This window comes from Kitasatospora sp. NPDC056651, assembly GCF_042792155.1.
Classification (GTDB): domain Bacteria; phylum Actinomycetota; class Actinomycetes; order Streptomycetales; family Streptomycetaceae; genus Kitasatospora.
The window spans coordinates 1-55448 of the sequence record NZ_JBHTWX010000018.1 but is presented as its reverse complement, the minus strand read 5'-3'; the positions used below and the strand labels follow the sequence as shown (position 1 = coordinate 55448).

The following is a 55448-nucleotide window of genomic DNA, read 5'->3' as shown; positions in this document are numbered from 1 at the left end:
CGGGCGAAGGCCAGCCCGATCAGGCCGCAGGAGATCACCAGCACGCCCAGGAGCTCGCCCACGCCCAGGTGCTGACCGAGCACGGTGACAGAGATCAGCGCCACCAGCAGCGGCGCGCTGCCCCGGGCGATCGGGTACATCTGGCCGAAGTCCCCCAGCTGGTAGGCCCGCAGCAGCAGCACCGTGGACGTCACCTGGACCGCCACCGAGGCCAGCAGGTACGGCCAGGAGGCGGCGGCGGGCAGCGGATTGAGCGCCACCAGGACGAGCGCGCACGCGGTGTACGTCAGGTTGATGAGCGTGAAGCCGACCAGCTTGTCGGGGATCCGGTGCGCCAGCCCGTTCCAGACGGCGTGCAGCACGGCCGCCGCGAGCACCGCCACCGGCACGGCCGGTACGCCTCCGGACATCACGGACCTCCCTCGAACGGCCTGCCGGAAACCGGCGGGCTTGGAACCGGATTCCACGGTACCCTGGATCCATGGAAAAGCGTTCCGAATTTTTCACGCCCCTGGAATCCCGGCTGGCGGCGCAGATCCGGGCCCGGCTCGGAGAGCTGCGCGGCACCGAGGCCCGGGTCGCCCAGGTGGTGCTCGACCGGGGCGCGGACCTGGTGCACCTGAGCGTCAGCGACGTCGCGACGCTGGCCGGCACCGCCCCCTCCTCGGTGGTCCGGGCCTGCCAGCGGCTGGGCTTCCGCGGTTACCAGGAGCTGAAGATCGCCGCCGCCCGGCAGGCCCCCGCCGCCGCGCCCTCCCCCGCCGATGACGAGGGCGGTCCCGCGGCCCGGGCGCTCGCCGAGACACTGCGCGCCGCCCGGGCCGCCCTGGACGGCCTCACCGCCACCCTCCCCGCAGCCGACCTCCGGGCCGCCGCCGAACTGCTGGACGGCGCCGGCCGGGTGGTACTGCTCGGCGCCGGGCTGTCCGGCGCGGTGGTGCTCGACCTCGCCTACCGGCTGCGCGCGCTCGGCGTGCTGGTGGACGCCCCGGCCGACCCGATCACCGCGCAGCTGGCCGCCGCCGGACTCGGGCCCGGCACGGTCTGCCTGGCCGTCAGCCACACCGGTGCCACCCGCGGCGTGGTGGACGCCGCCCGTTCGGCCCGCGAGGCCGGCGCCGAGGTGCTGGCGCTCACCAGCTACGCCCGCTCGCCGCTGACCGAGACGGCCACCCTGACCCTGGTCGCGGGCGGGCAGGACCTGGTCTTCGGCTTGGAGACCACCGCCAGCCGGCTCGCCCACCTGGCCGTCGTGGACGCGCTCACGCAGACCCTGCTGGCCCTGCGCGGCCCCCGCGCCGAACGCGCCCTCGGCCTCTCGGCGGACGTCACGGCGGACCATGCCTACTGACTCCCGCCTGCTCCCCGCGCCCGCCCTCGATCCGGGCCCCGCGCACCACGACCGCGGTCGGCCCGACCGCGACCGGCGGTTCCGCCCGGAAGAACGCCGCGCAGTCCGGCAGCGAGCCCCGCGCGGGCCCGGAAAACGCGCCGATCGGGGCGGATCGGCGGGCTGTGTAGGCTCAACGGTCATGGCGAGGGTGACGCGGGACGATGTGGCGCGGGTGGCGGGGACGTCCACGGCGGTCGTGAGCTATGTGATCAACGACGGGCCGCGGCCGGTGGCGCCGGCGACCCGGGCGCGGGTGCTCGCGGCGGTCGAGGAGCTCGGCTACCGACCGAACCGGGTCGCCCAGGCGATGGCCCGGCGACGGACCGACCTGCTCGGGATGGTCGTGCCGGACGCCCGCCAGCCGTTCTTCGCCGGGCTCGCCCACGCCGTCGAGCAGGCCGCCACCGAGCACGGCCGGCTGCTCCTGATCGGCAACTCCGACTACGCCGACGAGCGCGAGGCGCACTACATCCGGGCGTTCCTCGGGATGCAGGTGGACGGTCTGATCCTGGTCACCCAGGACCCGGCCACCCCCGGACTGACCGGCTTCGACGTGGCCGACGGCACCCCGGTGGTCCTGCTGCACCACCGGGCGGAGAGCGAGGACGGCGTCGCCGTGGTCGCGGACGACGAGGGCGGCGCCCGCGAGGTGGTCCGCCACCTGCTCGGGCACGGGCACTCCGAGGTGCACTGCTTCGGCGGCACCCTCGCGCTCAGCCCGCACGACCCGCTCACCGGGCGGACGGCCGGCTGGGTCGCCGCGCTGGAGGAGGCCGGGCTGCCCACCGAGGGACGGCTCGTCCCGGCGCCGTTCGACCGGGTCCGGGCGCACCGCGAGGCGCTCGCCCTGCTCGCCCGGCCCGACCGGCCGTCCGCGGTGTTCTGCGCGACCGACGACCAGGCGATCGGCCTGCTGCGGGCCGCCGACGACCTCGGCATACGGGTGCCGGAGGACCTCGCGGTGGCCGGCTTCGACGACATCGCCGAGGCGGTGATCGCCGGGCCCGCGCTGACCACCGTCACCACGGCGCAGGACGAGATGGCCCGCGCCGCGCTGGAGCTCGTCCTCGGCGGACCGGAGCGCCGGGCCCGGGGCGCCCGGACCTTCCCGGCCAAGCTGGTGGTCCGCCGCTCCTGCGGCTGCCCGCCGCCCGCCACCCCGGCCTGACGCCGGGGCCGCTCCCCCTACTCCTCGACCAGTTCGTCCGCCAGCAGGTCCATCAGCAGGTTGTCGTGCCAGGTGCCGTCCGGGCCGCGCTCGTACTGGCGCATGGTGCCGACGGTGTGGAAGCCGACCTTGGCGTAGCAGCGGATGGCGGCGAGGTTGTCCGCGGCCGGGTCGATCACCAGGCGGTGGTAGTGGTGGTCGCGCACCAGGTGCCGGGCCATCGTGCGCACCGCGTCGGTGCCCAGGCCCATGCCGTGCACCGACGGGTCGAGGTAGAGGTCCATGCCGGCGTGGCGGTACTCGTCGTCGTTGTTGGCGTACCACTGGATGGCGCCGACCACCTTGCCGTCGAGGTCGATCGCGAAGGTCTCGGTGCCGGGCGATTCCAGGTCGTTGGCGACCTCGTCGGCCAGGTCGTCGCCGCCCCGCCAGCGGGCGAACACCTCGGGCGTGCCACGGATGGCCGCGAGGTCCGGGATGTCCTCGCCGGTGGCCGGGCGGAGCGTGACCAAGGTGCCGTGCAGAATCGTCCCCATATGGGGCATGTTGGCATGGAAATCCGGCTCCGGCGAGTGATTTGGGAGTGCCGTTCGGCCCTTTCGCCGACCCTTCCGCGCGCCCCCCGTTCGGCTCTTCCGACCCGCGGCGGGCGGGCCCGGCGGCGCGAGCGGCCCGGCGTCAGCCGGTGGGGTGCGCCGGGTCGCCGAGGGGGCCGAGCCAGACCGCGGTGACGGCACTGACGTAGCGGGCGCCGCAGTGGTCGCCGGGCACCACGAGCTGCGGGCCGACGGCGTCCAGCGGGGCGCCGTCCGCGCTGGTGGCGAGCAGGATGCGCTGGCCGCCGAAGTCCGGGTCGATCTCGGCCCAGGAGACCACCGCCCGGTGCCCGTCGGCACCGACCACGGAGAGCAGGAAGCGCAGCCGCTGCTTGCGGCCGGAGAAGTCGATCCGGGGCCGGGCCTCGCGCAGCACGTCCAGCAGCGCCGGGCCCTCGTAGCCGTGACGCTGCTCGCCCGAGGTCAGGCAGTCGAAGCCGGCCTCGACCCGGTGGGCGGGCAGGGCCCGCAGCTCGGCGACCGTCAGCTCGGCGGGGCGGTCGAGGTGGCCGTGCAGGCGGACGGTCGGTCTCACCGGGGACATGGGCGTTCCCTCCTCCGGGCCACCGCGCCGTGACCCGCAGGAGCACTACCCGGTCCACGGCCCAGCCATTCGCAGATGCGATGGATGGAGTCCCATTCAGCTCGCAGTTGCTGGCCCCGGGCGGGGATCGGAAAGTGGCGGAAGAATTCTTCGCGGCGGGTGTCGATCCGGCGCCGGCCCGTTCGACGCAGGGGTGAGAGGCGGGGAGAGGCCCCGCCCGCACGACCGAGGAGTCACCATGCCGCGCTTCATGACGCTGATCCGCATCGACGAGAACGCCCGCGGCGGCTGGGCGCCGGACCCGGGCTTCGAGCAGCGGATGGGAGCCCTGTTCGAGGAGATCACCAAGGCCGGGGTGATGCTGGAGACCGCCGGGCTGACCCCGACCTCCCAGGGCACCCGGCTGTCCTGGACCGACGGGAAGATCGGCTACACCGACGGACCGTTCACCGAGACCAAGGAGGTCGTCGGCGGCTACGCCCTCCTCCAGTGCAAGGACCGCGCCGAGGCCTTGGAGTGGACCCGGCGCTTCCTCCAGGCCCACCCCGTGCACTGGCCGGTGGAGGCGGAGGTCCGGCAGATCGACGAGATGCCGGAGCCGCCGAAGTAACGGCCGTGCCCGCGTTTGCCTCCCTCCGCCCCGGCTGCTCTGATGGGTGGCCGTGACGCAGAGGGAGGCGGCGACGGCCGTCGAGACGGTGTTCCGGATCGAGTCCGCGCGGATCATCGCGGGGGCCGCGCGGATCGTCCGGGACGTCGGCATCGCCGAGGAGCTGGCCCAGGACGCCCTGGTGGCCGCACTGGAACAGTGGCCGCGCGAGGGCGTCCCGGACAACCCGGGCGCCTGGCTGACGGCCGCCGCCAAGCACCGGGCGATCGACCTGGTCCGCCGCCGGGAGGTCTACGGCCGCAAGCTCGCCGAGGTGGGCCGGTCGCTGGAGGACGTGCCGGCGCCGGAGCCCGCCGGGCCGGACGACATCGACGACGACCTGCTCCGGCTGATCTTCACCGCCTGCCACCCGGTGCTCTCGGCGGAGGCCCGGATCGCGCTCACCCTGCGGCTGCTCGGCGGGCTGGCCACCCCGGAGATCGCCCGCGCCTTCCTGATGCCCGAGCCGACGGTGGCGCAGCGGATCGTCCGGGCGAAGCGGGCGCTGGCGAAGGCCGGGGTGCCGTTCGAGGTGCCGTACGGGGAGGACCGGGCCCGGCGGCTCTCCTCGGTGCTGGAGGTCATCTACCTGGTCTTCAACGAGGGCTACTCGGCGACCGCGGGGGACGACCTGCTCCGCCCCCGGCTGTGCGAGGACGCCCTGCGGCTGGCCCGGGTGCTGGCCGCGCTGATGCCGGCCGAGCCGGAGGCGCACGGGCTGGCCGCGCTGCTGGAGTTCCAGGCCTCGCGCACGGCCGCCCGGACCGGGCCGGACGGCCGGCCGGTGCTGCTGGCCGAGCAGAACCGGGCCCGCTGGGACGGGCTGCTGATCCGACGCGGCTTCGACGCCCTCCAGCGGGCGGGCACCGGGCCGTACGCGGTGCAGGCCGCGATCGCGGCCTGCCACGCCAAGGCGCGGCGCTACGCGGACACCGACTGGGCGACGATCGCCGCGCTGTACGAGCGGCTGCTGGCGCTGACGCCGTCCCCGGTGGTGGCGCTGAACCGGGCGGTGGCGGTGTCGATGGACCGGGGTCCGGCGGCCGGGCTGGAGCTGGTGGACGAGCTGGCGGCGGAGCCCGCGCTGCGCGGCTACCACCTGCTGCCGAGCGTGCGGGGCGATCTGCTGGCCCGGCTGGGGCGGGCGGCGGAGGCCCGGGCGGAGTTCGAGCGGGCGGCGGGGCTGACCCGCAACGAGCGGGAGCGGGAGTTGCTGCTGGAACGGGCGGCGGGCCTGCGGGGCTAGGGACCCTGCGGGGCCAAGGACAGGACCCCGGGTCCGACAGGGCTGGGCCCGGCGGGACCGGGAGCCCCGCGGGCCCTCACTCCTCCAGGCGCAGCCGGGCGCTGACCGCGCCGAGGCCCTCGGCGAGCACCGCGAGCTGCTCGCGGCTGAGCACGTCGATCAGCAGCTCGCGTACCAGGGCGACGTGCCCCGGCGCGGCCTGGCGCAGCATCTCCCGCCCCTGGTCGGTGAGTTCGGCGATGACGCCGCGGACGTCGCTGGGGCAGGAGCGGCGGGCGACCAGGCCCATCCGCTCCAGCTGGGTGACCTGGTAGGTCAGACCGCTCTTGGAGGTGACCAGATTGTCGGCCAGTTCGGTCATCCGCAGCGAGTCGCCGGGGGCGGCGGACAGGTGCACCAGGATCTCGTACTGCTGGTGGGAGAGGCCGGAGTCCTCCTTGAGCTGGCGTTCCAGCCGCCGGTTCAGCAGGTTGCTCGCGGTGACGAAGCCCCGCCAGGCGGCCGCCTCGTCCGGGTCCAGCCAGCGGGGTTCGCTCAGTGGGGACATGGGGTGGATCCTACTCCTGTTGTTCAAATTCGAACGAAGGTGTACCGTCGATCGCAGTAGACGTTCAAATTTGAACTAACTCTCCGAATCCTCGACCACCTCTCCGAACCTCCGAGGAGGACGCCATGAGCGCCGCGGCCCCCGAGCGCATGCCCGCCCTGTACCTGTCGCACGGCGCTCCGCCGCTGGCCGACGACCCGATCTGGCCGGGCGAGCTGGCCGCCTGGTCCGCCGAGCTGCCGAAGCCCAAGGCCGTCCTGATGGTCTCCGCGCACTGGGAGGAGGCCCCGCTCGCCCTCGGCGCCGTCACCACCCTCCCGCTGGTGTACGACTTCTGGGGCTTCCCGGAGCACTACTACCGGGTCCAGTACGCGGCCCCCGGCGCACCGGAGCTCGCCGAGCGCGTGCGCAAACTGCTGCGCGCCCCCGGCACGCCCGTCCAGGACATCCCCGACCGCGGGCTCGACCACGGCGCGTACGTCCCGCTGGTGGAGATGTACCCGGACGCCGACGTCCCGGTGCTCCAGATCTCGCTGCCCACCCTCGACCCGCAGCGGCTGATGGAGATCGGCCGCAAGCTCGCCCCGCTGCGCGACGAGGGCGTGCTGATCGTCGGCAGCGGCTTCTTCACCCACAACCTGCGGGCGCTCAGCAGCGACGGGCGGATCAGCTCGGTGATGGCCGAGTTCGACGACTGGGGACGGCGTGCCCTGGAGGCCCACGACCTGGACGCGCTGCTCGACTTCGAACGCAAGGCCCCGGCCGGGCGGCTCGCCCACCCGCGCACCGAGCACTTCGCGCCGCTGTTCGTCACCCTCGGGGCGGGCGAGGCCGACCTGGACAGCCAGCGCAGCGTCATCGACGGGTTCTGGATGGGCCTGGCCAAGCGCTCGGTCCAGCTGGGCTGACGCGCTCGGGGCCTTCCCCGGGAGCGGCGCCCTCACCGGGAGCGGCGCCCTCACCGGGAGCGGCGCCCTCACCAGGAGCAGCGCCCTCACCAGGAGCAGCAGGTGAAGCGCTCGCCGATGTGCTCGGGCTGCTCGATCTCGTCCACCAGGGCGACCGCGTAGTCCGGCACCGAGATCCGGCTGCGTCCCTCGGCGTCGGTGAGCAGCTGCTCCAGGCCGGTACGGTAGCGGCCGGTCCGCTCCCCCGGGCCGATCTCGGCGGCCGGGCTGAGCACCGTCCAGGGCAGGTCGGAGACCGTCCGGTAGTAGTCCAGCGCCGCGCCGTGCGCGTGCATGATCTGGAGGACCGGCTCCGGCAGACCCGGGGCGTCCCAGACCCGCACGCCCGGCGCGGTCTCCAGGCTGCCCGCCCCGCCGACCGCGATCAGCCGGGGCGCCGCCCCGCCCAGCCGGCGCAGGCCCTCGACCAGGGAGCGGGCGGCGGGCTCGATCAGCGCGAGGTGGCCCGGGCCGTCGCCGCCGCCGACGGCGCTCACCAGGACGTCCCGGCCGGCCGCGACCCGGGCCACGTCCGCCGGCTCCAGGACGTCCGCGCGCTCCACGGTGGCGGCCCCGCCCCGGTAGCGGTCCGGGTCGCGGACCACGGCGGTGACCTCGTGCCCGCGTGCCGCCGCCTCCGTGACGAGGGCGCTGCCGATTGTGCCGTTGGCGCCGATCACGGCGATTGTGGCCATGGGGTACCTGCCCGGGTGCGATGGATGTGCGGGATGGCGTCGGACAGGATCGATTATCGGACGGACTCTCGGCGCGGGCCCGGGCGTTGGGCCTATCGTGTGACACCCGGCCCGAGGAGTGATCATGCGCACCGGCGACTCCGTACGAACCGCCCTGGATGCCGCCCCACCCGAGCTGCGCGCCTACCACCACGGGCCCTGCGATCCGCCGGGCTTCGCCGCGATGGGGGTCGCCGAGACCCTGCTGCACACCCACGACATCACCCGCGGCCTCGGCCTGCCCTGGCAGCCGCCCGCCGAGCTGTGCCGCCTGGTGCTCGACCGGCTCTTCCCGCACGCGCCCAAGGAGCCGGACGCCCACCCGGCGGAGGTCCTGCTCTGGTGCACCGGGCGCGGGGAACTGAACGGCCGCCCGCGCGAGTCCTCGTGGAACTGGCGGGCGGCCGTGGGCGAGTGGCCGGACTGATCCGGTCGATCAGGCGTCGCCGGTGGCGACCCGCTCGGCCTGGCTGCGCTCGACGCAGAACTCGTTGCCCTCCGGATCTCCGGAGGCTTGGTATTAGCGGTTCTGCGATAGAGCGGAGAGTGCCCCGCCCGGGTCAGTGCCGGACGGGGCGAGGGGGTACTACTTCGGGCAGGTCGGCGAGCACGCCCACACGGTGTACCCGGGGCCACTGGCGGCTTCCTGGTGGTCGATCGGGACCGGGGCGAGGGCTTCCCGCTTACACCGGGCGCAGTGGGGCCGTGCGATCCTGGGCCACTCTTCCCCGAAGGCGTTCATGTGGTCGCCCCCGTGGAACGGGTCGAGCACGCAGGGGATTCGGTGACGGCCGATCGCGGGTCCGGTCTCCCATCCGGGGCGACGGGCGCCGCAGGTCGGCCGTTCGGTAGCAGCGAGGGTCATTACGCCACCGCCCCGAGGGTGTGCGCGCCCGGGTAGGTGTACCCGGTGTCCGGTCGCCCCTCGGCCACCGCGCACAGTGCTTCGCGGCGCTCCCGCTGCTTCTCGTACTCGCGCTGCATCTCGTCCAGCTCGGCGAGCCACGCACCGTGGTCAATGTACGGGCGGACGAGCGGGCCCATGGAAAGGCGGTCCGGCTCCGGGGTCGGTTCGTACGGGGCAGGGGTCGACGGCTCGGGAACGAGCATCGGGGCGGGGGCCGCGGGAGGCTGCGGGGCACGGTGCTTTCCGCCAGCCGGCAGTAGCAAGCGCAGCACCCAGAGTGCAGCCAGGACGATAAGCTGAGTCATGTCTTAGCTCCGAGAAAGCTAGGGCCATCCCCGGGACGAATCAGCGGCTGCAACCGCCCTCGTCGCCGGGGTTTCGTATTCGGTTGGGATTCGAAGGTAGCCCCACCTGTCTAAGTTGTCTACACGTCTACTTGTCTAAGTGGTCCGGGTTTCGACCGTTGTCTACCCTGCTGCCATGTCCGAGACCCCAGAAAAGCGCCCGCGCCAACGCCCGCCGTATCAGGTAGTGGTCGACGTGCTGAGTCGCGAGATCGAAGAGGGCTTGCACGACGAGAGCCCGTTTCCGTCCGAAGCGGAGCTTTGCGCCCGGTTCGAAATGGCCCGGATGACGATCCGCCGCGCGCTCGAAGCACTCCGGGAACGGGGTCTCATCACCACCCGCTGGGGCAAGGGGTCGACCGTGGTCCGACCAGAAGAACGACCAGCACCGAACGCGGCGGAGCCCCGCCCAGGCGAACCCGGACGGGGTTCGGATCAGGCGTCCGGATCGTAGGTCACGGCGACGACTGCCCGCTCCTGATCGCCGCCCGGTTCGCGCGTCCACTCGCCGTGCGGTCCAGCATCCTGCTGCGCGTGGCGGAGCAGGATCTCGCCGAGTTCCGTCATGCATCCCGCCGTGATGACGCCGGCTGGCCGATGTACAGCAACGGCTGACGGAGCCCGCCGTCCAGGATGTCGAGGGCGGCCCGGATGCGCATCACGTTGTAGTGGTCCACATGGTTGCCCAGATCGCCGAGCGGCACCCACTGGTGCCCGCTGAGCGTCCGGGATACCCCGACCGGGACGTCTCGTTGGGCCAACAGCCGCATCTCCAGGCGGGACGCGTCACCGCCGTCGCAGACGATCGTCAAGCCCTCGGGGTCGCCGGTCGCCGGGTTGGCCGGGTGCTGGTCGACGCCCAGATGGTGCGTGATCTCACGATGCATGCCGGTCTGTTCGGCGAGTCCGCGAACTGCGGCGTCCGCCACCTGCTCCCCCGGGCGGACGTAGACCCCGGGCAGCAGCAAGCTCGGCTGGTTCCTGGGCACCATGAGCAGAACCCGTTGATCCGAGTTCGTGATCAACGTCTCAGCCCTGAGCCAGCGTTCGGGGCGTCGAATGTCGGTTTCGTTCAAGGGAGTTACCGTCCAACGATAATGGTGGGATTGCCCCGGTCGGCACCTGGACGGCTGTCCGACCGGGGCGGGTTCCGGGCGCCGGCCCGGCCGCCCGTGAGTCAGTACATCCGGCGGGGGCCAGCGTGCGCGACGCGGGCAGCAGTTCCCTCGACGCGCTCACCCGGCACGGCACGGCACCCTCGGACCGGATGCCGGGCGTTGAGACCCGCCCTGGCCGTCCGGCTGACCGAGCAAGGTGAACCGTCCCCGGGGCGGGGTCTTCAGGTGGTGGTCCCGCCCGTCCACGACGGGGGATGCGAGCACGGACGGGACCGGATTCCCGTACCGGAACGTCCGCCCACTGACCGGCTTCCCCGGGGCGGAGTACGGGAGTTGGTGCCCGTCCCGACCGAGGTCCTGTCACGTGACGTCCGGTCGGGACGAGAGCTAGTTGGGCCGGTTCGGCGGACGATTGGTCCGGGCCCGGTGATGGGGTACCGCGACCAGCTCGCGGACCAGGGTGTGAAGGTCGGCCGAGTCCTTCAACCTGGCTTTCACAGCGGCGAGTTCCGCAAGCACCGCGTCCCGGGCCGCTTCCGCGAGCACCTGTTGAGCGCGCCGTTCGTCGTCACGCACCTGCTTCGCCCAGGCGACCGCCTGTCGCCGCCCCGGACTGAACCACAGGACCGGAGGCGCGAACTGAAGGTAGGCGCCCCAGATCCACGACCACGTCACCCGGGGTTCGCAGATCAGGCTGCGGAACGTGCGGCCGAGGAACCGCAGCCGGTCGAACGTCACGCGGCAGCCGACGCGGGCACGCTCGCGATGTGCTTCCGGCCGCAGACCTGGACCCGGTCGTCATCGCCCCGGTAGTCCGGGGACATCAGGTACCCGAACCGCCCGCACCCGGGGTTGCAGGACCAGCCGGCGAACCCCTCGCGAGTCGGCGGGTCCGGGCGAAGCAGCTTGCCGCACTTGCACCGGGCAGGCTCGGCGTCCGGTTCGAGGGGTACCGGCGGCTCACTCATTCGACGCACCATCCTGTGTGGGGGTTGACCTACGCGGAAGTGCCCAGGTACAGGGCTGACTCATCCCCTGTCCCGGCAGTACCGATCACCTTGGTCCGTCCGTTGATCTCTGGGAGTGGCCACGCTGTGGGCCAGATGTGGGCCAGGATTGGCCCGAGAGGGGGCCAGGGATGACGACAGAAGCGAGACGCCAGTTCGGGGCCTATCTGCGCCGCCTACGCGGCCACATGAGCCAAAGCGCACTCGCAACGAAGCTCTGCACGATCAGCGGCACAAGCAGCGTGACCCGACACGAAATCAGCCGATGGGAGCGTGGCCAGCGCATCCCTGACGGATGGCTGGCAGCCCTGTCGGAGGCCTTCAACGTCCCCTTGGTCGAGCTGGACCAAGCCGCCGCGTCGGCGCGCGGGAAGAGGCCCACTGACCATACGAACTACCCTCCCAGTATTGAGAGTTACTTGCCCGAGAGAGAGGGTTTGTGGACTCCGGGAAGGGGGCGACGCGTCGACCACAAGACTGCGGAGGGGCTTGCGGCCCGCGTTCATGGGCTGCGCCTCGCCGATGACGTGCTCACTGGCGGCGATCTGATCAAGCCCGCGATGCGGGAACTCTCCAAAGCCGTCAAGCTCTATCAAGACACCAGCCACACGGAAGAGGTCGGCCGTGAACTGCTGGTGGCAATTGGAGAGTTGGGGCAGATCGCCGGCTGGATCGCCAGCGATGCCGGGAAGCACCCCGAAGCCGAACGCGCCTATCGACTTGGCCTGTCGGCCGCGCGGGAGGCCGAGGAGCACACGCTTGCGGGCAACCTTGCGGGATCACTCGCCTACCAACTCAGCAACACCGGCAAGGAGCGCGAAGGGCTGAGCCTTGCGCAAGCGGCGCTTGCCGAAGCAGGGCCAACCGCACACCCGACCACGCGCGCACTGTATTTCGATCGGGTGGCATGGGCGCATACCCGGCTCGGGGAACAGCAGCCGGCCTTGCGCGCGCTCGGAGAAGCGCACCAAGCCCTTTCGGCCGAGCACCCCGACGAAGCCCCCAAATGGGCCTACTGGGTCAGCAAGGAAGAGCTACAGGTGATGGACGCACGCGTCTACACGGAGCTACGGCGCCCCCTTCGGGCCGTCCCTCTGCTGACCCAGGTACTCAGCCGCTACGACACCACACATGCCCGCGAAGTGGCGCTCTACCTATCCTGGCTCGTGGTTGCCCTGGCGGACGCCAACGAGCCCGAGCAAGCAGCGGCAGAGGCGCGCCGAATGCTCGATCTCTCGGCTGGCCTCTCCAGCGACCGCACCAGCCAGAGATCCCGAATTATCCTCTCCAAGCTCGGGCAGTTCACCGACGTGCCCGAAGTCGCCGAACTTCTGGATGGCTTTCCAGTCGAAAGCCGAAAAACTCGTTCGGCATATCCCAGGAGGAAATGCCAATAGGCCCCCGCCCCCACAACCCGCGAGGGAAGTAGCGACGGAGGCCTTTGCCATGCCTCTAAATCAGCCAGCGAGAACGTTCATCAGACGCGCCGCCGCCTTGCCGCCGAAAAGCGCGATTCCGCAATAGAACTCGATGCGGGTTCGATAGACCGGCTTGTCGTGCGCTTCACCGAGGTCGGTCACCTGGATTCCACCATTGGTCAGACCCGTGACACCGGCGTCCGCCTCGGTGGAGCCGAACCGAACCGCGTAAATGTCGCCAGTTTCCTTACCGCCGGTACCGACCGCGAGCGGGAGAATGTCCATACCATCGAGCTTCTGACCGGGGTCGAGCATCGGAATGCCGTTCCACATGGTGGCCTTCTTGCCGTTGATCTCGGACGTCAGCAGCTCCGCGCCACCGAGTCGGCGGAACCCGGAGCGGATCTTCGCCAGGATCGCTGCGTTCATGTACAGCGCGCCGTTCTGCCCGGTAATCCCACGAACCTGCGCGGTCAGCGCGTCGAGGGCATCGAAGAAGTCGTATCCGTTGGCAACCGGGCCGACTCCCTTCGCATCGAGCACCTGCCGCCCGATCAGACGCTTACGCAGACCGTCAAGTCCCTTCGGGTCCACTGCGGTGTCACCGTTGAAGAACTGATCCGAAAAATGCAGCGAAGCGGCCTTGACCTTCAGTATCTCCTGAATCGCCCGCTGGTCATTGATGTTTCCGCGCGTCTGTACGAGAAACTTGTCCACATCGGAGTCACCGCCGAGGATTGCAAGGGTTTCGATGCGGGAGTTCACCGCACCGACGCTCTCGGGGTACGCCTCGTTGATGGCGCGAAAAGAAACTCCGGGAAGCTCGGATTCCTCATTGTACCGGTATGCCGTTCCCTCGGTCTGGACGAGGGGAAGGCGGTCGAGAATAGGCGACTCCTGAACGAACGCCTCAATCACGCCACGCTGGAGGTCTTCCGTAGAGAGCTTCGCGGATTCGGCAAGGGTAAGGGCCATGATTTGATCTCCTAGTTGCAGAATTGTTTTTACTTGACTTCGGGGAGCATTCCTATATCTCGGAATCGCCTCCAAGCTCCAGCGTGACTGTGTTCGAACGCTCGGGGGTTGTCTCAACTCCCGCGCTTAGTAAGCGAGTTGTGGCCAAATCAACGTCGCCATTCCCTGGCAATTCAGGCCATCGAGAGGGTCTCGTTGTGCATTGCGATACCCATCAAAATGTCCTAATTGGCCATTAGATTTTTTCTCCTCCCGCCCGGTCAAGGTCGGGCGGGAAGGGGGTCCCCCGGGTGGGTAAACCAGCAGGTCAGAGCCCTGTCACCGGCTTGGCATGCTCAGCAGCCCATCCGCCCGGCTGGTGGACGGCAGTCTCCCGAGCGTGACACTGCGTACACAGCGGACGAAGGCGCGACCACGCGTCCGGGTCTTCGACACCTCGGGCGAGCAGCGAGCGGCGCGACTCCGGGAAGTGGTCGGCGACCACCGCCGGCCGACCGCACAGCAAGCACCAGGGGTGGGCGTAGATGTATGCGCGCCGGACCCGGGCCCAACGCCGGGAGTCGTAGCCGCGCTCTGCCGCACTGCCTCGCTGCTGCTCTGCCTCGCGCTGGTGCTGCGGGCAGCGACCACCACGGGCAGTCAGCTCAGGACACCCGGGCACGCTGCACGGGGGGCGGGGTCTTCGGGGCATGGGGGCACCTTCCGCTCGGTGGGTTTCACGCCGTTTCACGGGTCGGCATCGCAGTTCACACAGTTCACGCGGGCGGGATCTTGGCCATGCCCAACCGATCCGCTGAGATGGGGTCATGGACACCAACAGGCAGCCCGAGAAGAACGCGCCATTCCTGGAACTCCGCATCGGGGGTGTGCACTTGACCATTCAGCGCATCCCTGCGTGGCTCATCACCGCAGCCACGGCAGGCGGCGGAACCCTCGTTGCGCTGCTCAGCCGACGTTGAACTCCCGCATGGTCTTCCCTCGGTGGCACTTGCGGCACAACGCCCACACGTTGTCGTCGGTGTCCTCGCCGCCGAGGGCGAGCGGGGTCCGGTGGTCGACGTCGACCAGCTCGGCCGGGAAGTCGTCGCCGCACAGTCCGCACACCGCGGAGCCCGTCCGGTCGACCCGCCGCCGAAGCCGCTCCGCGCCGCTGTGGCGCCGTGCCACCAGGGCGAGCAGCCGGCGGCGGGCACGGACACTCGGACGGGCTTCATAGGCCACGTGGTGGGCCTCGCAGCGCCCCCGGTGAGTCGGAGGCGAGAGGCAGTCGATACAGCGCACGATGCCCCCTCGGTGACCAGTTGCATCAGGCCGAAGACCACGATCTCTGTGCATCGCGTCATCCGGCAATGGTGGGGACTGCACTCGCTCACGACCCGTTTCGGCCCGCCCTGGCGGACGGGGCCACTCGTGGGCGGTACAGCCCCCGCACCCTGCCGCACGACTCCGGCGACCACCCGGTGACGCGGGTGTGTGGTGCACGGGCAGGGTTGCGTGAGAGAGGGGCGCGGGCACTCGGTCCGCCGGTTCCCGTCGGTGGGGTGCGCGGTAATCCTGCGTTCCCTCTCTCGGAAGAGGAAGAGGGGGACGGATTCCAGCGGCCCGCCGAGCGGCGCCGTCCGGGCTGTGTCCCCGTTCCTTCTCCCGGGAGTAGAAGAGGGGGACGATCCCCTGTTCGGGGCCGAGGGTGACGAGGTGACGTTCGAAGGGGTGATTTCAGTTTTTCTCTAGACTCGCTCTGTCATAGAAGAAACTGGATTTAGACCCTCGAACGTCACCCCGTCACCCCTACCCCGCTGGTGCGCTACGCCGCGACGGGCTCGGCGAGGCGGGCGCGTGCGCCCTCGGCAGGGGCGGTCTTGGGGGTGGCGCTCAGCTCGGTGCGAAGACCCGCCATCTCCTCGATGACCGGGTCCAGCTCGCCCTTAATGGTGAAGGTGACCCGCCGCGTGTCGAGCTTCCGCCACCCGCCCCGGGTACCTCGCTTTACATCGAGCCGGACCCCGGCGTCAACCAGCATGCGCCGCCGGCCAGCGAGGTCCGCCGTCGCCCAGTCATCCGCGTAGGTCCGACCGGTGTCCGTTACGACTCGTTGGGGCTCGGTCTTCTCCCTGGACTCCAGCTCGGCTATGCGGCTGTCCAGCGCATCGTGTCGTTTCTTCCATTCCTGCGCGGCGTGCTTGGACTGCTGCTGCCCTTGGATATCCAGGTGTGCGGCGAACTCGGCCACGGTCGCGTTCAACTCCGGCTCGGGGTCGTAGCCGGGAATCTCTACGACCGTCTTCGTCCGGATGGGGCCCACCAGGCGCAGGAACTCGGCTTCGACATGGTCGTCTGCCCAGTCTCCCCGGACGTTCGACGGCGCCTCGCACTTGTCCCCGCGGGCGTGGTAGTTGCACTTGTACGTCGGTGTCTTGTCCTCTTGCTTGTTCAGGTACATGCGCCCGCCGCACGAATCGCAGTGGATGACCCGCAGCAGCAGCGAGTCCGTGTCGGACCGTTCGCTGTTGTTGATGCTGCGGCCATTCAGGACCGCGCCGATCCGGTCGAACTCCTCGCGGGTCAAGATCGGCGTCTCGGTCTGCATCACCGGGTTGCCCTTGTCGTCGCGCACGGGCACGTCGTTGTGCATTTTCCAGCCGAGCAGTGCCTCGCTGCGAAGCATCCGGGTGATGACCGCCGGAGTCCACTTGAACACGTCCACAACGACGTGTGATCCCTTGGTGGCGCCGGTCTTTCCGCCCCGCTTGCGACCGTTCTTAACGGCCCAGTAGTCGCGGGGGCTCAGGATGCCATCGGCATTCAGCCCCGCCGCGATGGCGGACACCGTGTCGCCCTTCAGTAGTTCCCGGATGATGTGCTCGATGACCGCAACGGCGTCCGGGTCGGGTACAAGGGTCCATCCCGCGCTGCCGGACTCCTCGGGCATCGGGGCGGGCATGTAGCCGTACGGCGGGCGGGAGCCGCGCCAGCGGAGCGGCATCTTGCGCATCGCCGCCATGGCTCCGGTGACGCGCTCCTTGATCGACCACGCTTCCATCTCGGCGGCGAAAGCGAACTGATTCAGCATCATCCGCGTCACCGGGTCGAGCGGGTTGCGGAAGTCGAATTGCTGCATCCCGCCGCCGACGCCCTCGGCAAAGACGATCATCTTGCGGTGCTCGCTCGCCCACTCGGCGAGCTTGTGCATATGGCCTTGCGACCGGACGGCGCGGTCAAAGCGCCACCACACGATCACGTCGAAGCTGTCGGGGTCTGCGATCCACTTGCCCAGCCCCGGACGTTCCCACGGAGCGGTCTTGCTTGCCGACACGTCAAGGTCGACGGCCTCGCGGCGCTGGTCATCCTCGCCGAAGTCGATGTTCAAAGCCGCGGCGGCGCGGTCGTTGGCCTCGCGCTGCCGTTCGGGGCTGGTGGTTTCGTCCGTCAGTACGGACAGGCGGATGGCTGAGACGCCCCGCAGGCGCCCCGCGAACACGGTGCCCTCGGTCCCGGGCAGGGTCGCTGTGGTCATACCCTCCGAAGAGGGGGACGAAGTCCGCTGGTCGCGGGTAAGGGTGGCGGTCGACACCGGGGACTACTCCAGAACTGGTAGTCCGGAGCGTTGGGGTCTGCCAGGGTGGCCCAGCCCTTGCCGTTCGGCAGACGGTGGTCCGCCAGCACGGTCGCACCGAGGGCGACCAGGCGCTCCACCTCCTCCTCCCGGCCGCGGTCCTGCGGCTGGAGGTCGAGGTGGAGCCGGTTCTTCACCGACTTGGTGTCGGGCACCCGGATGAAGAGCAGCGAGGCGCCGGCGGATTCCACCACGGCCATCGGGTCCTCCGGGTGGTCGTCCTCACCCCGGGTGCCGTCCAGGACCTGGACCCAGAAGCCGGCCAGGGCGTACGGGTCTGCGCAGTCGATCGTCACATGTCGTACCAGAGAAGCCATTCGACCACTCTGACCTGCGTCATCGGGATCCGTCCAGCCATTTACGGGAGTGCCGGTGGCCGTCCAGCGGATACGTCGGCGGGAGTCCCGGGAGCAGTTCCTCGAAGGAGTAGCCGGCCTTCTCGGCGACCCGGCAGGAGGCGGGGTTGTCCACCTGGTGCAGCAGGTCGATCCGGCGCAGGCCGCCCTCGGCGAAGGTGGCGAAGGCCCAGGCGGTCAGGGCTTCCACCGCGCGCGGGGCCACACCCCGGCCGCGGGCCGGGCCGGCCGTCCAGTACCCCACCTCGGCGCTCTCCCCGCCGGGGGCGGGGTACTTGAGCGCGACGTTGGCGACGAGTTCGCCGCCGTCCAGGACGGCGAAGCTGTACCGGGTGCCGGCCGCCCGGCCGTCGTACTGGAGGCGCAGCCAGTGCGCGGCCTGCTCGGCGTCGCCGACCGGGGTGCGGGTGAAGCGGCGCAGCGTCTCGTCCCGGTAGGCCTCGATCAGGGCGGGCGCGTCGGCGTCCTCGAAGGGGCGCAACAGCAGGCCGTCGGCTGTCGGGTGGTCGTTCATGGGCGTACTCCCCCGTGGGTGGTGACCGTGCGTCGAACTTCCTAGCAGGCGTACGGCCGGGGCCGGCGCCTCGGGCCCGCCGTTCGCGACGGGCTCGGCAAACCACGACGGGCTCAGCACGCGGAGGACGCGGCTCCCGCTTGACCTTGACGCTGGCGGCAGGGTCGGAGGGTGGGGCCATGAGCGACGAGAGCGGGACGCGGGGCCGGGTCGTGGTGGTCACGGGGGCCGGGACGGGGATCGGGCGGGAGACGGCGCGGGCCTTCGCGGCCGAGGGGGCGCGGGTGCTGGCGGTCGGGCGGCGGCCGGAGCCGCTGGCCGGGACGGCGGCCGGGTTCCCGGCGCTGATCGAGCCGCTGGCCGCGGACGTGACCGGGCCGGAGGCGGCGGAGGGGATCGTCCGGGCGGCGCTGGAGCGGTTCGGGCGGCTGGACGTGCTGGTCAACAACGCCGGGATCGTCCACAGCGGGCAGGGGCTCGGCAGCTTCGACCGGGCCGGCATCGAGACGCTGCTCGCCACCAACCTGGTCGCACCGGTGCTGCTCGGCCAGGCGGCGGTGCCGGCGCTGAGCGAGAGCCGGGGCGTGGTGGTCAACGTCAGCACCGCCGTCGGGCAGCGCGGCTGGCCGGGCAACTCGGTGTACGCGGCGGGCAAGGCGGCCCTGGAGACCATCACCCGCAGCTGGGCGGTCGAGCTGGCGCCGCGCGGCGTCCGGGTGGTGGCGGTGGCGCCCGGGGCGATCGACACCCCGATCGGCGACCACTCCGGATACGGCCCCGAGCAGCGGGCGGCGATCCGGAAGTGGCAGATCGAGCACACACCGCTGGGCCGGATCGGACGGCCCGCGGAGGTGGCCTGGGCGATCACCCGACTCGCCTCGCCGCAGGCCTCGTTCGTGACCGGCGTAGTGTTGCCCGTCGACGGGGGCGCGCTGGTGGGCTGACGCGGAGGGGGCACGGCGGGGTGCGGATCGGTGAGCTGGCGGCCCGGACGGGCAGTACCGCCCGTGCTCTGCGGCACTACGAGCAGGCCGGGCTGATCGAGTCCGGGCGCGCACCGAACGGCTACCGCGAGTACGGCGAGCCGACGGTCGTCCGGGTGCGCAACATCCGCGCGCTGGTGGCCGCCGGGCTCACCCTGGAGGACCTCCGGCCGCTGCTCGGCTGCCTGGACGGGGACGTGCTGTCCGGGCGGCCGTCCGAACGGGTGCTGGGGATCGCCCGGGAGCGGCTGGCGGTGCTGGAACGCCGGATCACCGCCCAGACGGAGGCCCGGGACCGGCTGGTGGCGGCGCTGACGGCGGTCGGGGCGGGCGCGGACGGGTGACACCCCCGATCGGGGGTGTGCAGGGGGCAGGCGGGAGAGGACAGTGGGCCCATGCAGATTCCACTCTCCGTGATGGACTTCCTCGACCGGGCCGAGCTGGTCTACGGCGACCGGGTCGGCATCGTCGACGAACCGGTGCAGCCGGCCGAATCCTGGGGCGAGCTGAGCTACCGGCGGGTCGCCGAACTGGCCCGGGCCCAGGCGGCCGGGCTGGACCGGCTCGGTGTCGGGCCGGGCGAGCGGGTCGCGGTCGTCTCGCACAACTCGGCCCGGCTGCTGACCTCGTTCTTCGGGGTGAGCGGGCACGGCCGGGTGCTGGTGCCGGTGAACTTCCGGCTGCGGGCCGAGGAGGTGTCGTACATCGTCGAGCAGAGCGGCGCGTCCGTGCTGCTGGTCGACCCCGAGGTGGCCGACTCCCTGAGCGGGGTGGTGGCCAAGCACAAGTTCGTGCTCGGCGCGGACAGCGACGCCGTGCTCTACGACTTCGACGGCACCCCGCGGCGGTACGCGGTGGACGAGAACGACACCGCCACCGTCAACTACACCAGCGGAACGACCGCCCGCCCCAAGGGCGTTCAGGTCACCCACCGCAACGCCTGGCTGAACGCGACACTGATGGCCCTGCACTACGGCGCCAGTGACCGGGACGTCTACCTGCACACCCTGCCGATGTTCCACGCCAACGGCTGGGGCATGCCGTTCGCGATCACCGGCCTGGGCGGCCGGCACATCGTGCTGCGCAAGGTGGACGGCGCGGAGATCCTGCGCCGGGTCGAGCGGCACGGGGTGACCTTCCTGTCCGGCGCGCCCGCGGTGGTCCAGATGGTGCTGGACGCGGCCGCCGACTGGGACGGCCCGGTGCCCGGCCGGGACCGGGTGCGGATGGTGGTGGCCGGCGCCCCGCCGCCGACCTCGGTGATCCAGCAGGTCGAGGAGCAGCTGGGCTGGGAGTTCATGCAGCTCTACGGCCTGACCGAGACCTCCCCGGTGGTCACGGTCAACCGTTCGCGGGCCGAGTGGGACGCGCTGCCGGCCGCCGAGCGGGCCGAGAAGCTGGTGCGGGCCGGGGCTCCGGCGCTCGGCACCCAGCTGCGGATCGACCCCTCCGGGGAGGTGCTGGTGCGTTCCAACACCGTGCTGGACGGCTACTGGCAGCAGCCGGAGGCGAGCGCGGAGGCCCTGCGGGACGGCTGGTTCCACACCGGCGACGGCGGCACCCTCACCGACGGCCAGCTGACCATCTCGGACCGCAAGAAGGACGTCATCATCAGCGGCGGGGAGAACGTCTCCTCGATCGAGGTGGAGGACTGCCTGTACGACCACCCGGCGGTCGCCGAGGTCGCGGTGATCGGCGTGCCGCACGAGAAGTGGGGCGAGACTGTGAAGGCCCTGGTGGTGCTCCGGGAGGGCCACGGGGCGGTCACCGAGGCCGAGTTGATCGCGCACTGCAAGCAGCGGCTGGCCGGCTACAAGTCGCCGACCACGGTGGAGTTCCGGGACGTCCTGCCGCGCACCGCCACCGGGAAGTTGCAGAAGTTCCGGCTGCGCGAGCCGTACTGGGCCGGACGGGATCGCCAGGTCAACTGACGGTTCGTCACTCCACGAGCCCCGACTCCCGTGCGGCGAGGGCGAGTTCGGTCCGGTTGCGGACGCCGAGCTTGTGCATCGCGGACTTGAGGTAGCCCGTCACGGTGTTGCAGGTCAGGCCCAGGTGGGCGGCGATCTCCGGGTTGGTCCGGCCGGTCGCCGCCCATCTCAGCACCTCGTGCTCGCGCGGGGTCAACGGCGTTACGGGGATGGCCTGTCGGGGCCGCGCCCGGCTCCAGGCGGCGGTTCCGGCGAGCGCCCTGGTCGCGGTCCGGGCCAGCTTGCCGACCGCGGAGATCCGCACGTCGCCGAACGGGACGACGGCGCGCAGCGAGGCGTACACCACGCCGCGCACGGTGTCGCCGTCCATCAGCGGGACGGTGAGCATCGCGTACAGGTCCTCGGCGGCCACGGCCGCGTCGTAGTGGTGCGAAATGGTCGTCGCCGCGCGGTAGTCGGGCACCCAGGTGGGGGCCCGATCAGCGAGCGCCCGGCCGCCGAGGCCGAGTCCGGCCGGGACGGGCACGTCGTGCAGCAGGTCGGCCCGGGTGCCGGCCCAGTGGCGCAGCACCATGCCCTCGCTGCCGGGGCGGCTCCCGGGCAGCGGCTCCGGCACGCCGACCAGGCCGACGTCGGCGCCGCACTCGGCCACCACCCGGCGGGCGAGGTCGCCCAGCACGGCGTCCCGCACCAGCTCGGCGGCGCGCGCGGTGAGTTCGGGGTCCTCGGGTTGCGCAGCGTCGCCGGGGGGTTGCGCAAGGTGGGGGTCCGCAGCCCTTGTCATCGCGGAATTGTCACACGTGGTGGGGCCGGTGGCGAGAGTCCTGACGTGCGTGTTTCGTGGAGTGAAGGACGCCGGCGCCCGACCAGGCATAGGGTGCGCCGAAACGCTACCGGCGGGTAGCAACTGCCGCGACCGGAAGGGGATCCGATGCCGGACGGAGAGTCGATGCCGGGGGGAGAGTCGATGCCCGAGGGAGAACCGATGCCAGGGGGAGAGCCGATGACCGAGCCGAACGCCGCGAGCGACGTCCTGGGCGGTCTGCTGGCCGACCTGCGGGCCGAGAGCGCGGTGCTGGACGGACTGGTCGCCGGACTGCCGACCGGGGACTGGGCCCGCCCGACCCCCGCCGAAGGCTGGACGGTGGCGCACCAGATCGCCCACCTGGCCTGGACCGACGACTGGACGGCGCTGGCCGCGCGTGACCCGGAGGACTTCGGCGCCTCGCTCGGCGGGCGCTTCACCGACCTGCCGGCGGCCGGCGCCGATCCCGTCGAGGAAGGCGCCCGCGAAGGCGCGGCCGCCGAGCCCGCGGCGCTGCTCGCCCGCTGGCGGGCCGGGCGGGCCGAGGTGCAGGCCGCGCTGGCCGCCGCCCCGGCCGGCGTCCGGCTGCCCTGGTTCGGCCCGCCGATGAAACCCGCCTCGATGGCGACCGCCCGACTGATGGAGACCTGGGCGCACGGCCAGGACGTCGCGGACGCGCTCGGCGCCACCCGCGAACCCACCGACCGGCTGCGCCACATCGCCCACCTGGGGCTGCGCACCCTCGGCTTCGCCTTCGCCCTGCACGGCCTGCCCGCGCCCGAGCGCCCGGTCCGGCTCGAACTGACCGCGCCCACCGGCGGGACCTGGTCCCTCGGCCCGGCCGGCGCCGAGGACGTGGTGGCCGGCCCGGCCCTGGACTTCTGCCTGCTGGTGACCCAGCGCCGCCACCGGGACGACCTCGCGCTGACCGCCACCGGCTCGGTCGCCACCGCCTGGCTGCCGATCGCCCAAGCCTTCGCCGGGGCCCCGGGCAAGGGGCGACAGCCAGGAGCCTGAACCGACCCGCGGGGCGCCCTGTCGGACCTCCAGGGTTGAATGACGGCATGAACGACCTGCTCGGCTCCCTGCCCTCGATCTCCGACCTGCGCGACCGCTGCCGCGCCCTGGCCGCCCTCGACGCGATCCTCTGCCCGGACGACTGGGACTCGCGGTACCACTCCTTCGACTCCGGCTGGGGCGAGGGCGAGGAGATGGCCTCGATGCGCAACGGCCAGGGCGACGACTGGTTCGTGGTGTTCTCCCCCGCCGGCGTCTACGGGCGCGGCTTCGACCACGAGGCGCCCAACGCCCCGGAGCTTCTCGGGTCCGTGCCCGAGGAGTTCCGCCGCTTCGCCGAGGAGCCCGCCTTCGGGGACGAGGACGGCCCCACGGTCACCCGCTGCTTCTGGCGCGCCCCCGGGGACGGCGGCTGGCAGGGCGTGGCCGCCGAGCGCGGCGGTGAGCACCTGTTCGCCATGCTGGACTTCGCCCCGCCGGCCGACGGCTCCGCCGAGGCCTACCGGGCCTGGGCCCAGGACTACTTCGAGCCGGAGCACGAGCCGGACCTCGGCGCGGTCGCCCACGTCCTGGCGCTGCGCCCGCTCACCCCGGCCGTGGTGGCGGCGCTCAACCCGGACACCGACCTCGACGAGCTCGCCGAGGACCTCGCGGAGATCGGCTACCCGAACTGACCCGACCGGACCGGGCCCGGCGGCCCCACCCCGCTCAGAGGCCGATCCGCAGCGGGGTGAGCCGGGTGGCGATCAGGTTGGTGGCGCCCCGGTCGTGCTCGATGTGGCCGTGGACCAGCAGCCCGGCCCGGTCCAGGGCGGTGCGGCGCTGGGACTCCCAGACCGGGCGGTTGCAGATCACGTTGATCAGCCCGGTCTCGTCCTCCAGGCTGAGGAAGAGCACCCCGCCGGCCGTCGGCGGCCGTTGCCGGTGGGTGACCAGGCCGCCGACCACCACCGCCGTTCCCGGTGGCACGTCCGGGAGTTGAGCGGCCGAGAGGGCGCCGCCGCGCTCCAGGTGGCCGCGCAGGTGCTGGAGCGGGTGACTGGTGGCGGAGGTGCCGGTGGCCCACAGGTCGGCGATGGTCTCCTCGACCGGGCTCATCCCGGGCAGCTCCGGCGCCTCGGTGCCGGGGGTGGTACCGGGGATCAGGTCCGCCGAGATCCCGGCGAACGCCCCGGCCGCCCACAGCGCCTGACGTCTCGTCAGGCCGAAGCCGTCGAAGGCGCCCGCCGTCGCCAGCGCCTCCAGGACGGGCCCGGGCAGGCCGGTGCGGCGGGCGAAGTCCTCCAGGCCGGCGTACGGCTGCCCGGCCACGATCGCCTCGGCCTGCGGGGTGCCGACGCCGCGCACCGTCTCCAGGCCGAGCCGGATCGCCGGCTGCGGGCGCCCTGCGGTCAGCGGCGGCTTCGGGGTCGGCCCCCGGTACGGCTCCAGGGTGGGCCTGGCCCCGCTGGCGTTGACGTCCACCCCGCGCACCCGCACGCCGTGCCGCCGGACGTCCGCGACCAAGCTGAGCGGCGAGTAGAAGCCCATCGGCTGGTTGGCCAGCAGCGCGCAGGTGAAGGCCGCCGGGAAGTGGTACTTGAGCCAGGCACTGGCGTACACCAGGTAGGCGAAGCTGATCGCGTGGCTCTCCGGGAAGCCGTAGTTGGAGAAGGCCTCGATCTTGCCGTAGACGTCCTCGGCCACCTCGGACGGGATGCCGCGCTCGGCCATCCCGGTGAGCAGCCGCTCGCGCAGCCGGGCGACCCGCTCGTGCGAGCGCTTGGCACCCATCGCCTGGCGCAGCCGGTCGGCCTCGGCGGGGGTGAACCCGGCGCAGTCGATGGCGAGTTGCATCATCTGCTCCTGGAACAGCGGCACCCCCAGGGTCTTGCCGAGCGCGTTCTCCATCAGCGGGTGCGGGCAGCCCGGCGGCTCCGCCCCGGCACGGCGGCGCAGGTACGGGTGGACGGAGCCGCCCTGGATCGGACCGGGGCGGATCAGCGCGACCTCGACCACCAGGTCGTAGAAGTGGTCCGGCTTGAGCCGGGGCAGGGTCGCCATCTGGGCCCGGGACTCGACCTGGAACACGCCGACGGTGTCGGCCCGGCGCAGCATCCCGTACACGCCCGCGTCGTCGTCCGGGATGGTGGCCAGGTCGTAGCGCAGGCCGTGGTGCTCCGCGACCAGGTCGCAGGCGTCGTGCAGGGCGGCCAGCATGCCGAGGCCGAGCAGGTCGATCTTCACCAGCCCGGCGCCCGCGGTGGACTCCTTGTCCCACTGGAGCACCGAGCGCCCCGGCATCCGGGCCCACTCGGTGGGACAGATCTCGCCGATCGGCTCCCGGGTGAGCACCATGCCGCCCGAGTGGATGCCCAGGTGGCGGGGCAGGCCGTGGAGCTGACCGGCGAGCTGGAGCACGTCGGCGGGGATGACGGCGTCCGCGCCGGGCGCGGAGCGGAAGTCGGTCTGCCGGCTGAACGCGTCCACCTGCCCCTGCGGGTAGCCGAGCACCCGGGCGGCGTCACGGATCGCCAGCCGGGGCCGGTAGGTGATCACGTTGGCGACCTGGGCGGCGTGCTCTCGCCCGTACCGGCCGTAGACGTACTGGATGACCTCCTCGCGGCGGCGGTTCTCGATGTCCAGGTCGATGTCGGGCGGCCCGTCCCGGGCGGTGGAGAGGAAGCGTTCGAACAGCAGCCGGTAGTGGACCGGGTCGACGGCGGTGATCCCGAGGGCGTAGCAGACCGCCGAGTTGGCGGCCGAGCCGCGGCCCTGGCACCAGATCTCCCGGCTCCGGCAGAAGTCCACGATGTCGTGCACGATCAGGAAGTAGCCGGCCAGGTCGAGGTCCTCGATCACGTCCAGCTCCCTGGCGAGCTGGCGGCGGGCGGCCGCGTTGCCCGGACCGAAGCGGGCCGGGCCGCCCGCCGCGACCAGGGCGCGCAGGTGGCTGATCTCGGTCTCGCCCTCGGGGACGGGGAAGCCGGGCAGTTCCGGGTCCAGCCTGGCGAAGTCGAAGGCGCAGGCCCGGCCGAGGTCGGCGGTGGCCCGCCGCACCCCGGGGAAGCGGGCCAGCCGGGCGGCCATCTCGCGTCCCGAGCGCAGGTGCGCGGTGCCGGCCGCCCGGGTCCAGCCGACCGCCTCCTGGAGGGTGCGGCGCTCGCGCAGGGCGGCGAGGCTCTGGGCGAGGCGGCCCTGGGCCGGGCCGGCGTGGTGGGCGTTGGTGGAGGCGACGACGGGGAGCCGCGCCGTCGCCGCGAGAGCGGCGAGGGCGTCGTTGCGCCGGTCGTCGCCGGGCAGCCACTGGTCGATCAGCTCGACGTACACGTTCTCGCGGCCGAACGCCTCGGTGAGGGTGTGGAGTCGGCGCTCCGCTTCGGCACCGTCGGGCAGGGCCGCCGGGACCCGGCCGAGCCGGCAGCCGGTGAGCACCGCCCAGTGGCCCTGGTGCGCCCCGGCGAGCGCCGCGAGGTCGTACACCGGGTTGCCCTTGGCGCCGCCGGCCAACTGGGCGGCGGCGATCGCGGCGGACAGTCGGCGGTAGCCGGCCGGGTCGCGGGCGAGGACCAACAGGTGTTCTTTCGAGTCGCCATGACTGATCGTCAGTTCGGAGCCGAACGCGGTGGCCAGGCCCGTCCCTCGGGCCGCCTCGGCGAGCCGGACGGCGCCGTACAGGCCGTCGTGGTCGGTGATCGCAAGGGTCTCCACGCCCAGCCGGAGCGCCTCGGCGACCAGGTCCTCCGGGGCGCTGGCGCCGTCCAGGAAGCTGAAGGCGGAGTGGACGTGCAGTTCGGCCCAGGGTTCGGCTCGGGGTTCGGCTCGGGGTTCGGCCCGGGGTTCGACCCGGGGTTCGGCGGGGGCCTCCGGGGAGTTCTTCGGGGAGCCCTTCGGAGAGTCCTTCGGGACCGGGGGCTGTTCCCGCTCCGGAGCGGGGTGGCGCAGCGGGACGACCGTACGGTCCGGCGCCGCGCCGGTCAGCCGGCGGTGCAGTTCGCTCCAGGGGAGGGTGGGGTGGCTGGTGAAGCCCATCGGGGGATGCCTTCGTCGTTCTCGTGCTCGTCCTGCCCCCCTGGGTTCCGCGTTCCGTTTCCGGGCTCTGTGTTCCGGGCTCCGCGTTCCGGGTTGCGGGACCGCTAGTCGTAGCCGGCCTCCAGGTACCAGGCACCCCCCTCCACGGTGAGCAGCAGCGCCCGGCCGCCACCCACCACGACCTGGAACCGCGCCCGGCGGCGGGCCGAGGACTGGTCCCACCAGTACTCGACCGCCGGCCAGGGCCCGGTCCAGCCGTCCACCCGCTCCTCCCGCCCCCGGACCACCACCAGGGCCGGCCGGGCCGACACCCCCGCCCGGCCGTCCACCGTCACCGGCTGCCCGGTCCCGTCCAGCACCCGCACCGGCGCCGGTTCCCGCAGCACCACGGCGGGCCACACCTCGGGCAGCCGCCCGGGCCAGGGCGCGTCGGCCCGCACCGCCGCCTCGTACGGCTCACCCCACGGCACCTTGACCACCTGCTCGCCCGGACCGCGTCCGCCGGCCGGTTCGATCCGGCGCAGCCCGGCGTGCCCGAGCACCGCCTGCACCCGGGCGACCGCGCGCTCCACCCGGTCGTCCGCGACGGCCTGGCCCCACAGCGCGAGCTGGCGGCCCTGGTCCGGGGAGAGGCCGTCGGGGGCGAGCCGGAGCAGGGTGAAGCCCGTCTGGTCACCTGCCCGGTCACCCTCCCGGTCACCCTCCCGGTCACCCTCCTGGTCACCCGCCCGGTCACGGTCCGCGAAGGTGCCCGCGCCCTGCCAGGCCTGGAGCTGCCAGCGGACCCGCTCGGCCAGCGCCGTCGCGGACAGCCGGCCCTCGTGCCGCCACAGCCGGGAGGCCGTCCGGCCGTCCGCGCAGGCCACTTCGACGGCCACCCGGCGGCAGGTCAGCCCGGCCCCGGCCAGCCGCTGGTGCAGCCGCTCGGCCAGCGTGCGGGCGACGAACACCAGCGGTTCGGCCAGCGCCTCCGGCGGGTCGAAGCGCTGTTCGACGGCGAGGTCCGGCTCCTCGTCGCGCGGCACCAGCGGGCGCGGCTGCAGGCCGCGGGCCAGCCGGTGCGCGACCGTCCCGAACGGGCCGAAGCGGTCCGCGACCGACTCGGCCGGCAGCGCGGCGAAGGCCCCGACGGTGGGCAGGCCGAGCCGCCCGAGCAGTTCGGCCAACGCCTCGTCGCCCAGCGCGCTCACCGGGTACGGGGCGAGGAACTCCGCCGTCCGGCCGGCCGGGACCAGCACCCCGGCCCGCGCGGCGAGCACGGCGGCGAACAGGCCGTCGGCGACGCCCACCTGGGCCTGTGGGGCGGCTGCCCGCTGCTCCTCGACGGCGGTTGGGGGTGGGGCTGGGGCCCCGGCTGCGGCTGCGGCTGCGTACGGGTTCCGGGGCGTGTACGGGTTCCGGGTTGTGTACGGGTTCCGGGTTGTGTCCGAGCCCTCGACGGCCACCGCGCCCGGGACGGCGTCCGGGACGAGCGGCTGCCCGAGGGCGTCCGTCACCGCCCGGCCGACCTTGCCGGCCAGCGCCTCCTCACCGCCGAAGTAGCGGCCCGGGCCCTTCACCGGGATCGCGCACAGGCCCGGGCGGATCACCTCCACCCGGGGCGTGAACGCCTCCACCGCCGCGACCACCGGCTCGAAGCGGCGGGTCTCCGCCTCCGGGTCGCGGTCACGCAGCTCCAGCTCCGGGCAGAGCCGCTGGGCCAGCTTGAGCCGCTGCCCCTGCCGCACCCCGGCCGCCCGGGCACCCGCCGAGCAGGCGAGGATCCGCCCGCCCTCGGTCACCGCCACCGGGTCGTCACCGGTGACGGCCACCACCGGCCAGTCCGGGCACCAGACCACCAGCACCCGGGGGGTTCTGTCGTCCGCCATCTCAGACCACCGCCGCCACTCGGGGTATTCGGGGTACTCGGGGTGCCGTCCGCGCCGCCGGTTCCACTTCCGGCTGCGGCTGTTCCCGGAGCGGCAGCTCCTCGAACGGCTGCTCCTGGAGCGGACGCACCGCGCCGTTCTCGTCCGGCAGCCAGAGCCGGGCCGTCCGGCCGCGCACCGCCGAGCCGCGTCCCTCGGCCACCACCTCCACCTGCCGTCCGACGAGCTGCCCGTGGCCGTCGCCCAGCCCGAACCAGCGCCCGGAGCGCACCCCCAGCCGCAGCGCCGCACCCGGCCACGGACCGGCGACCAGCAGGACGCAGCCGCTGCGTCGCAGCACCGCCGCCAGTCGGGCCGCCAGCTTCGGCGGCACCGGCCCGGACGGGCGCAGCATGATCAGCTCGACCGCGCCGGCCAGCACCGACACCACCTCGGCCCAGTGCGGTCCCGGGTCGTCCGCGACCAGCAGCCGCCGCAGGTCCAGCCCGTACCCCTCGGCCGCGGCCAGTCCCAGGTCCGGCAGTCCGACCGCCGCGGCCCAGCCGCCCTCGGTCTCCTTCACTCCGGCGGCGAGCGCCAGCAGCAGCCCGGCGTCCCCACCCGCCACCGACACGGCCGTCCCTCGGCGCAGCCCCTCCTCGGGCAGCACCTCCCACAGTGCGGGCGGCACCGGCAGCAGGCCCCGGGGCTCCGCCGCCCGCCCCCCTCGCTCCCCCCGTTCCCCCGGCGCGGCAGCCGGGGACGCCACCGGGCGGAGCACGGGACGTGCGGGCTGCTCGGCGGCGGATTCGAAAACAGGTTCGAAAACGGACACAACCCCAGGATCGAACATTCGTTCGTAAAGATTCAAGTCCGACTCAGCCACCCCACTCGCCGCTCTCCGTGCACACCACCGCCCCGAAGGCCGGTTCGCGCGAGGACCCGACCGCGGAGCGGGACCGCGCCTTCCACGGCGACACCGCCGGACGGGCGATGGCGCTCGTCCGGATGGGCGACGGGGCTCGTCCGGGCGGGCTACCGACAAGCGTTTTTTCCTTGACAAATTTTTTTGTCGGTTGCAGGCTGGAACGGTGCTGGAAGTCGCCGTGATCGAAGAACCCGCCGCGGCCGAGGCCTCGCTGGACCCGATGCGGTCCCGCCTCCTCGCCGCCCTGACCGAGCCCGCCTCGGCCGCCATGCTGGCCGCCCGGCTGGGACTGCCCCGGCAGAAGATCAACTACCACCTGAAGGAACTGGAGCGGCACGGCCTCGTCGAACTCGCGGAGGAACGCCGCAAGGGCAACGTCACCGAACGCGTCTACCGCTCCACCGCCGCCTCGTACGTGATCTCCCCCAGCGTCCTGGCCGCCGTGAGCCCGGACCCCGCCCGCTCCCCCGACCAGCTCTCCGCCCGCTGGCTGCTGGCACTCGGCTCCCGGCTGGTGCAGGAGGTCGGGGCCCTGCTGACCGGCGCCTCCCGGGCCCGGCGGCGGATCGCCACCTTCGGCATCGACGCGCAGGTGCGGTTCGCCTCCGCGGCCGACCGGGCCGCCTTCGCCGAGGAGTTGGCCCAGTCGGTGGCCACCCTCGTCAGCCGCTACCACGACGAATCCGCCCCCGGGGGCCGCAGCCACCGGGTGGTCGTCGGGCTCCACCAGATCCCCGCCGCGCAGGCCGGACCGGGGACGGAAGAGGCCGGAGCGGAAACCGAGGCAGAAGCCGGAGCCGGAGCCGGAACAAGAGAGGCCGGGGCCAGAGCCGGAACGAGAGAGGCCGGGGCCGCACCGGACCAGGAGGACCCGCGATGACCCACCCGTTCGAGATCGAGCTGGAGACCTCCCTGCCGGCGAGCCCGGAACAGGTCTGGGAGGCGATCGCCACCGGGCCGGGAATCGACTCCTGGTTCATGGGCCGCAACGAGCTGGACCCGCGCGAGGGCGGCACCGCCACCATGGACACCGGAGGCCACCGCACGGAGGCGGTCGTCACCGCCTACGAACCCGGCAAGCGGCTGGCCACCCGTACCGCCACCGGCGAGGACGGTCGGTTCATGGCCTTCGAGTACCTGATCGAGGGCCGGGACGGCGCCGCCACCGTGCTCCGGATCGTCCACAGCGGCCTGCTCGGCGATGACTGGCAGGACGAGTACGACGCGCTGCGTCGCGGCTGGCCCTTCCACCTCCACACGCTCCGCGAGTACCTCGCCCACTTCCCCGGGCGCACCGCCGTCCCCGTCTTCGCCGCCGCACCGTCCGCCGGCCGGTCCGAACCGGAGGTCCGGGCCGTCCTCGCCCACGCCCTGTCGCTGCCGCTGCCGGTCGCCGTGGGCGCGCGGGTGCACGGCGGACCGGCGGGACTGCCGCCGCTCGACGGCGAGGTGGTCCGGGCGGACGACGAGCGCTTCGGGGTCCGCACCGCCGACGGGCTCTACACCTTCCACCACGGCTCCGGCCTGGTGCTGATGTTCCACCACCTCTTCGGCGGCCCGGCTCCGGAAGGGGCGGAGGCCGCCTGGCAGGGGTGGCTGGCCGGAGTCCTCGGCTGACCGACCAGGCCCCCAGGCCCCCAGGCCCCCGGCACCCGGCACCCGGCACCCGGCAGACCTTCCAGATCCTTCGGACCCTTCAGAGCGTCACAGACCCGCACGAGAACCGAGGAACCACCCATGCGCACCCTGATCAGCACCGCCTTCATCTCGCTCGACGGCGTCGTCGAGGGCCCCGGCGGCGAACCCGGCTACCGCAACTCCGGTTGGACCTTCAAGGACATCGACTTCCTCCCCGAGGCGTTCGAGATCAAGGGGCGGGAGCAGGAGGAAGCCACGGCGATGCTGCTGGGCCGGGTCAGCTACCAGGCGTTCAGCCCGGTCTGGCCGGACATGCCCGAGTTCGCCCGCTACAAGACGCTGCCGAAGTACGTCGTCTCGACCACCCTCACCGAGGACGACCTGGTGTCGAACTGGGGCGAGACCACGATCCTGCGCTCGCTCGACGAGGTCGCCGCGTTGAAGGAGACCGAGGGCGGCCCGATCATCGTCCACGGCAGTGCCGCCCTGAACCGCGCCCTCTCGGACGCCGGCCTGATCGACCGCTACCACCTGCTCGTCTTCCCGCTGCTGCTGGGCGCCGGCAAGCGCCTGTTCAGCACGACGGACAAGGACACCCAGAAGCTGAAGCTGGTCGAGCACGAGACGTACGGGAACGGCCTCCAGAAGCAGGTCTTCGACGTCGTCCGCTGACCGACCGGACCGAGCCGGTGCGGCCCGGTGCGGCCCGGTCGGGCGAGGACGGCGGCCTCGTCGTTCGGCGTACCGTGCGGCAGCAGCCCCTGACCGGCACGGCGCACCGGGCCGAGGTAGCGCCGGACCAGCTCACCGATCTCGGCCTGCGGCACCGGCGGGTGGGGCAGCCCCTCGGTGGGCCGCGGTTCGCCCTTCAGGTCCGAGATGTGCGCCAGGGCGCCGCCGGGCCGCAGCAGGCCCCCGTACGGTCGCCGCCACCAGGTCGCGGTCCATCCAGTGGAAGGACTGGCCGAAGGTCGCCAGCGTGAAGGTGCCGAGGCCCGGCGGCAGTTCCTCGGCCCGGGCCCGCACCCAGGTGGCCTTGGGCTCGCCCGTGCCCGCCCGGCGCGCCTCGGCGATCATCCCCGCGTCCGGATCCACCCCGACGACCTCGGAGAACAGGTGCGCCAGCCCCAGCGCCAGCGTCCCCGGCCCGCACCCCACGTCGAGCAGTCGCCCCCGCCCGTCGAGCCCCAGCGCCTGGGCCAGCGTCCGCGCCCGCCCGGGGGCGTACGGGGGTCTGCCGCGCGTGTAGTGGGCGGCCGTTCCGGCGAACAGCGTCTCGTCCCAGGACCAGGTGCCGCCGGTCATGACCACTCCCCATTCGTTCGGCCGAGGTTCCGCTCACACGTGAACGCTCCCGATTGCCAACGGAAAAGTCTTGACGCCTCGTCACGAATTGATCGGATCGGAAATCGATCGACAGACGTCCCGTGATCAACAGACTGATCCCATGACAGCAACAGATGACAAGAACGATCTGCGGATCTACATCCAGGATGCTCGCGACGCTCTGCTCTGGAAGCTCGAAGGCCTCTCCGAGTACGACCTGCGCCGCCCGCTCACGCCCACCGGAACCAACCTGCTGGGTCTGGTCAAGCACGTCACCGGCGCCGAGGCACTGTACTTCGGCGACACCTTCGGCCGCCCCTTCCCCGAGCCGGCCCCGGTGTGGATCACCGGCCAGACCGAGCCGAACGGCGACATGTGGGCACGGGCGGACGAGAGCACCGAGGAGATCGTCGGACGCTACCGACGGGTCTGGGCGCACTCCGACGCCACCATCGAGGCCCTGCCGCTGGACGCCGTCGGCAAGGTGCCGTTCGGCGCCCGCCACGAGCAGACCCTGCACCGGGTCCTCGTCCACATGATCGCCGAGACCCACCGCCACGTCGGCCACGCCGACCTCGTCCGCGAACTCGTGGACGGCTCCACCGGCCAGCGCTCCGACGGCGCCAACACCGCCCCCGGCGACGCCGACTGGTGGCGGGCCCACCACGACCGCGTGGAACGGGCGGCGCTGGAAGCCGGCGGACCCGCCTGAGCCCTCGCCCGAACCGCAAACCTCGGCCTTCCGGCCGACCGGACGGGCGGCGCAGCGGGTGCGGTCGCTGCGCCCGGGATGGTGCGGCCGACGCGTCATGGGACGGCTGCGTTACTGGGCTGCTGTGCCGAGGTGTCGCACGACGGCCGCGGCCCGGTCGGCGAGGGGGCCCGGGGCGATCGGAACGCACTCGTACCCGAACCGGGCGTAGGCCTCCCGGTGGATCAGTTCGAACCGCAGTGACTCCTCGTACGAGATGCGCCGTGCCTCGGTCGGGGTGACGAAGCCCAGGCTCTCCACGAAGAACACCCGGCGCTCGTAGACCGACTCCGCCCGGACCCGGTCGAGTTCCCGGGCGAGGGCCGGAGTCACCGGATGGCCGAGGTACACCGCCAGGGCGTACGTGCACACCGGCGATCGGTCAAAGAACCGCACCTCCCCCGGCGGGCCGACGGCCCACTCCTGCCGTCGCCGCTGCAGGGCGACCACCGCGTCGACGAACGACGGGTCCGCCCACGGCTCGGGCTCGCCCTGGGCCTGCCGCAGCGCGATGACGTCCGTGGCGGCCTCCTCGACCACCGAGTAGCCCTCGTGCTCCAGCCTGCGCAGGATCGCCGTCTTGCCGGCCCCCGGGGTGCCGGTCAGCAGGTAGCGCTTCATCCCCGAACCCTACGGGTCAGGGGTGGCGGGCGGCGGGGGCGGCAGGGGCGGCGGGGAGGACGGCCGTAGGGTGTCGGGCATGACGGGGTGGGAGCAGGAGGCGAGGGTGGCCGTCCGGTGCGCGGTCTGCGGGGGCGCCGCCGTCCGGAGCGTCGGACAGTTCCTGAAGCACGGGCGGGAGCTGTGGTGGGACGCCGAGCTCATCTGCTCGCAGTGCGACGCCTCCTTCTGCGATGACTGGGGTCAGGAGGCGGCTCCGCAAGACGTCCGCGAGGCGCTGCTGACCATCCACGGACCGGCCCGTCTCCGGCTCGCCGGGCCGCTCGACGATCCGGTGTCCGCGCTTCGGATCCTCCGCGAGGACTCGGGGACGGGACTCCGGAAGGTACGGGAACTCCTCGACGAGCTGAAGGGCTCCGGCCTGAGCGGAACCGCTGTCGAGATGGCGTACTTGCGGGCGCGGCTGGCCGAGCGGGGAATCGCGGCAGAGGTGACGGACGGCTTCGGGCGGGCGTACCGGTACGTGGGGCCTCCGGAGCTGCGGCTTGGGGTTGACGAGCCAGGCGGTCAACCGGTGCGCACCGCTGACGAGTTCGCCGACTGGGCGGAGGCCCGGACGGCGGCGGAGCTCGCGGAACCGTTCACCTTCGTGGTCGACCTCGGCGGCAGGCTGCGGCTCGCTGCGCGCCGCAGCGAGCATGTGGCCTGCGCGGGCGGGGAGTTGGTGCTGAGCGCCGGGGAGATCGGATTCCGGCGCGCGAGGGACGGGTGGGAGGTCGAGACGGTCAGCAACCACTCCACCGGCTACTGCCCCGACACCACCTCCTGGCCCGCCGTCGCGACCGCCCTCGCCCGCCTCGGGCTGCCGCATCCCGGCGACTTCACGTACGCGGCGGTCTTCCGCCGCTGCCCACGGTGCGACGGCCGCAACCTCGTGCGCGAGGAGCACTACGTCTGTGCCTTCTGCGACGCGGACCTGCCGGAGCGGTGGAACGTCGACGTGGTCACGCTGCCGTAGCCGTGCGAACTCCATCGCACCCGGCCCACTCGCCCTGGACGAGCGGCCGGTGGCCTTCACCGGGCCGCACGGGCAGTCCCTGGACTGGTTCGGCGAGGTGTCGGGCGCGGACGAGCGAGGCGGGCGGGGAAGAACGGGACGGGGTGAGGTGGGGTGAACGGAGCGGACGACGTCCGCGGCGGGCCTCGGGCTTGAAGCTGCCGCAGCGGCAGCTTCTACCGTCGTGACCAGGGCCGGAGAACCGGCCCCGGTCCAAGCGAACGTGGGGACGTCAGGACGTCAGGACGTCAGGATGCGGGAAACGAGGGAGACAGCGCATGGCCTGGCCTATCGCGGAGGTCGCCCGGATGTCGGGTGTGACCGCCCGGACCCTGCGGCACTACGACGAGATCGGGCTGCTGCCCCCGGCCTGGGTCGGCTCCAACGGCCACCGCTACTACGAGGAGCGGCAGTTGCTCCAACTGCAGCAGATCCTGGTACTGCGCGCCCTGGGTGTGGGGTTGACCGAGATCGCCCGGATCCTGGGCGATCAGGTGGACGAGCTGGAGGCCCTGCGGGGCCACCGCCGACGGCTGGTCGCCGAGCGCGACCGGCTCGATTCCCTGGCCGCCACCGTGTCCCGCACGATCGCCGACCTGGAACGCTCCCGGAAGGACGGCACGCCCATGACCATCAACCGCCCCGAGAACCTGTTCGAGGGAATCCAGCCCAAGGACGTCGACGCGAGCCTGCGTGACTTCCCCGAGCACGCCGAGGCCGCCCGGCAGGCGACCGCCGCGATGACCCCGGCCGAGATCGAGGCCGGACAGCGCGAGCGGACCACCCGCATGATCCGCCTGGCGGAGCTGATGGCGGCCGGCCACCCGGCCGGCGCCGAGCCCGTGCAGAGCACGATCGACGAGGAGTACCGCCTGCTCGGCACCATCCGGCCGGTCCCGACCGAGGAGTACCTGGCGATCGCCCGCTCCTGCACCGAGAACGAGCAGTGGAGCGCCGCGTACGAGGCCATCGCCCCGGGCCTGGCCGCATTCCAGCGTGCCGCCATGGAGGCGTACGCGGCGGCGCGGCTGTCCTGAGTCACCCCCGGCCGACGGCCTGGGCCGAGCTGGGCCGGGCCCGGCCAGGCCAGGGTGACCTGACCAGGCCAGGGCCGAGCCGCTCTGGACTGGTCCTGCCTGGGAGTCTTACGGGAGGCTCCCGGGCAGGGCCTCGGGCGTCGGCCGTGCTCCTCTCCTGGCTCGACCTCCCCGCCGTCACTCCGTCCGCAGCGCCGTGACCGTCCTGGTGCGGGCCGCCCAGGTGGCCGGGAGAACGGCGCCAAGCAGGCCCAGCACCAGGCCGCCGAGTATCAGCGGCCCCGCCACCGACGGGGCGAACACGGTGAGGTCGGCGTCCGGCACTCCGATCCCGGCGGCCCGGGCCATCGCCGGCATCACCTGGTGGTGCACCAGGATGCCTATCGGGACCCCGATCAGCCCGGCCAGCAGCCCGCTGCCGCAGACCGAGGTGAGCACCATGCCGACGGTTTGCCGGGGCGACATCCCGAGTGCCTTGAAGACCCCGAGGTCGTGCACCCGTTCCCGGGTGTCCAGCAGCACGGTGTTGAGCACCCCGAGCCCTGCCACCACCGAGAGCAGCAGCGTGAGCACGCCCGCCAGGGTGTTCATCGCCAGCACCACGATGTTGATGTGCTCCTCACCGGGTTCGGCTCCCAGGCCCAGCGGCTTCACGGCCTCGTCCAGCCCGTCGGCGTAGGCCTGCGCGTCGGTGCCGGGGGTGAGGTCGATGTGGAAGGAGAGCGCCTCGGGGTGGATCGCACCGCCGAGCGGCTCCAGCGTGGACCGGTCCGTGAACACCAGGTCCTTGGTGGTCAGCACCTCTCCGGTGATCTTCGCCGGGGTACTGCGCCCGTGGTCGGTGAGGGTGACGGTGTCACCGACCTTCGCCTGGTTGGCCCGCAGGTAGGCGGCGGCCACCACGACCTCGCCGGGGCCGTGGAACCAGCGGCCGGAGACCAGCTGGAACCCGCTCCACGAAGCGTCGCCGCCCAGCGCCACCACCTCGGAGCGTCCGGTGTTGCCCGCGAGGGCGACCGGGGTCGGGACGGTGCTGTACCAGGCCCGGGTGCCCGGGCGGGAGTCGATCGCCTTGGCCACGACCGCCTCGTCCACGTGGTCGACGGGCTGGGTGGCGCCCTCGATCGGGAGCTGGACCACCACCTTGCCCGCCCGGTCGGCTGCCAGCCCGTCCTGGAGGGAGCTCAGCGAGAGCGTCAGACCGACGCAGAGGGTGGCCCCGACCGTGCCGAGCACCACGGCGGCACCGGTGGTCGCCGAGCGGCCCGGCCGGTTGAGCGGGGAGGCCAACCCGAGGCTGAGGGCCCGGGGCAGCGGCAGCCGCCCGATCACGTCCTGCGCCCGGGACAGCAGGCCGGTGACCCCTGCCCCGTCGGCCCCGCCGCGGGCGGCCGCCCGTTTGGCGCCGGGCGCCGTCCGGCCGACCGCGAGCGCCTCCACCGTCCGCAGCCGCCCGGCCCGCAGCGCCGGCACCAGCGCGGTGCCCGCCACCGCTCCCAGGGCCGCCACCGCGACCACGGCGTCCACCCAGAGCGGTATCCCGAGCAGCCCGCCGCGCAGCGCCTTGTGGGCCAGCCCGAGGACCGGCACGGACAGCAGGTTGCCGAGGAGCACCCCGAGCCCCGTGCCGACCCCGGCGGGGATCAGCGCCTGGGCGACATAGGCGCGTGCCACCTGGGCCGGGGTGAAGCCCAGGGACTTGAGGATGCCGATCCGACGGGTGGCGGCGCTGACGGCGCCGCTGACCACCACGCCGATGATCAGCACCGACATGGCCAGTCCGAGCACCCCGAAGGCCGTGACGAAGGGGACGAAGGTCGAGGCCGTCCGGTTCGCCTCCTCCTGGGCGGGCCGGTAGGAGGTGGCCTTGACGAGCGCTCCGCCCGGGACCGCGGCGGCCAGCGCGGCGCGGTCGGCCTCCACCTCGGCGTCGCCGTCGGCGTGGGCGAAGCGGTAGAGGTACTGGGCGGCCGGCGTGGTGCCGGGCGGCGTCAGCCCGGCCACCTGCTCCGGGGCGACCCAGCCGTCCGCGCTCCAGGAGACCGAGGCCGCCAGGCCGACGACCTTGAGCGTCGGGTGTCCCGGCAGGTCCGGGAACGCCATGCTGTCGCCGACCGCCAGCGGGGAGTGCCCGTCCAGGAACACCACCTCTCCCGGGCCCGCGATCCAGCGGCCTTCGGTGATCCGCAGGTCGTCCAGCGGGCCGCTCTGGGCGCGGCCGACCAGCGTCACCGGCGGCAGCGGGCTCCCGGCCGGCGGGAGCCGGGTGCCGTCGCCGGCCCGCGGCTGGACGGGGACCGCCTGGTAGGGGCCGGCCGAGGCCGTCACACCGGGCGCGTGGGCCGTCGAGGCGAGCTGGGCGGGGCCCGCCTCGGCCTGGTCGTACAGCACGTTGAGGTGGGCGCCGTGCTGGGCGGCGAAGGACCGCTGGTAGGGGCCCCGGGCGGCGACCAGCAGCCCGAGCGCGAGGATGCACGCCGTCACGGACATCATCGTGGTGAGCACCATGACCAGGGTCTGCACCCGCCGGCGGCCGACCCCGGCGCGCACCACCTTGCCGAGCGCGCTCACCGGCCACCGCCCGGCGCCGGCACGGCCGCGGTGTCCCGGACCAGCCGGCCGTCGAGCAGTTCGATCGTCCGGTCGGCGCAGGCCTCGGCGAGCGCCGTGTCATGGGTGACCAGCAGGATCGTCTGGCCCTCCGCGTTCAGCCCGCGCAGCAGGTCCCGGACGTCGGCGGCCGAGGCGGTGTCCAGTGCCCCGGTGGGCTCGTCGGCCAGCAGCAGCGGCGGTCGGTTCATCAACGCCCGTGCCACCGCGACCCGTTGGCGCTCGCCGCCGGAGAGCCGGCCGGGGAAGGCCTTGGCGTGCCGCGCCACCCCCAGCCGCTCCAGCAGCTCCCCCGCCCGGGCGCGGGCCTGCTCCCGCCGCATCCCGGCCAGCTGGGCGGGGAGCAGCACGTTGTCCTCCGCGTTCAGGTCGTCCAGCAGGTTGAAGAACTGGAACACCATGCCGATCCGCCGCCGCCGGTACTCGGCCAGCGCGGCCTCGCCGAGCCGGTGCACGGCCACGCCGTCCACCTCCACCTCGCCCTCGCTCGGGCGGTCGAGGCCGGCGATCAGGTTCAGCAGGGTGGACTTGCCGCTGCCCGAGCGGCCGAGCACGGCCAGCGCCTCGCCGGCCCGGACCTCCAGGTCGAGCCCGGCCAGGGCGGGGCGGGCGGCGTCGGACCGGTCGTACGTCTTGCTGACGCCGCGGATCCGGATGATCGGCGCGTTCACGGGCCCTCCATGGTTCGAGGTCCGGTGCGGGGGCACCCCGGACCGGCTGACGGAACATCACGCTACGAATCGGCGGCGGGTGCCGACAGCCGTCTGGACGGCCTCTGCCAGGTGTATCCAGATACACCCCGAACTGGGTGTTCAGGCCTAGAGCGCCGGGCGGCCCGGGCGGGCAGACTGACCCATCGAAAGATCGGAACCGGGGCCCACGGAGGCTCCGGGCCACGGCTTCGAAGCCTCCGGACGGGGGCTCCGGAAGGGACAGGAGGCACGTCATGGACGCGGGAGCGCTGAGCGGGCTGACCCTGCGGGTCGGCCGGGCCTGCGTGGACGGGGTGCGCGCCTGGTACGCGGTGATGCTGGTGGTGACGGGCTTCCTCGCACTGCTGGCCGCACCGGTCCTGCTGGCCGCCGCGCTGCTCGGCCCGGACGATCCCCGCCCCGACTTCCACCCGGGCGGGCCGCTGATCCTGGCGGTGCCGATGGCGCCGGTCGTCCTCTGGGCGCTGTGCTGGGCCACCGGGGGCGGCGGCCGGGCGATCGGCGCCGCGCTGTTCGCCCCGGGCGCGATAGCGCTGATGGCGACGCACATCTACGACGGTGCCGCGCCCGGCGGCCGGTCCGTCTCGGTCGGGCTGGCACCCTCGCTGCTGCTGCTCGGGCTGTTCGGCACCCGCTGGATCGCGGTGGAGACCAGGCGGATCGTCGGGAAGTGGAGCGGGCGGCCGATCCCGGTGCCCTACCGCCGGCCACCCGGCGCCGGGCCCTGGCAGCGGCTGCGGGCCGGCGGCTGGCTCACCGACCCGGCGACCTGGCGGGACTTCGCGTGGACGCTGCTCGCCGGCGGCGCCGTCCTGGTCACCGCGGTGGCCGTCCTGCTGGCTCCCGTCACCATCGAGGTCTTCGGCCGGAACGGGCCGTTCGTCGCGCTGGGCGTCATCTACGGGATCAGCCTGTGCCTCGCCCCGGCGGCCGCCCTGTGGGCCGCCCCGCCGGCCCTGCGGATCCACGAGAGGTCCGCCCGGGCCCTGCTCGGGCCGTCCCGGCGGGCCGAGCTCGCCCGCCAGGTCCACCACCTCGCGCGGACCAGGGCGGACACCATCGACGCCGGAGCGGCCGAGCTGCGCCGGATCGAGCGGGACCTGCACGACGGGGCGCAGGCCCGGCTGGTGGCACTGGGCATGCTGCTGACCGTGGCCGAGCAGCTGAAGGACGACCCGAACGCCGTCGGACCGCTGCTGGCCGAGGCCCGGCTGTCCTCGGTGAAGGCACTCGGCGAACTGCGGGACCTGGTCCGCGGCATCCATCCACCGGTGCTCGCCGACCGTGGACTGGCCGACGCGGTGCAGGCGACGGCACTGGACCTGCCGCTGCCGGTCAGTTTCACGGGCAGCCTGCCCGGCCGGGTGTCCGCGCCGGTGGAGTCGGCCGCCTACTTCGCGGTGACGGAGCTGCTGGCCAACGTGGTGAAGCACGCCGAGGCCTCGCACGTGTGGATCGAGATAGGGCACAGTGACGGGCTGCTGCGGATATCGGTCACCGACGACGGGCGCGGAGGCGCCGACCCGTCCCGGGGAACCGGCCTCAGCGGAACCGAACGCCGACTGGCCGCCTTCGACGGGGTGCTCGCGATCAGCAGCCCGTCCGGCGGGCCGACCATCGTGAACCTGGAGATCCCGTGCGCGTTGTCATCGCCGAAGACCTCTTCCTCCTCCGGGACGGCCTGACCAGGCTGCTTGAGGCCAACGGCATGGAGGTCACCGCGGCGGTGGAGGACGGTGAGCAGCTGCTCGCCGCGGTGGCCGCGGACCGGCCCGACATCGCCGTGGTCGACGTCCGGCTGCCGCCGAGCTTCACCGACGAGGGGCTGCGCGCCGCCCTGGCGGCCCGTCAGGCCCACCCGGGCCTGCCCGTCCTGGTGTTGTCGCAGTTCGTGGAGCAGCTGTACGCACGCGAGCTGCTGGCCGGCAGCACCGGCGGGATCGGCTACCTGCTCAAGGACCGGGTGATGGACGGCACCCAGTTCATCGACGCCGTCCGGCGGGTCGCCCAGGGCGGCACCGTGATGGATCCGGAGGTGATCACCCGGCTGCTCACCCACAACTCCTCGGCCGGCCCGGTCTCCACCCTCTCCCCGCGCGAGCGGCAGGTGCTGGCGCTGATGGCGGAGGGCCGGTCCAACGCGGCGATCGCCCAGCAGCTGGTGATCACCGAGCGGGCCATCGCCAAGCACACCGCGTCGATCTTCGTCCGGCTCGACCTCCAGCCCTCCGACGACGACAACCGCCGTGTCCTGGCCGTCCTGGCCTACCTCAACAACTCCTGAGCCGTCCCGTGACCCGTCCCGGCCCCCGACAGCCCGTGGAAGGAGCCGCCATCACGCCCACCGTCGCCACCACCCCACCGTGTGCCGGATCACCACGTCCCGGATCACCGGCACATGGAGAGTGGCCCTCCGCCGCACGGGGCTCGCCCACCGCGGAACCGGTCAATTAGGCTGGTGGGGTGCTCATCCTTGTTCGCCGCCGCCACGTGGACCTGCTCCGCGTGACGACCATGTCCTGTCGACGCTCCGGCTGAACCTCGCGCCACCCACCCTCAACGGCGGCCCCTGCCCGGCCGCCACCACCTCCCGACTCCCGGAGCACCCGCCGCACCAGGCGGCTGCTCCGGCCGTCCACGGTCGACCACCGGGACCGGTCGGGACGAGACCCAGCGGATGTCACACATGACGCAGCAGCACACGCCCATATCCGAGACCGGCTCCGGTTCCACCCCCGCGGACGCCCTCCCCGTGATCGACCTGTCACTCGCCGACGGCAGCCCGGACGACCGCCGCCGGCTGCACGACGAGCTCCGCGCCGCGGCCACCGGCGTCGGATTCTTCCAGCTCGTCGGTCACGGCGTCGCCCCGGAGGAGACCGCCGCGCTCACCCGGGCCATGCGCGCCTTCTTCGCGCTCCCCGAGGCGGACCGCCTCGCCGTGAGCAACCTCCACTCCCCCCACTACCGGGGCTACACCCGCACCGGCGACGAGCGCACCGGCGGCAGCCAGGACTGGCGCGACCAGCTGGACATCGGCGCCGAGCTGCCCCCGCACGTCCCCGGCACCGGCGAGCCCCCGTACTGGTGGCTGGAGGGGCCCAACCAGTGGCCCGAGGCGCTCCCCGAGCTGCGCGGCGCCGCGCTCGGCTGGATCGACCACCTCGGCGCGGTCGCCCGCCGCCTGTTGCACGAACTCCTCACCGCGATCGGTGCCCGCTCCGACTTCTACGACGAGGCCTTCGCGGGCCACCCCCACCTGCGCCTCAAGCTGGTCCGCTACCCCGGCACCGCCCCGAACGGCGCCGGCCAGGGCGTCGGCGCCCACAAGGACTACGGCTTCATCACCCTGCTGCTCCAGGACACCGTCGGCGGCCTCCAGGTCGAACGCACGGACGGCAGCTTCCTGGACATCCCGCCGCTCGACGGCGCCTTCGTCGTCAACCTCGGCGAGCTGCTGGAAGTGGCCACGGACGGCTACCTCAAGGCCACCAGCCACCGGGTGGTCAGCCCGCCCGGCGCCCGCGAGCGCTTCTCCGTGCCGTTCTTCTACAACCCCCGCCTCGACGCCCACATCGAGCCGCTGGACTTCCCGCTCGCCCACCACGCCCCGGGCGCCACCGAGGACCCGGACAACCCGCTCTTCGCCGACTTCGGCCTCAACGAGTGGAAGGGCTACACCCGGGCCCACCCCGAAGTCACCCGCCGCCACCACCCCACCCCTGCCTGACCCTGTCCCTGCCTGGCCCCACTCCCCGGACCTCACCCCCCCTGCCCGACGCCCCTGCCCGAAGCCGACCCGGGGCCGACGGCAGGGGCGTCGGTGTGCCGGCCCCGGCCCCGCCCCATCGGTGGACCGGTGCGCCCGGCACTGTCACACTGCTGCTGTCACAGCAGGAGTGTGCCAGCGCGGGAGGCGGCGGATGGGGGAGCTCGGCGGCGTGGGGGCCGGGGTGCGGCTGACGGTGGACGAGTTGGCGGCGCGGGCCGGGGTGACGGTGCGGACGGTGCGGTTCTACGGGACGAAGGGCCTGCTGCCACCGCCGGAACTGGGGCCTCGGCGGGTGGGGCTGTACGGGGAGGAGCACCTGGACCGGCTGGGACTGATCGAGGAATTGCAGCGGCAGGGGCTGACCCTGGCCGCGATCGAGCGGTACCTGGCGCGGTTGCCGGAGGACAGCACGCCGCTGGACCTGGCGATCCACCGGGCGCTGGTGGCGTCCTGGACACCGGAGACCCCGGAGGAGGCCACCAGGGCCCAGCTGGAGCGACGTGCCGGACGGGGGCTGACGGAGGAGCAGGTCGAGCGCCTCACCGCGATGGGCGCGCTGGAGCGGACGGCGGATCCGGAGGTGTTCCGGGTGGATCCGGGGCTGCTGCCGCTGGGCGTGCGGATCCTGGACGTACCGATCCCGCTGGAGACGCTGCTGGCCGCCCGGTCGGTGGTGCTGGAACACAGCCGGGCGACGGCGCGGGAGTTGCAGCGGCTGTTCCGCGAGACGGTGTGGAAGCCGTACCGGGAGAGCGAGCCCGCGCCGGCGGAGCTGGCCCGGATGAAGGCGTTGACGGACCACATCCAGCCGATGGTGGCGCAGGCGCTGGTCACGGCCTTCCAGCGGTACCTGCGGGAGGAACTGGGCGAGGAGCTGCGCCAGGAGCAGTAGCAGGGAGTGGGAGCCCGGTGAGGCCGTGCACCGCACGGCCTCACCGGAACCCGATCAGGAACCCGATCAGGAACCTGATCAGGAGCCCCGGCAGGAATCCCACCGATGACCCCACCGGGCACCCGGACGGGCCCGCCCGTCAGTCCGTGAAGGTCCGCCCCTCGGCCGCCACCCGCTCCAGCAGCGCCGGCGGCGCGAACCGCTCGCCGTACGCGGCGGAGAGTTCCCGGGCGCGGGCGACGAAGCCGGCCGGGCCGCCCCGGTACCCGTTGATGTACTGGAGCACCCCGCCCGTCCAGGCCGGGAAGCCGATGCCGAGGATCGAGCCCACGTTGGCGTCGGCGACCGAGGTCAGCACGCCCTCCTCCAGGCAGCGCACCGAGTCCAGCGCCTCGCTGAACAGCATCCGCTCCTTGAGGTCCTCGAAGGGAACGTCCGAGGGAGCACCGGACGTGGCACCGGACAGGGCGCCTGCCGAGACGCCGGCCGAGGCGCCGGACGGGACGCCGAAGTGCTCCAGCAGCCCCGGCCAGAGCCGCCCGCGCTTGCCGTCCTCGCCGTACTCGTAGAACCCCGCGCCGCCGCTGCGCCCCGGGCGGCCGAACTCGTCGACCATCCGGTCGACCACCGCGTCCGCCGGGTGCGGGGTCCAGGTGCCGCCGGAGGCCTCCACCGAGCGCCGGTACTCGTCCCGGATCTTGCGCGGCAGGGTGAGGGTGAGCTCGTCCATCAGGGAGAGCACCTTGGCGGGGTAGCCGGCCTGGGCGGCCGCCTGCTCGATGCTGGACGGGTGGACGCCCTCGCCGACCATGGCCACGCCCTCGTTGAGGAACTGGCCGATCACCCGCGAGGTGAAGAAGCCGCGCGAGTCGTTGACCACGATCGGGGTCCGGTCGATCTGCCGGACCAGGTCGAAGGCGCGGGCCAGTGCCTCGTTCCCGGTGCGCGGGCCGCGGATGATCTCGACCAGGCGCATCTTGTCGACCGGCGAGAAGAAGTGCAGCCCGATGAAGTCGCCCTGGCGCTCGACGCCTTCCGCGAGCAGGCCGATCGGCAGGGTGGAGGTGTTGGAGCAGAGCAGCGCGTCGGGGTCGACCACGCCTTCGATCTCCTGGAACACCTTGTGCTTGAGCTCGGTGTTCTCGAAGACCGCCTCGATCACCGCGTCGCAGCCGGCCAGGTCCGCGGCGTCGGCGGTGGGGGTGATCCGGGCGAGCAGTTCGTCGCGCTTGGCCTCGGTGGAGCGCCCGCGCGCGACGGCCTTGTTCAGCAGCCCCTCGGAGTAGGCCTTTCCGCGCTCGGCGGCCTCGACGCTGACGTCCTTGAGTACGACCTCGATGCCGGCCTTGGCGCAGGTGTAGGCGATGCCCGCGCCCATCATCCCGGCGCCGAGCACCGCGACCTTGCGGACCAGCCGCTTCTCGACGTCCTTCGGGCGTCCGGCGCCGGAGTTGACCGCCTGCATGTCGAAGAACAGCGCCTGGATCATGTTCTTGCTGGTCTGTCCGCAGGCCAGCTCGGTGAAGTAGCGGGCTTCGATCACCATCGCGGTGTCGACGTCCACCTGGGCGCTCTCCACGGCGGCGGCCAGCACGTTGCGCGGGGCCGGGTAGGGCGCGCCGTTCAGCTGCTTGCGCAGGTTGGCCGGGAAGGCGGGCAGGTTGGCCGCGAAGGCCGGGGTGGCCGGGGTGCCGCCGGGGATCTTGTACCCCTTGACGTCCCAGGGCTGGACGGCGGTCGGGTTGGCCTCGATCCAGGCACGTGCCCGGACGGCCAACTCCTCGGGCGTTCCGGCCAGTTCGTGCACCAGTCCGTGCTCCAGCGCCTGCGCCGGACGGTACTGGCGGCCCTGGAGCAGGAACTTCAGCAGGGCGTCGGTGATGCCGAACAGCCGCACCGTACGGACCACTCCGCCGCCGCCCGGCAGCAGGCCGAGGGTGACCTCGGGCAGGCCGATCCGGCTGGCGGGGGTGTCGAGCGCGATCCGGTGGTGGCAGGCGAGGGCGAGTTCCAGGCCGCCGCCGAGCGCGCTGCCGTTGACGGCGGCGACGACCGGCTTGCCGAGGGTCTCCAGCGTGCGCAGCGCGCGCTTGATCCGCATCGACTTCTCGAAGACGGCCTCGGCGTCCTCGGGGCGGGCGGCGGAGAGCATCCGCAGGTCTCCCCCGGCGAAGAAGGTCTTCTTGGCGGAGGTGATCACCACGCCGCGCAGCGCGTCCGTGGCGGCCAGCGCCGCCAGCCGCTCGACGACGGTCTCGAAGTCGGCGGTGAAGGCCTCGTTCATGGTGTTGACGGACTGGCCGGGGTCGTCGAGGACGAGGGTGACCACGCCGTCCTGGTCCTGCTCCCAGCGGATGGTGGTGGTGTCGCTCATCAGGTGCTCCAGATCTGGGAGGGAGGGTCAGACGCGCTCGACGATGGTGGCGATGCCCATGCCGCCGCCCACGCAGAGGGTGATCAGGCCGTAGCGCAGGTCGCGCCGTTCCAGCTCGTCGACCACGGTGCCGAGCAGCATCGCCCCGGTGGCGCCGAGCGGGTGGCCGAGCGCGATCGCGCCGCCGTTGACGTTCACCTGGTCGTGGCGGAAGCCGAGTTCGCGGATGAAGCGGAGCGCGACGGCGGCGAACGCCTCGTTGATCTCGACCAGGTCGATGTCGGCCGCGGTGAGCCCGGCCTTGGCGAGAGCCTTGCGGGTGGCCGGGGCGGGGCCGGTGAGCATGATGGTCGGCTCGGAGCCGGAGACGGCGGCGGAGACGATCCGGGCGCGCGGGCGCAGTCCGTACCGCTCGCCGACCTCGCGGTTGCCGATCGCCACCAGCGCGGCGCCGTCGACGATGCCGGAGGAGTTGCCCGCGTGGTGGACGTGGTCGATGGCCTCGACCCAGTGGTACTTCTGGAGGGCGACGGCGTCGAAGCCGCCGGCCTCGCCGATGGCGGCGAAGGAGGGCTTGAGGCCGGCCAGGGTCTCGACGGTGGTGCCGGGGCGGATGAACTCGTCGCGTTCCAGTACGACCAGGCCGTTGCGGTCGCGCACCGGGACGACCGAGCGGTCGAACAGGCCGTCCGCCTGGGCCTTGGCGGCGCGGGCCTGGGACTCGGCGGCGAAGGCGTCGACGTCGGTGCGGGAGAAGCCCTCGATGGTGGCGATGAGGTCGGCGCCGATGCCCTGGGGGGCGAAGTCGGTCTCGTACGCCGTCATCGGGTCGGCGAACCAGGCGCCGCCGTCGGAGGCCATCTTCACCCGGGACATCGACTCGACCCCGCCGGCCAGGACCAGGTCCTCCCAGCCCGAACGGACCTTGGCCGCCGCCAGGTTGACGGCTTCCAGGCCGGAGGCGCAGAAGCGGTTCTCCTGGACGCCGGCGACGGTGTCGGGCAGGCCGGCCGCGATGGCGGCGATCCGGGCGATGTCGGAGCCCTGGTCGCCGACCGGGCTGACCACGCCGAGCACGATGTCGTCGATCGCGGCCGGGTCCAACTCAGGGTAGCGGTTGCGCAGTTCGCGGATCAGCCCGACGACCAGGTCGATCGGCTTGGTGCCGTGCAGCGAACCGGAGGCCTTGCCCCGGCCGCGCGGGGTGCGGATCGCGTCGTAGACGTACGCTTCGGTGGTCACGGTGGGGTCGCCTTTCAGCGGGTATTCGGGGCGAGGGATTTGACGAGCGGAGGAGTCGAGGGACAGCGGGCTTCCGGGGGCGCCGGGGGAGGACGCTCAGCCGAGGATCGAGCGGCCGACGATCTCCTTCATGATCTCGGTGGTGCCGCCGTAGATGGTCTGGATGCGGCCGTCGGTGAACGCCCTGGCGACCGGGAACTCGCTCATGTACCCGTAGCCGCCGTGCAGTTGGAGACACCGGTCGGCGGTGCGCTTCTGCAGCTCGGTGGCCCACCACTTGGCCATCGAGGCGTCGGCCGGGGTGAGCGCCCAGCGGTTGTGCTCGGTGATGCAGCGGTCGACGAAGGCCCGGGTGACGGCGCACTCGGTGGCCAGTTCGGCGATCTCGAAGCGGACGTGCTGGAGCTTGGCGAGCGGACGGCCGAAGGCCTCGCGCTGCTTGACGTAGTCGGTGGTGATCTCGACCAGGTACTCGGCGCCCGCGATCGCCGCGGCGGCGATGGTGAGCCGCTCCTGGGCGAGGTTCTGCATCAGGTGGACGAAGCCGCCGTTCAGCTCCCCGATCAGGTTCTCCTTGGGCACCCGGACGTCCTCGAAGAACAACTCGGCGGTGTCCTGGGCCTTCTGGCCGATCTTGTCGAGGTTGCGGCCGCGCTCGAAGCCGGGGGTGCCGCGCTCGACGGCCAGCAGGCTCAGTCCGTGGGCGCCGCCCTCGGGGGTGGTGCGGGCGACCACGATCACCAGGTCGGCGAGGATGCCGTTGGAGATGAAGGTCTTGGCGCCGTTGAGCAGGTAGTGGTCGCCCCGGTCGGCCGCCTGGGTGCGGATGCCCTGGAGGTCGGAGCCGGTGCCGGGTTCGGTCATCGCGATCGCGGTGATCAGCTCGCCCGAGCAGAATCCGGGCAGCCAGCGGCGCTTCTGCTCCTCGGTGGCGAGCGAGGTGAGGTACGGGCCGATGATGTCGTTGTGCAGGCCGATCGCCAGGCCGGAGGCACCGGCCCGGGCGAACTCCTCGGCCAGCACGGCGGCGTAGCGGAAGTCCGGGGTGCCGCCACCGCCGTACTCCTCGGGGACGGCGAGGCCGAGCAGGCCCTGTCGGCCGGCCGCGAGCCAGGCGGAGCGGTCGACGATGCCGGCCTTCTCCCAGCGGTCGTAGTGCGGCAGCACCTCCTTGGCCAGGAAGGCCCGCACGGTGGCGCGGAAGTCGTCGTGCTGCTCGGTGAAGATCTCGCGGTGCAACGCTACTCTCCTTGCTCTGCCGATGGGTTGAGGGACTTGACGTCCCAGTCCCGGGCGACCTCGGCGGTGTCCGCGCCCGGCCGGGCCGGCGGGCGGCGCAGGGCGCCCGGGGTGGCGGAGAAACGCGGGGCGGGGGCCGGCTGGGTGACGCCGTCCGCCTCGACGTACGTTCCGCGCGCCGACAGGTGCGCGTCGGCGGCGGCCTGACGCATCGTCAGTACCGGCTCGACGCAGGCGTCGGTGCCGGCGAAGACGGCCTCCCACTCGGCCCTGGTCCGGGTGGCGAAGCGGGCGGCGATCCGGGTGCGCAGTTCGGGCCAGCGGTCGAGCTCGTACTGGCCGGGCGCGTCCGGGCCCAGTTCCAGCAGCCGGGCGAACTCGGCGTAGAAGCGCGGTTCCAGCGCGCCGACGGACAGGTGCCCGCCGTCGGCCGCCCGGTACACCGCGTAGAACGGGGCTCCGCCGTCCAGCAGGTTGACGCCCCGGCGGTCCTGCCAGTGGCCGGCCGCGAGCAGGCCCCACAGCATGCTGCCGAGGTGCGCCGCGCCGTCCACGATCGCGGCGTCGACCACCTGGCCGGTGCCGGTGGTCCGGGCGTGGTGCAGCCCGGCGAGCAGGCCGACGACCAGGTAGAGCGAGCCGCCCGCGTAGTCGCCCAGCAGGTTGGCCGGGATGCCGGGGGGCTCCTCGGCCCCACCCGGCGCCGCCACCATCCCGAGCACGCCGGCCACCGCCGCGTACCCCAGGTCGTGCCCGGCGGTCGCCGCCCTCGGGCCGTGCTGCCCCCAGCCGGTCATCCGCCCGTACACCAGCGCCGGGTTGCGCGCCAGGCACGCCTCGGGCCCGACGCCGAGCCGCTCCGCGACGCCCGGCCGGTAGCCCTCGATCAGCAGGTCCGCCCGCTCGACCAGGTCCAGCACCCGCGCCGGGCCCCCGGGGGACTTCAGGTCGACCAGCACCGAGCGCTTGTTGCGGTTGCTGAGGTCGTACGCCGGATCCGTCCCGAGCGGCGAGGGGTCCGGCCGGTCCACCCGCACCACGTCCGCCCCGAGGTCGCCCAGCAGCATCGCCGCGAAGGGCCCCGGCCCGATCCCGGCGAGCTCCACCACCCGCACCCCCGCCAACGGCCCACCGGCCCCTGGTGCACTGCTCGTGTCACGCACTGGCTGCTGGACCCTTCCCGACGGGGTTTGACAGTAAAGCTGTAACACTCGGGATGATAGGCAAGCGACCGGCCGGTAACAAGACCTCCCCGCCCGCGCCCGGCCGCCAATTCCCCCTCGACCGAACCGCCATGGAAACCGGGCACCCGCCGTTCGGCCAAGAGCGCGAAGGTCAAGTCGACACAAAGGACCGCGGCCGCCTGTACGGTCGTCATGCAGTGGCAGGGGGAACAGCCGGTCTGCGAAATGGGGAGGACTGCACACATGAGCGATCAGGGCTTCACCACCGGACCCGTCGCGCCGGACCCGGCCCCGGCGCCGGGCACCGCCGCGACACCGCCCCCCGCCGGGCTCGTCCTGGCGAGTGCCGGAAGCCCGTCCGGGTCCGCACCCGGTTCGGGATCCACCCAGCTCGACACCCCGTACGAGCTCGCCGCTTCGGCCGGAATGGCCCGTCAGATAGCCACCGACCTCGACAGCGCCAACGGCAAGGCCGGCCCCGGCGCGCACAGCCTCACCGAGTACGCGAGCACCGCGTCGACCAGGATCCGCGGTTTCTCCTTCGGCGGCGCCCTCACCAGCAGCACCGAGCGGTGGACCCAGCAGTGCAAGGCGCTGCACGACAAGGTGGGCGGCGCCGCCGACAACCTCGACAGGACCCAGCAGAACTACCACGCCAACGAGACCCGGACCACCGCGGATCTCTCCGGCCGCCAGTGACAAGGGAGGGGAACGGACCATGGTGTCCTTCAAGGAACTGCGCGAGGCCGACTTCGCCGCGATCAACGACGCCGCCGAGGCCTGGTCCGGCGTCGCCAAGGCCCTCACCGCCCTGGAGGGCCGGGTCACCAAGGACCTCACCAGCACGGCGCAGCGCGCCGGCTGGAAGGGGACGGCCGCCGACGAGGCGACCAAGGCGCTGCAGGGCATCGACAGCGACTTCAAGCAGGCCTCGGCCGTCGCCACCGCCGTCGCCGGGATCATGAAGACCGCCGCCACGGACTTGGCCGCCGCCCGCCTCATCCTCGACACGGCACTCCACGACGCCCAGGGCGACAGCGCCTTGACCGTCACCGAGGACGGCACGGTCAGGTGGACCGTGCCGAAGGCGGACCTGAACGACCCCGACGCCGAGCGCACCATCCGGGCCACCGCCCAGGGGATCTCGGACCGCATCAGGAAGGCCGTCCAGCAGGCCACCACCGCCGACCAGGAGGCCACCACGGCCCTCCAGGGCGACATCGGCACCAGCACCACCGCCTTCAACCCCACCCCGTACGGCGCCGGCCCGGTCGCCGACGCCATGCGGGCCAGGGAGCTGATGTCCAAGGGCGGCAGCCTCTCCGACGATCAGCTCAGGCAACTGCAGGCCCTCATGGCCACCAACGCGGAGAAGCAGGAGTTCGCCGCCACCTTGCTCAACGGCCTCACCATTGACGGCAAGACCGGCCCCGAGGCCCTGCTGGCTTACAGCAAGGCCTACGACGGCCTCGCCCACGGCACCCGCAACGCCGCGGGCTACCAGGACGTCTACAAGAACCTGTCCGTCGTCCTGGCCACCGCCACCGAGAACGGCGGCATGGGCAAGGCCTGGGAGGACGGACTGCTGGCCGCCGCCCGCCGCCCGGGCGGCTCGGCGGCGGGGTGGAACGACAACTACCCGGCGCTGACGAAGCTGATGGCCGCGAAGGGGGTGTTCGACAAACCGTTCCTCCTCAAGGTCGGCAACGACCTGGTCGATTTCGAGCGGAAGAGCAAGGTCAAGGGTGAGGAGCTCTGGGGACCGGATTGGAGGACGACCAACGGCCGGACCGACCCGATGGGTGGTCTGATGAGCGCGCTGAGCCGCGATCCGGGGGCGTCGAAGGACTTCTTCGACCCGGCGAAGAGCAAGAACCTGGACTACGTGCTGCACGAGCGGACGTGGCCGAACCAGGGCCACGAGCAGATCCTGACGGAAGACCGGTTTCGCGACACCTCACGCGCGGCGCTCGGCGACGCCCTGCAGGCCGCCACGACCGGCCGGGACCCGCACGGCGACCAGCCCCCGGTCCGCCCGCACGACAAGGTCATGTCGCAGATCATGGACGAGACGCTCAAGTCCCTCGCCGGCAGCGGTCCCGGGGACAAGACGAGCCTCCCGGCCGCGCTCCGCCAGCCGATGGCCGCCATGATCGCCGACTACGCTCCGAGCATGCACGAGATCCTCGGCAAGGAGCTGTCCGGTCCTGCCCAGCCGGACGGGCTCACCGTCCAGCGCGACCAGTTGTTGCGCGTGATCCGTGGCGCCTCCGAAGACCCCGCTTCGTTCGCGACCATCCACCGTGCCGAGACCGAGGAGATCGCCGCCCGTCTCAGCGGCTACGGGCCCGAGGCGTTCAAGCCCGATGCGGCGGGCGGTGCGAACCACAAGCTCCACTCGTTCACCCAGGAGGCCGGCTCCGCTCTCGGCGCGCTCGACGCCGTGTTCGCCGACACGGCCTCGGACCACACGGAGAGCGCGAAGGCGAAGGCGGACTGGAACGCGAGGATGAACTACCACCTGCTCGGCTCGGTCGTGAACCACTACCTCGGCGACGTCCCCCAGCGCCTGGTCGACATCGGGACCGCCCAGTACGCCAACGACGCCAAGGCACTGGCCGACGCCCAGCTCCAGGGAAACCTGAGCTCCCACTTCTCGGCGGGACAGAACCAGTTGAACAGGATGATCGACGAGAGGGCGCAGCTGTTCGGGATGGACGCCACCACCGCCGACCAGACCGGAAGCGTGTCGCAGCAGCTGAAGACGGACAGCCGCACCAGCTACAACGTCGCCATCGACGGCACCTACCGCACCGTGTTCGGACGGATGTGAACAGGTGGAGGCCATGAGGGACGGTGCTCCGTCCGACGGTTCCGAAGCCGCTCACGGGCGCCCCGACGAGGCACCCGAAGGGCGGGGACCCGCCGCCGGAGGGCCGAGATCGCGGACGGTCGCGGCGGTACTGGCGTTCGCGGTGGCAGCGGCGGGGTTCGCGGCCTACCGGCTGACGAACGTCGGCGGGCCGGGCAGCGTGTGCGGCGGGGCGGCCACGGCGGACCAGGTGCACGAGCTCCTGGGGTCGGGGCGGATCGGCGAGGACAGGGGCGGCTACTCGGCCACGGCGGACTCCGCCGGGAACAGCTGCACCGCCACGGTCAGTTCCGGCCTGTTCGAAACCTCCAGGAACACCGTGCGCTTCACCGTCGTCCGCAACTCCGAGGACGGCCCGGGCAAGCTGGCCGCGTCGGATGCCCGCCTGTTCTCCGGCGGGTCCATCGGCTCGGTGACCCCCGGCGCGGCGTGGGCCGTACTCCCCGAGGGGTGCGAGAAGGGCGTGCGCGCCGAGGTGCGCACCGGCCGGCCGGACCACGACGAGACCAGGGCCCGGATGGCCGTGGCCTTCGCCAACCGGGTCGCCGAGGCACGGGGCTGCGGCGGCCAGGCCCTCGCGGCACCGAAGGAACTGTCGGCGAAGGGTGCCGAGCGGGACCCGGACTGGGCCAACCTCTGCGGCCTGCCCGGGTTCGCCCCGGCGAGGAATCCCGCCGCCCGGTGGCGCATGCCGCAACAGGTCACCACCGCGACCGTCCCGATCTGGTCGTGCCGGATCGGCGGGGACCCGCAGTACGACAGCCGGGTGCAGGAGTTCGCGATCACCACCGAACCACGGACCACGGCCCTGACCCGGAAGGAGGGCGCGAGCGAATCGGATCTGGGGCGGGCCCAGTGGGTGGCGGACGGGACGCTCGTCACCACCTGCCAGGGCAAGGACGTCTTCTTCACCGTCACCGGTGGGATCGCCCCGGGGCTCGAAAGGCCCTTCCTGTTCCCCGACCAGAAGGGCCTGGTCCGGCAGTTCCTCACCGCCGGCGGCCGGGCGATCGGCTGCGAGCCGATCCTCTAGCGCGGCGGGACCGGGCAGCCGGGCGGGAACGGGCAGCCGGGCGAGACCCGGCAGGCGCGCGGGACCTGGCAGCCGGGCGGAAATGGGCGAGCGAGGCGTTCGAGTAATGGTCTATCTTGCGATAGACCTATTACGACAGCCACGGGGACGCACCATGACCACCGCCCAGCACACCGCCCAGCACGCCGCCGCCCGCACGATCGTCGCCGTCTCCGAGCGGCTGGTGCTGACCCGGCCCCAGGACAGCGACCTGGAGGCGGTGTTCGCGATCCACGGCGATCCGGAGACCAACCGGTACAACCCGCACGGTCCGCACCGGGACCAAACGGCCAGCCGGGAGATGCTGGACGGGTTCGTCGCCGACTGGGTGCGGGACGGGGTCGGGTACTGCGCCGTCGCCACCCGGGAGCAGCCGGGGACGGTCATCGGGTTCGCCGGGCTGTACCTGCACACCCTGGACGGGGAGCGGGTGTTCAACCTCTACTACCGGTTCCGGCCCTCCGCCTGGGGCCTGGGGTACGCGGCGGAGGCGGCCCGGGCGGCGATGGCCGAGGCACTGCCGCGCTTCCCCGGCGTCAACGTGATCGCCCTGATCCACGCCGACAACCTGCCCTCGCGCCGGCTGGCCGAGCGGCTCGGGCTGGTCGCCGACCCGGACGGCCGGACCGACGAGGAGGACCGGCTGATCCACCGGATGGGCTGACACCCCACGGCGCCCGGAATCCCCCGCCGGGGGGAGGGGGATCGCGCCCCGGGCGGAGGACCCGGGGCGGGGCCCGGCGGGAGGGTGGGGGCATGAGGATCGACGAGCGCGCGGTGCGGGCCGGGGCGGCGTGGACGGCGGTGGCGGCGACCGCGCCGCACCTGACCCTGAAACTGCGGTGGCCGACCGGGCATCCGGTGGGGCGGACGACCCCGCGGCGATGGACCGGCTGTGGCTGGTGAACCTGCTGACCGTCGGCATGGACGCGATCACCGTGGTGCCGGCGCCGGCTCTGGCCGTCGGGTCGGTGGCGTTGACCGAATGGGGCGCCCGTCGGCGCACCGCTGCCGTAGAGTCGCGCGGGTGATCACGGGGGCAGGCGGACGGGCCGCGGGCGGCCGGGCCCGAGCAGGCGACCGGGGCAGCCGGTTGCGGCGCGCGGCGGGGGCGGTGGTCGGGCGGCGGGCCCGGCTGCGCTGGGTGCACCTGGTGCTGGGCGGCGCGCTCCTGATGCCGTACTGGCTGCTGTCCGTGGTCATGCTCGGGGCGCTCAACCCGAACCAGTCGGCGACCGTCCAACTGCTGCTGTACATCCTGTCGTTGTTCACCTCGCTGCCGATGGCCGCCGTCACCGCGCTGGTGCCGACGGTACGGACGCTGGAGGGCGCGGCGGCGCGGGCGCTGTGCGCGGCGGCCCGGCCGGAGGACCTGGCCACCGGACCGGCCCGCTCCTGGGCGGCCCGGTGGCGCACCGCCGTCTGGTACGTGCTGCACGTGCTGTTCGGC

Annotated in this window: 54 protein-coding genes and 2 pseudogenes (1 of these 56 running past the window's edge); 29 read left to right on the top strand and 27 right to left on the bottom strand. The window is 72.8% G+C overall.

What is annotated here, in order from left to right; all coding sequences use genetic code 11:
* On the bottom strand, positions 1–410 hold the beginning of the coding sequence (locus ACFRAR_RS10345; RefSeq protein ID WP_380696912.1) for an EamA family transporter. It extends 448 nt beyond the left edge of the window; only the first 410 of its 858 coding nucleotides appear in the window; the start codon lies at positions 408–410; the stop codon falls past the left edge of the window.
* Between the two features lie 71 nt (positions 411–481).
* Here ACFRAR_RS10345 and ACFRAR_RS10340 point away from each other — a divergent pair, with 71 nt between their 5' ends.
* Both ACFRAR_RS10340 and ACFRAR_RS10335 read left to right on the top strand, forming a co-directional pair.
* Positions 482–1351, top strand: coding sequence for a MurR/RpiR family transcriptional regulator (locus ACFRAR_RS10340; RefSeq protein ID WP_380696910.1), 870 nt, complete (start codon positions 482–484; stop codon positions 1349–1351).
* Positions 1352–1532: 181 nt separating this feature from the next.
* Positions 1533–2561: a LacI family DNA-binding transcriptional regulator gene (locus ACFRAR_RS10335; RefSeq protein ID WP_380696908.1), complete on the top strand. Its 1029-nt coding sequence runs from the start codon at positions 1533–1535 to the stop codon at positions 2559–2561.
* A gap of 17 nt (positions 2562–2578) precedes the next feature.
* Here the strand turns inward: ACFRAR_RS10335 and ACFRAR_RS10330 are convergent, their stop codons facing one another.
* A complete protein-coding gene (locus ACFRAR_RS10330; protein WP_380696906.1) occupies positions 2579–3097 on the bottom strand; it encodes a GNAT family N-acetyltransferase in 519 nt (172 codons plus the stop codon).
* A gap of 142 nt (positions 3098–3239) precedes the next feature.
* Complete coding sequence (locus ACFRAR_RS10325; protein WP_380696904.1) at positions 3240–3701, bottom strand: molybdopterin-dependent oxidoreductase; 462 nt, start codon at positions 3699–3701, stop codon at positions 3240–3242.
* A gap of 238 nt (positions 3702–3939) precedes the next feature.
* On the opposite strand from ACFRAR_RS10325, the gene ACFRAR_RS10320 reads away from it, so the two are divergent.
* Complete coding sequence (locus tag ACFRAR_RS10320) at positions 3940–4311, top strand: YciI family protein (protein ID WP_380696902.1); 372 nt, start codon at positions 3940–3942, stop codon at positions 4309–4311.
* A 52-nt stretch (positions 4312–4363) separates the two neighbouring features.
* Complete coding sequence (locus tag ACFRAR_RS10315) at positions 4364–5596, top strand: RNA polymerase sigma factor (RefSeq protein WP_380696900.1); 1233 nt, start codon at positions 4364–4366, stop codon at positions 5594–5596.
* A 76-nt stretch (positions 5597–5672) separates the two neighbouring features.
* On the opposite strand, the gene ACFRAR_RS10310 is transcribed toward ACFRAR_RS10315, so the two are convergent.
* Positions 5673–6134, bottom strand: coding sequence for a MarR family winged helix-turn-helix transcriptional regulator (locus ACFRAR_RS10310; RefSeq protein ID WP_380696976.1), 462 nt, complete (start codon positions 6132–6134; stop codon positions 5673–5675).
* A 134-nt stretch (positions 6135–6268) separates the two neighbouring features.
* Between ACFRAR_RS10310 and ACFRAR_RS10305 the strand changes: the two genes are divergently transcribed.
* A complete protein-coding gene (locus ACFRAR_RS10305) occupies positions 6269–7051 on the top strand; it encodes a dioxygenase (RefSeq protein WP_380696898.1) in 783 nt (260 codons plus the stop codon).
* Between the two features lie 86 nt (positions 7052–7137).
* On the opposite strand, the gene ACFRAR_RS10300 is transcribed toward ACFRAR_RS10305, so the two are convergent.
* Positions 7138–7785, bottom strand: coding sequence for an NAD(P)-dependent oxidoreductase (locus ACFRAR_RS10300; protein ID WP_380696896.1), 648 nt, complete (start codon positions 7783–7785; stop codon positions 7138–7140).
* A gap of 124 nt (positions 7786–7909) precedes the next feature.
* Here ACFRAR_RS10300 and ACFRAR_RS10295 point away from each other — a divergent pair, with 124 nt between their 5' ends.
* Positions 7910–8251, top strand: coding sequence for a hypothetical protein (locus tag ACFRAR_RS10295; protein WP_380696894.1), 342 nt, complete (start codon positions 7910–7912; stop codon positions 8249–8251).
* A 437-nt stretch (positions 8252–8688) separates the two neighbouring features.
* Here the strand turns inward: ACFRAR_RS10295 and ACFRAR_RS10290 are convergent, their stop codons facing one another.
* The gene (locus ACFRAR_RS10290; protein WP_380696892.1) at positions 8689–8868 is read right to left on the bottom strand and encodes a hypothetical protein; all 180 of its coding nucleotides are present in this window, start codon (positions 8866–8868) and stop codon (positions 8689–8691) included.
* A 343-nt stretch (positions 8869–9211) separates the two neighbouring features.
* Here ACFRAR_RS10290 and ACFRAR_RS10285 point away from each other — a divergent pair, with 343 nt between their 5' ends.
* Complete coding sequence (locus ACFRAR_RS10285) at positions 9212–9529, top strand: GntR family transcriptional regulator (protein WP_380696890.1); 318 nt, start codon at positions 9212–9214, stop codon at positions 9527–9529.
* On the opposite strand, the gene ACFRAR_RS10280 is transcribed toward ACFRAR_RS10285, so the two are convergent.
* The 4 genes from ACFRAR_RS10280 to ACFRAR_RS10265 all read right to left on the bottom strand — a co-directional run bounded on the left by ACFRAR_RS10280 (position 9511) and on the right by ACFRAR_RS10265 (position 11161).
* Positions 9511–9642, bottom strand: a complete 132-nt coding sequence (locus tag ACFRAR_RS10280; protein WP_380696888.1) for a hypothetical protein — start codon at positions 9640–9642, stop codon at positions 9511–9513. The two genes, ACFRAR_RS10285 and ACFRAR_RS10280, sit on opposite strands and share 19 nt — an antisense overlap.
* A complete protein-coding gene (locus tag ACFRAR_RS10275; RefSeq protein WP_380696886.1) occupies positions 9639–10151 on the bottom strand; it encodes an NUDIX domain-containing protein in 513 nt (170 codons plus the stop codon). Before ACFRAR_RS10275 ends, ACFRAR_RS10280 begins: the two co-directional genes overlap by 4 nt.
* A gap of 429 nt (positions 10152–10580) precedes the next feature.
* Positions 10581–10931 (bottom strand): hypothetical protein, encoded by a 351-nt coding sequence (locus ACFRAR_RS10270; RefSeq protein ID WP_380696884.1) that lies wholly within the window; start codon positions 10929–10931, stop codon positions 10581–10583.
* On the bottom strand, positions 10928–11161 hold the full coding sequence (locus ACFRAR_RS10265; protein ID WP_380696882.1) for a hypothetical protein: 234 nt from the start codon (positions 11159–11161) through the stop codon (positions 10928–10930). Before ACFRAR_RS10265 ends, ACFRAR_RS10270 begins: the two co-directional genes overlap by 4 nt.
* A gap of 170 nt (positions 11162–11331) precedes the next feature.
* On the opposite strand from ACFRAR_RS10265, the gene ACFRAR_RS10260 reads away from it, so the two are divergent.
* A complete protein-coding gene (locus ACFRAR_RS10260; RefSeq protein ID WP_380696880.1) occupies positions 11332–12597 on the top strand; it encodes a helix-turn-helix domain-containing protein in 1266 nt (421 codons plus the stop codon).
* A 60-nt stretch (positions 12598–12657) separates the two neighbouring features.
* Here the strand turns inward: ACFRAR_RS10260 and ACFRAR_RS10255 are convergent, their stop codons facing one another.
* The 5 genes from ACFRAR_RS10255 to ACFRAR_RS10235 form a co-directional block, all read right to left on the bottom strand.
* Complete coding sequence (locus ACFRAR_RS10255) at positions 12658–13593, bottom strand: major capsid protein (protein ID WP_380696878.1); 936 nt, start codon at positions 13591–13593, stop codon at positions 12658–12660.
* A 945-nt stretch (positions 13594–14538) separates the two neighbouring features.
* Complete coding sequence (locus ACFRAR_RS10250) at positions 14539–14814, bottom strand: HNH endonuclease (RefSeq protein ID WP_380696876.1); 276 nt, start codon at positions 14812–14814, stop codon at positions 14539–14541.
* A gap of 583 nt (positions 14815–15397) precedes the next feature.
* On the bottom strand, positions 15398–17107 hold the full coding sequence (locus tag ACFRAR_RS10245) for a recombinase family protein (protein WP_380696874.1): 1710 nt from the start codon (positions 17105–17107) through the stop codon (positions 15398–15400).
* Positions 17104–17523 (bottom strand): VOC family protein, encoded by a 420-nt coding sequence (locus ACFRAR_RS10240; protein WP_380696872.1) that lies wholly within the window; start codon positions 17521–17523, stop codon positions 17104–17106. Before ACFRAR_RS10240 ends, ACFRAR_RS10245 begins: the two co-directional genes overlap by 4 nt.
* A 19-nt stretch (positions 17524–17542) precedes the next feature.
* Complete coding sequence (locus ACFRAR_RS10235) at positions 17543–18076, bottom strand: GNAT family N-acetyltransferase (protein WP_380696870.1); 534 nt, start codon at positions 18074–18076, stop codon at positions 17543–17545.
* A 179-nt stretch (positions 18077–18255) separates the two neighbouring features.
* Here ACFRAR_RS10235 and ACFRAR_RS10230 point away from each other — a divergent pair, with 179 nt between their 5' ends.
* The 3 genes from ACFRAR_RS10230 to ACFRAR_RS10220 are packed head-to-tail and all read left to right on the top strand — an operon-like array spanning position 18256 to position 20990.
* Entirely contained in the window at positions 18256–19020 is a 765-nt protein-coding gene (locus ACFRAR_RS10230; protein ID WP_380696868.1) for an SDR family NAD(P)-dependent oxidoreductase, read from the top strand.
* A gap of 20 nt (positions 19021–19040) precedes the next feature.
* Positions 19041–19403 carry a MerR family transcriptional regulator gene (locus tag ACFRAR_RS10225; protein ID WP_380696866.1) on the top strand — a complete coding sequence of 121 codons (363 nt, stop codon included), beginning with the start codon at positions 19041–19043 and terminating at the stop codon, positions 19401–19403.
* Positions 19404–19454: 51 nt separating this feature from the next.
* Positions 19455–20990 (top strand): AMP-binding protein, encoded by a 1536-nt coding sequence (locus ACFRAR_RS10220; protein WP_380696864.1) that lies wholly within the window; start codon positions 19455–19457, stop codon positions 20988–20990.
* 7 nt (positions 20991–20997) lie between these two features.
* Here ACFRAR_RS10220 and ACFRAR_RS10215 read toward each other — a convergent pair whose 3' ends face one another.
* Complete coding sequence (locus ACFRAR_RS10215; RefSeq protein ID WP_380696862.1) at positions 20998–21774, bottom strand: LuxR C-terminal-related transcriptional regulator; 777 nt, start codon at positions 21772–21774, stop codon at positions 20998–21000.
* A 219-nt stretch (positions 21775–21993) separates the two neighbouring features.
* On the opposite strand from ACFRAR_RS10215, the gene ACFRAR_RS10210 reads away from it, so the two are divergent.
* Positions 21994–22812 (top strand): TIGR03084 family metal-binding protein, encoded by an 819-nt coding sequence (locus tag ACFRAR_RS10210; RefSeq protein ID WP_380696860.1) that lies wholly within the window; start codon positions 21994–21996, stop codon positions 22810–22812.
* Between the two features lie 47 nt (positions 22813–22859).
* Complete coding sequence (locus tag ACFRAR_RS10205; protein ID WP_380696858.1) at positions 22860–23486, top strand: hypothetical protein; 627 nt, start codon at positions 22860–22862, stop codon at positions 23484–23486.
* 34 nt (positions 23487–23520) lie between these two features.
* Here ACFRAR_RS10205 and ACFRAR_RS10200 read toward each other — a convergent pair whose 3' ends face one another.
* The 3 genes from ACFRAR_RS10200 to ACFRAR_RS10190 all read right to left on the bottom strand — a co-directional run bounded on the left by ACFRAR_RS10200 (position 23521) and on the right by ACFRAR_RS10190 (position 29361).
* The gene (locus ACFRAR_RS10200; protein WP_380696856.1) at positions 23521–26823 is read right to left on the bottom strand and encodes an error-prone DNA polymerase; all 3303 of its coding nucleotides are present in this window, start codon (positions 26821–26823) and stop codon (positions 23521–23523) included.
* Positions 26824–26927: 104 nt separating this feature from the next.
* Positions 26928–28691, bottom strand: coding sequence for a DNA polymerase Y family protein (locus tag ACFRAR_RS10195; RefSeq protein ID WP_380696854.1), 1764 nt, complete (start codon positions 28689–28691; stop codon positions 26928–26930).
* A 1-nt stretch (position 28692) separates the two neighbouring features.
* The gene (locus tag ACFRAR_RS10190; protein WP_380696852.1) at positions 28693–29361 is read right to left on the bottom strand and encodes a hypothetical protein; all 669 of its coding nucleotides are present in this window, start codon (positions 29359–29361) and stop codon (positions 28693–28695) included.
* Between the two features lie 400 nt (positions 29362–29761).
* On the opposite strand from ACFRAR_RS10190, the gene ACFRAR_RS10185 reads away from it, so the two are divergent.
* The 3 genes from ACFRAR_RS10185 (at position 29762) to ACFRAR_RS10175 (ending at position 31908) form a co-directional block, all read left to right on the top strand.
* Complete coding sequence (locus ACFRAR_RS10185; protein WP_380696850.1) at positions 29762–30478, top strand: ArsR/SmtB family transcription factor; 717 nt, start codon at positions 29762–29764, stop codon at positions 30476–30478.
* Positions 30475–31215: an SRPBCC domain-containing protein gene (locus ACFRAR_RS10180; RefSeq protein ID WP_380696848.1), complete on the top strand. Its 741-nt coding sequence runs from the start codon at positions 30475–30477 to the stop codon at positions 31213–31215. Before ACFRAR_RS10185 ends, ACFRAR_RS10180 begins: the two co-directional genes overlap by 4 nt.
* A gap of 120 nt (positions 31216–31335) precedes the next feature.
* Positions 31336–31908 (top strand): dihydrofolate reductase family protein, encoded by a 573-nt coding sequence (locus ACFRAR_RS10175; RefSeq protein WP_380696846.1) that lies wholly within the window; start codon positions 31336–31338, stop codon positions 31906–31908.
* Here ACFRAR_RS10175 and ACFRAR_RS10170 read toward each other — a convergent pair.
* Positions 31887–32541: pseudogene (locus ACFRAR_RS10170) on the bottom strand (class I SAM-dependent methyltransferase); the annotation flags it as partial. The gene ACFRAR_RS10175 and the pseudogene ACFRAR_RS10170 sit on opposite strands and share 22 nt — an antisense overlap.
* Before the next feature lie 142 nt (positions 32542–32683).
* On the opposite strand from ACFRAR_RS10170, the gene ACFRAR_RS10165 reads away from it, so the two are divergent.
* Positions 32684–33274 carry a DinB family protein gene (locus tag ACFRAR_RS10165; RefSeq protein ID WP_380696844.1) on the top strand — a complete coding sequence of 197 codons (591 nt, stop codon included), beginning with the start codon at positions 32684–32686 and terminating at the stop codon, positions 33272–33274.
* Between the two features lie 111 nt (positions 33275–33385).
* On the opposite strand, the gene ACFRAR_RS10160 is transcribed toward ACFRAR_RS10165, so the two are convergent.
* Entirely contained in the window at positions 33386–33934 is a 549-nt protein-coding gene (locus tag ACFRAR_RS10160) for an ATP-binding protein (protein ID WP_380696842.1), read from the bottom strand.
* Between the two features lie 79 nt (positions 33935–34013).
* Between ACFRAR_RS10160 and ACFRAR_RS10155 the strand changes: the two genes are divergently transcribed.
* Together ACFRAR_RS10155 and ACFRAR_RS10150 are read left to right on the top strand one after the other, a co-directional pair.
* Positions 34014–34952: a hypothetical protein gene (locus ACFRAR_RS10155; protein ID WP_380696840.1), complete on the top strand. Its 939-nt coding sequence runs from the start codon at positions 34014–34016 to the stop codon at positions 34950–34952.
* A gap of 317 nt (positions 34953–35269) precedes the next feature.
* Positions 35270–36028 carry a MerR family transcriptional regulator gene (locus tag ACFRAR_RS10150; RefSeq protein WP_380696838.1) on the top strand — a complete coding sequence of 253 codons (759 nt, stop codon included), beginning with the start codon at positions 35270–35272 and terminating at the stop codon, positions 36026–36028.
* A gap of 177 nt (positions 36029–36205) precedes the next feature.
* Here ACFRAR_RS10150 and ACFRAR_RS10145 read toward each other — a convergent pair whose 3' ends face one another.
* Positions 36206–38599, bottom strand: coding sequence for an FtsX-like permease family protein (locus ACFRAR_RS10145; protein ID WP_380696836.1), 2394 nt, complete (start codon positions 38597–38599; stop codon positions 36206–36208).
* A complete protein-coding gene (locus ACFRAR_RS10140; RefSeq protein ID WP_380696834.1) occupies positions 38596–39309 on the bottom strand; it encodes an ABC transporter ATP-binding protein in 714 nt (237 codons plus the stop codon). Before ACFRAR_RS10140 ends, ACFRAR_RS10145 begins: the two co-directional genes overlap by 4 nt.
* A gap of 275 nt (positions 39310–39584) precedes the next feature.
* On the opposite strand from ACFRAR_RS10140, the gene ACFRAR_RS10135 reads away from it, so the two are divergent.
* From ACFRAR_RS10135 to ACFRAR_RS10120, 4 genes are all read left to right on the top strand, one after another.
* Positions 39585–41036 (top strand): histidine kinase, encoded by a 1452-nt coding sequence (locus tag ACFRAR_RS10135; protein ID WP_380696832.1) that lies wholly within the window; start codon positions 39585–39587, stop codon positions 41034–41036.
* Entirely contained in the window at positions 40988–41635 is a 648-nt protein-coding gene (locus ACFRAR_RS10130; RefSeq protein ID WP_380696830.1) for a response regulator, read from the top strand. The genes ACFRAR_RS10135 and ACFRAR_RS10130 overlap by 49 nt, the downstream gene beginning before the upstream one ends.
* Before the next feature lie 402 nt (positions 41636–42037).
* On the top strand, positions 42038–43081 hold the full coding sequence (locus ACFRAR_RS10125) for an isopenicillin N synthase family dioxygenase (RefSeq protein ID WP_380696828.1): 1044 nt from the start codon (positions 42038–42040) through the stop codon (positions 43079–43081).
* Between the two features lie 193 nt (positions 43082–43274).
* The gene (locus tag ACFRAR_RS10120) at positions 43275–44015 is read left to right on the top strand and encodes a MerR family transcriptional regulator (protein ID WP_380696826.1); all 741 of its coding nucleotides are present in this window, start codon (positions 43275–43277) and stop codon (positions 44013–44015) included.
* 139 nt (positions 44016–44154) lie between these two features.
* Here ACFRAR_RS10120 and ACFRAR_RS10115 read toward each other — a convergent pair whose 3' ends face one another.
* The 4 genes from ACFRAR_RS10115 to ACFRAR_RS10100 form a co-directional block, all read right to left on the bottom strand.
* Positions 44155–46389 (bottom strand): 3-hydroxyacyl-CoA dehydrogenase NAD-binding domain-containing protein, encoded by a 2235-nt coding sequence (locus ACFRAR_RS10115; RefSeq protein WP_380696824.1) that lies wholly within the window; start codon positions 46387–46389, stop codon positions 44155–44157.
* A 27-nt stretch (positions 46390–46416) separates the two neighbouring features.
* Entirely contained in the window at positions 46417–47631 is a 1215-nt protein-coding gene (locus ACFRAR_RS10110) for an acetyl-CoA C-acetyltransferase (RefSeq protein WP_380696822.1), read from the bottom strand.
* Positions 47632–47727: 96 nt separating this feature from the next.
* Positions 47728–48870 carry an acyl-CoA dehydrogenase family protein gene (locus tag ACFRAR_RS10105; RefSeq protein ID WP_380696820.1) on the bottom strand — a complete coding sequence of 381 codons (1143 nt, stop codon included), beginning with the start codon at positions 48868–48870 and terminating at the stop codon, positions 47728–47730.
* A gap of 2 nt (positions 48871–48872) precedes the next feature.
* Complete coding sequence (locus tag ACFRAR_RS10100) at positions 48873–50033, bottom strand: CaiB/BaiF CoA transferase family protein (protein WP_380696818.1); 1161 nt, start codon at positions 50031–50033, stop codon at positions 48873–48875.
* Positions 50034–50297: 264 nt separating this feature from the next.
* Here ACFRAR_RS10100 and ACFRAR_RS10095 point away from each other — a divergent pair, with 264 nt between their 5' ends.
* The 6 genes and pseudogenes from ACFRAR_RS10095 to ACFRAR_RS10070 form a co-directional block, all read left to right on the top strand.
* Positions 50298–50753 (top strand): hypothetical protein, encoded by a 456-nt coding sequence (locus ACFRAR_RS10095; protein ID WP_380696816.1) that lies wholly within the window; start codon positions 50298–50300, stop codon positions 50751–50753.
* A gap of 19 nt (positions 50754–50772) precedes the next feature.
* Positions 50773–52887 carry a WXG100 family type VII secretion target gene (locus ACFRAR_RS10090; RefSeq protein ID WP_380696814.1) on the top strand — a complete coding sequence of 705 codons (2115 nt, stop codon included), beginning with the start codon at positions 50773–50775 and terminating at the stop codon, positions 52885–52887.
* Between the two features lie 142 nt (positions 52888–53029).
* Positions 53030–53959, top strand: a complete 930-nt coding sequence (locus ACFRAR_RS10085) for a hypothetical protein (RefSeq protein ID WP_380696812.1) — start codon at positions 53030–53032, stop codon at positions 53957–53959.
* Positions 53960–54113: 154 nt separating this feature from the next.
* Positions 54114–54662, top strand: a complete 549-nt coding sequence (locus ACFRAR_RS10080; RefSeq protein WP_380696810.1) for a GNAT family N-acetyltransferase — start codon at positions 54114–54116, stop codon at positions 54660–54662.
* Between the two features lie 178 nt (positions 54663–54840).
* A complete protein-coding gene (locus ACFRAR_RS10075) occupies positions 54841–55029 on the top strand; it encodes a hypothetical protein (protein WP_380696808.1) in 189 nt (62 codons plus the stop codon).
* Positions 55026–55448: pseudogene (locus ACFRAR_RS10070) on the top strand (sensor histidine kinase); the annotation flags it as partial. The gene ACFRAR_RS10075 and the pseudogene ACFRAR_RS10070, both read left to right, overlap by 4 nt.

Bases quoted from the DNA above. Each gene is read 5' to 3' on its own strand.
- ACFRAR_RS10340 (WP_380696910.1), top strand. From the start codon at position 482: ATGGAAAAGCGTTCCGAATTTTTCACGCCCCTGGAATCCCGGCTGGCG.
- ACFRAR_RS10335 (WP_380696908.1), top strand. From the start codon at position 1,533: ATGGCGAGGGTGACGCGGGACGATGTGGCGCGGGTGGCGGGGACGTCC.
- ACFRAR_RS10330 (WP_380696906.1), bottom strand. From the start codon at position 3,097: ATGGGGACGATTCTGCACGGCACCTTGGTCACGCTCCGCCCGGCCACC.
- ACFRAR_RS10325 (WP_380696904.1), bottom strand. From the start codon at position 3,701: ATGTCCCCGGTGAGACCGACCGTCCGCCTGCACGGCCACCTCGACCGC.
- ACFRAR_RS10320 (WP_380696902.1), top strand. From the start codon at position 3,940: ATGCCGCGCTTCATGACGCTGATCCGCATCGACGAGAACGCCCGCGGC.
- ACFRAR_RS10305 (WP_380696898.1), top strand. From the start codon at position 6,269: ATGAGCGCCGCGGCCCCCGAGCGCATGCCCGCCCTGTACCTGTCGCAC.
- ACFRAR_RS10300 (WP_380696896.1), bottom strand. From the start codon at position 7,785: ATGGCCACAATCGCCGTGATCGGCGCCAACGGCACAATCGGCAGCGCC.
- ACFRAR_RS10295 (WP_380696894.1), top strand. From the start codon at position 7,910: ATGCGCACCGGCGACTCCGTACGAACCGCCCTGGATGCCGCCCCACCC.
- ACFRAR_RS10290 (WP_380696892.1), bottom strand. From the start codon at position 8,868: ATGGGCCCGCTCGTCCGCCCGTACATTGACCACGGTGCGTGGCTCGCC.
- ACFRAR_RS10285 (WP_380696890.1), top strand. From the start codon at position 9,212: ATGTCCGAGACCCCAGAAAAGCGCCCGCGCCAACGCCCGCCGTATCAG.
- ACFRAR_RS10280 (WP_380696888.1), bottom strand. From the start codon at position 9,642: ATGACGGAACTCGGCGAGATCCTGCTCCGCCACGCGCAGCAGGATGCT.
- ACFRAR_RS10265 (WP_380696882.1), bottom strand. From the start codon at position 11,161: ATGAGTGAGCCGCCGGTACCCCTCGAACCGGACGCCGAGCCTGCCCGG.
- ACFRAR_RS10260 (WP_380696880.1), top strand. From the start codon at position 11,332: ATGACGACAGAAGCGAGACGCCAGTTCGGGGCCTATCTGCGCCGCCTA.
- ACFRAR_RS10255 (WP_380696878.1), bottom strand. From the start codon at position 13,593: ATGGCCCTTACCCTTGCCGAATCCGCGAAGCTCTCTACGGAAGACCTC.
- ACFRAR_RS10245 (WP_380696874.1), bottom strand. From the start codon at position 17,107: ATGACCACAGCGACCCTGCCCGGGACCGAGGGCACCGTGTTCGCGGGG.
- ACFRAR_RS10240 (WP_380696872.1), bottom strand. From the start codon at position 17,523: ATGGCTTCTCTGGTACGACATGTGACGATCGACTGCGCAGACCCGTAC.
- ACFRAR_RS10235 (WP_380696870.1), bottom strand. From the start codon at position 18,076: ATGAACGACCACCCGACAGCCGACGGCCTGCTGTTGCGCCCCTTCGAG.
- ACFRAR_RS10230 (WP_380696868.1), top strand. From the start codon at position 18,256: ATGAGCGACGAGAGCGGGACGCGGGGCCGGGTCGTGGTGGTCACGGGG.
- ACFRAR_RS10220 (WP_380696864.1), top strand. From the start codon at position 19,455: ATGCAGATTCCACTCTCCGTGATGGACTTCCTCGACCGGGCCGAGCTG.
- ACFRAR_RS10215 (WP_380696862.1), bottom strand. From the start codon at position 21,774: ATGACAAGGGCTGCGGACCCCCACCTTGCGCAACCCCCCGGCGACGCT.
- ACFRAR_RS10210 (WP_380696860.1), top strand. From the start codon at position 21,994: ATGACCGAGCCGAACGCCGCGAGCGACGTCCTGGGCGGTCTGCTGGCC.
- ACFRAR_RS10205 (WP_380696858.1), top strand. From the start codon at position 22,860: ATGAACGACCTGCTCGGCTCCCTGCCCTCGATCTCCGACCTGCGCGAC.
- ACFRAR_RS10200 (WP_380696856.1), bottom strand. From the start codon at position 26,823: ATGGGCTTCACCAGCCACCCCACCCTCCCCTGGAGCGAACTGCACCGC.
- ACFRAR_RS10195 (WP_380696854.1), bottom strand. From the start codon at position 28,691: ATGGCGGACGACAGAACCCCCCGGGTGCTGGTGGTCTGGTGCCCGGAC.
- ACFRAR_RS10180 (WP_380696848.1), top strand. From the start codon at position 30,475: ATGACCCACCCGTTCGAGATCGAGCTGGAGACCTCCCTGCCGGCGAGC.
- ACFRAR_RS10175 (WP_380696846.1), top strand. From the start codon at position 31,336: ATGCGCACCCTGATCAGCACCGCCTTCATCTCGCTCGACGGCGTCGTC.
- ACFRAR_RS10165 (WP_380696844.1), top strand. From the start codon at position 32,684: ATGACAGCAACAGATGACAAGAACGATCTGCGGATCTACATCCAGGAT.
- ACFRAR_RS10160 (WP_380696842.1), bottom strand. From the start codon at position 33,934: ATGAAGCGCTACCTGCTGACCGGCACCCCGGGGGCCGGCAAGACGGCG.
- ACFRAR_RS10155 (WP_380696840.1), top strand. From the start codon at position 34,014: ATGACGGGGTGGGAGCAGGAGGCGAGGGTGGCCGTCCGGTGCGCGGTC.
- ACFRAR_RS10150 (WP_380696838.1), top strand. From the start codon at position 35,270: ATGGCCTGGCCTATCGCGGAGGTCGCCCGGATGTCGGGTGTGACCGCC.
- ACFRAR_RS10135 (WP_380696832.1), top strand. From the start codon at position 39,585: ATGGACGCGGGAGCGCTGAGCGGGCTGACCCTGCGGGTCGGCCGGGCC.
- ACFRAR_RS10125 (WP_380696828.1), top strand. From the start codon at position 42,038: ATGACGCAGCAGCACACGCCCATATCCGAGACCGGCTCCGGTTCCACC.
- ACFRAR_RS10120 (WP_380696826.1), top strand. From the start codon at position 43,275: ATGGGGGAGCTCGGCGGCGTGGGGGCCGGGGTGCGGCTGACGGTGGAC.
- ACFRAR_RS10115 (WP_380696824.1), bottom strand. From the start codon at position 46,389: ATGAGCGACACCACCACCATCCGCTGGGAGCAGGACCAGGACGGCGTG.
- ACFRAR_RS10095 (WP_380696816.1), top strand. From the start codon at position 50,298: ATGAGCGATCAGGGCTTCACCACCGGACCCGTCGCGCCGGACCCGGCC.
- ACFRAR_RS10090 (WP_380696814.1), top strand. From the start codon at position 50,773: ATGGTGTCCTTCAAGGAACTGCGCGAGGCCGACTTCGCCGCGATCAAC.
- ACFRAR_RS10080 (WP_380696810.1), top strand. From the start codon at position 54,114: ATGACCACCGCCCAGCACACCGCCCAGCACGCCGCCGCCCGCACGATC.